This window comes from Novosphingobium sp. Chol11, assembly GCF_945870625.1.
Lineage (GTDB): Bacteria > Pseudomonadota > Alphaproteobacteria > Sphingomonadales > Sphingomonadaceae > Novosphingobium.
Genome location: NZ_CAMBTS010000014.1, coordinates 1 through 45,892 on the forward strand (window position 1 = coordinate 1; position 45,892 = coordinate 45,892).

Genomic DNA, 45,892 nt, shown 5'->3' on the forward strand with positions numbered 1-45,892 from the left:
AACTCCGTTCGTTAAGGGCCCGTATCAGGTAGCCCAGACCAGGCGGTGGGGTGTGCCGCCGAAACTTCCCCAATTGATTGAAACCAGCCGTTTAGCCCAGCAGTTCCTGCTCAAGCTTCTTGGCCATTTCCTCGATGTTTTCCGGCGGCCAGCCGGGGATGTCCATGCCCAGACGCAGACCCATCGACGAGAGCACTTCCTTGATCTCGTTCAAGGACTTGCGGCCGAAGTTCGGGGTGCGCAGCATCTCGGCTTCCGACTTCTGCACCAGATCGCCAATGTAGATGATGTTGTCGTTCTTAAGGCAATTGGCCGAACGCACCGACAACTCCAACTCATCAACCTTCTTGAGCAGATAGCGGTTGAGCTGGTTGGCGTCGCTTTCTTCAGGCGTATGCGTCGGCATGCCGGGCATCATCGACGTCTGGCCCTGCGGCGTCTGATCGTCGAAGTGGACGAACAGGCAAAGCTGGTCCTGCAGGATCCGCGCGGCATAGGCCACAGCGTCTTCCGGCGTGACTGTGCCATCGGTTTCGACCGTCAGATTGAGCTTGTCATAGTCAAGCTCCTGCCCAATGCGCGCATTGTCGATCTTGTAGGAGACCTGTCGCACCGGCGAGTAAAGCGAATCGATCGGGATCAGGCCGATCGGTGCATCGGCCGGACGGTTGGCAACGGCGGGAACGTAGCCTTTACCGCTGTCGGCGGTCAGTTCCATGTTGAAGGTCGCGCCTTCGTCAAGGTTGCAGATCACCAGATCCTTGTTCAGCACTTCGATATCGCCGGTGACAGCGATATCGCCTGCCTTGACCTCGCCCGGGCCGGTGGCCGAAAGCTGCAGGCGCTTGGGGCCTTCGCCTTGCATGCGCAGCGCGATCTGCTTCACATTGAGCACGATGTCGGTCACATCTTCGCGCACCCCGGCCAGCGAGGAGAACTCGTGCAGCACGTTTTCGATCTTGATCGAGGTTACCGCTGCGCCTTGCAGCGAAGAGAGCAGCACGCGGCGCAGCGCATTGCCGAGTGTGAGGCCAAAACCACGCTCGAGCGGCTCTGCGACGAACGTCGCGCGGCGCTTCGGATCGTTGCCATATTTGATCTCGAGGGTGTTGGGCTTCTTCAGTTCCTGCCAGTTCTTGATGTTGACAGTCATGGAATTCCCCTAAAGGTTATCAGGTTCGTCGGCAGCCAGCTGAACAAGCCGTCACCGATCTCAAGATTGGGCAAGTGGCGCGGCCTCATCGAAGACCACGCCGCCCGCCAAGACAGGATCAGACGCGGCGACGCTTGGACGGGCGCACGCCGTTGTGCGGGATCGGGGTCACGTCGCGAATGGTGGTGATCGTGAAACCGACCGCCTGCAGCGCACGCAGCGCGCTTTCGCGGCCCGAACCAGGGCCCTTCACTTCGACTTCGAGCGTCCGCACGCCGTGCTCGGCTGCCTTCTTGCCCGCATCGTCAGCCGCAACCTGCGCCGCATAAGGCGTGGATTTACGACTGCCTTTGAAGCCCATCGTGCCGGCCGAAGACCAGCTGATGGTGTTGCCCTGGGCATCGGTGATGGTGATCATCGTATTGTTAAAGCTTGCATTCACGTGCGCCACACCACTGCTGATGTTCTTGCGCTCCCGCTTCTTAATGCGTTGAGGTTCGCGAGCCATTGACTTGAATCCTGTCGAGAAACTGGAAGGAAAAGCGTGATGCCCCTAGGCCTTGGCCCGGGGCACGGCGCCTTACTTCTTCTTGCCGGCAATCGCCTTGGCTTTGCCCTTGCGTGTGCGCGCATTGGTGTGGGTGCGTTGACCGCGAACCGGCAGCCCCTTGCGATGACGCAGCCCGCGATAGCAGGCCAGGTCCATCAGGCGCTTGATGTTCATCGCGGTGTTGCGGCGAAGATCGCCTTCCACCGTATGATCCGCATCGATGGTTTCGCGGATCTGGAGCACTTCGGCGTCCGACAGATCCTGCACGCGGCGGGTATGATCGATCCCGAGCTTGTCGGCGATCAACTTGGCCTTGTGCGCACCAATTCCGTGAATGTAGGTCAGCGCAATGATAACACGCTTATTCGTGGGGATGTTCACCCCGGCAATTCGAGCCACTTGTTTCTCCATGCTCCACAGAGCGGCGATGCGATATCGCGCCCCATCTCATCGCGTTCACCCTGCGCCGCAATGGAGCACCCATTGAGGCACCAATCCGGCAACGCGCATGTTTGCCCCAACGAGCAAACAACCATTTCCGGCTAAAGGTGAAGGGGGCGCTTAAGCGCAAACTAACAAACCGTCAACCGCAAAGCACAGCGAAAACGCAGTCTCTTTGCAGGCGGCAGAAAGATTCTCGTTGTATACCCGATCCAATGCGCAAGGTCAAAGCCGAGATGATGAACTGCGATCGGCCCCGACACGAACAGGCTTGGCGCGAACAGGATTGGCGCGAACAGGCCCGGCGCGAACAGGATTGTCCGCTGCCCAATGATGGGGCAACCGCGCATTGCTCCCGCAATAGGGAAAGATAGTCTAAGATGGAGGCAGTGAGGTGAACAGCCCGGTGATGCGCACGAAGTCTGTTCTGGCCGTTCTGGCTATGCTGGCGCCGATCAGCGCAGCGGCGCATGCCCGGCCCGCGCCGCCCGAAGCCGATCTCCCCGGCCCGCTGGAAGCCGGGTGGCAAGGGAGCAAGGTCTGCGTGCTGCTCCATGAGAACGCACAAGTTCGCGCGCTGCGCTGCACCTTCCCACCGGGTGGAGGGCACGAGCGACACTTTCATGCCGCGCATTGGGGCCATATTCTCGCGGGCTCGACGATGCAGATTACCTCGGCCAGCGGAACTGTCGTGCGCGAGCTGAAGGCTGGCGACAGCTGGTGGAGCGATGGGCTGGCGTGGCACGAAGCGCTCAACATCGGCCAAACCACCGGGATCTACCTCATTGTCGAACCCAAGGTGTCTGAAAAGCAAAGATAAGCGTCACGAAGTGGCCACCACGGGCGATCGCTCCGCCTGAAGCGGGTTGGACGCGCGCAGCCGCCATTTACGCGATCTTGACGGTTTCTCGTGATAGTATCGACCATGAATGCTTTGGCCTCTGAATTCGTAGCCGCGATGTCGCCGCTCCCCGCCCCCGGCTCCGTGCTCGACCCGGCCAACTTCTTTGGCCTGATCGAGACTGCGATCAGCGTTGCCGAGCCCGGTTCGGTCCCCGTGCTGATGCTGATCGAGCTGGCCTGGCGCGCCGCCACGACCGACGTTTACGGTGCAGAGCAAACTGCGCGCCTGCTCAGTGCTGCGCCCTCGCGCATTGCCGAGGCGCTAGCGGGCAATGGCTTTGTTTGCGCACTGCGCGAGACCCGTCTGGCGGTGCTGGCCGCAAGCGACAGCAGCACGCCGGTTTCGGCCCTGGCGGATGCGATCCTCGCCAGCCTGGCCTGCCCAGTGCTAAACGACGAACTCGCCCGCGTGCCCGACCCGGTTCTGGCGAGCGCGGAATGGGGCACCGACGGCGAAACACCCGAAGAACTGTTCGTCGCTGCCGATCTGGCACTCCACGCTCTGCTGCGCAGGCAAGGGCCGCCAGATGCGCAAGCCGCCATGACCGAGGCCGCAGATCGCCAAGCCGCACCAAGCCCGGCCCAAGCAAATCCGATCCTCAGCGGCCTGCGCTTTCGCCGCTCGCCGCTGCAGTAAGCCTGCTCCTGATCCGGGAGAGCGGCGCGGCGCGATCACCGCAACGCATTATCAGAAATGAATGCCGTTGCGCCCACGCTCGCGATTGTTCTTGAGCTGGCGAATATGCGCCTGCGCGCGATCGAGCAGCACGCCGAGGCGGCGCTCGTCGCGCTCACTGAGATTATTGCCGCGTGCGCGAAGCCGGGCTTCGACCTGCTTGATGCTGCGCTGTTCCTGATTGAGCACGCCCCGCTCGCGCCTGCTGAGTTTGCCCGAACGCTTGCCTGCGTCGATCTGGCGCGATTGATCGAGTTGCCTAGAATCGATCCCGATGTCGGCATGGGCAACAGTGCTGAACATCAGCGCGCCGAGCGCGGCGGCGATCAAGATACTCTTCATGGTGGTCCACTTTCCCTGAAAATCACGCCGCCAGAAATCAGGCTGACTGGCGATCGAAGATGCCAGTGAAACGCGCGCCACGTCCAAAGGTTGCATGGTCAGAATCGGCGATGGCTCTGCCCCCACCCGCCTCGGGCGAGGGCCTGACCGGCCCCGCCCCGGCCCCGCGCGCTTACTGGGCCGGCGTCTTGCCGAGCGCTGCGTCAAACGCAGCATTGGCTTCGCGCCGCTCGATCTCCTCGGCGCTCAGCGGCTTGGGAGCAGTTCTGCGCACCGATTTCGCAGGCGCTGCGGCCGTCGTTTTCGGCGCTGTTCGTGCGGCCGCTTTCGGTGCGGGCTTGGCGGCGGAACCCGCGGACACAGGCTTTGACGCCGAGGCCGCAGAGGCCGCTACAGTAGCGCCGGACGGCGCCCTTGGGGCCTTTGCAGCCTTTGGCGCGGCGGCTGGCAGCGACCATTTGTTCGCGCCAGCGGGCTTGGCGGGCTGCGGGTCGGGTTTAGCCGGGGCTGGGTCCGGGGCCGCTTCCCCTTCGGCTGGACCGACTGGGGCGGCGGCGGCCACTGGCCCAAGCTTGGCCGCCAGACTGGTCAGTTGGCCAACCAGCACTTTATCCACCGCAGGCGCGATCTCATCCGTTTTTAGCGCATGAAACCGCCGACAACATATTCCCACAAGATACGCGTGCCGCTGGGCACCGGCTTCAGCGTCATCGTCATCGTCAACGTGCCCGTCAGCGCTTCGCTTTGTAGTGGCCCGAGCGCGCCGGTCAGCCGCATCGCGCGCAGTGGCTCGGCATAGATCACGCGCATGTGCTGAACGCCGCCCTCACGCTGGCCTGAAGGCAAGTCTTTGGCCGAGCCAGGGTTCGATGCTGGCATGCGCTCGCAAAAGCAGCCGCCGGGTACCGGATCGAGCGTCAGATTGGCGGCATCGCCAGAAAACGTGTGCTGGTTCGACCACCACTTCGCCGGATCGATCATCGCGCGCCATGCTTCGGCCGGGCTGGCGGTAACCTCGAGGGAATTGCGCAGGACAAAGCCGTTATCGGCCTTCAGCACTACGTCCGCTTGCACCGGCCCAGCGCTCGCCAACGCTACTGCCAGCGCCGCAAACCCTAATGCGCCGTGCGGCCAAGACTGCATGCCATATTCTCCCCCCTGCCCCGCGCAGGATGGCAGCAGGTTAGGCCTGCGCGAGAATTTCGGCAATGGCGGCGGTCACAGTATCCATCGCCGCCATGCCATCGACGCGGGCAACGATCCCGCGCGCTTCATAGATCGGCAGGATCGGCGCGGTCTTGGTGCGGTATTCGGCCATGCGGGTGCGCACGGTTGCTTCGTTGTCGTCCGGGCGGCGCTTGAACTCGTGGCCGCCGCATCGATCGCAGGTTCCGGCCACAGCGGGCTGTTCGAACCTGTCGTGATAGCCTTTGCCGCAGGACGCGCATGTGAAGCGGCCGGTAATGCGCTCGACCAGCGCATCCTCGTCGACGGCGAGTTCGATTACATGGCTCAGCGCGCGGCCGCGCGCGGCGAGAATGGTTTCCAGCGAAGCCGCTTGCGGCGCAGTGCGCGGATAGCCGTCGAAAATGGCTCCCTGATCGCCGGGCATTTGATCAAGCTCCTCGCCGATCAGCGCCGAGACGATATCATCCGAAACCAGCCCCCCAGCTTCCATCACCGCCTTGGCCTGAAGCCCGACCGGCGTGCCTGCCTTGACCGCCGCACGCAGCATGTCGCCGGTCGAAAGCTGCTTCATGCCAAAGCTATCTACAAGCCGCTGGGCTTGCGTGCCCTTGCCCGCGCCCGGCGGTCCCAACAGGATGATATTCAAACGCAGTCCCCCGGTTAACCGCCTTCTATCGCGCAACGATCAGCGCAGGCGGCCTTTTAGTTTGGCCTTCTTGATCAGGTCGCCATACTGGTGCGCCAGCAGATGCGATTGGATCTGGGTAATTGTATCGACCGTCACATTGACCACAATCAGCAAGCTGGTACCACCGAAAAACAGCGAGCCCATGCCGGTTTCGGCCATAATCCATTCGGGCAAGACGCACACCAGCGTGATATAGCCCGCACCCAGCACGGTGATGCGCGTCAGCACATAGTCGAGATAGACCTCGGTGTTCTTGCCCGGGCGGATGCCTGGGATGAAACCGCCGTTCTTCTTGAGATTGTCGGCAGTCTCTTCGGGATTGAACACGACTGCGGTATAGAAAAACGCAAAGAAGATGATCCCGGCGGCATAAAGCAGCATGTAGACCGGCTTGCCGTGGCCAAGATACTGGTTGAGGCCGACGATGAACTTGTCCGTGAACGAATCCGGCGAGACAGCGTTGCCCGCAAATTGCGTGATCGTCAGCGGCAACAGCAACAGCGAGCTGGCAAAGATCGGCGGAATCACGCCTGCGGTATTGAGCTTGAGCGGCAAGTGGCTGCGGTCTGCGGCCATCATCCCGCGCTGCGTGGCGCGCTTGGGATACTGGATCAGCAATCGCCGCGAGGCCCGTTCGAAAAAGCAGATGAACACGACGACCCCGACGAGCAGCGCCAGCACGCCGACGATCACAAACGGGCTGAGCGAGCCTGTGCGTCCCTGATCGAACAAGTTGACCACGAATGTCGGCATCTGCGCGACAATGCCCGCCATGATGATCAACGAGATGCCATTGCCAATGCCGCGGCTGGTGATCTGCTCGCCCAGCCAGAGCAGGAACATCGTGCCGCCGACCAGGCTGATCACGGCGCCGACGCGGAACATATAGCCCGGCGCGACCACTGCCTGCAGCCCGCTCGATGCGCCGAACGCCTCAAGCCCGCTGGCAAGAAACCAGCCCTGGATGGCGGTGAGGAACACTGCGCCATAGCGGGTATACTGGTTGAGCTTCTTGCGTCCGGTCTCGCCTTCCTTTTTCAACGCGGTCAGCGAAGGGTGGAGCGAAGAGGCCAGCTGCACCACGATCGAGGCGGTGATATAGGGCATCACGCCCAGCGCGATCAGGCTCATCCGCTCGAGCGAACCGCCCGAAAACGCATTGAAGATATCGAGAATGCCGCCGCGGGTTTTGCCCGCCAAGGTCTCGAGGATCAACGGATTGATGCCCGGCAGCGGCACGAAGCTCAAAAACCGGAAGACAATCAGCGCGCCGATCGTGAACCAGATGCGGCTCTTGAGTTCCGTCGCTTTCGAGAAATTGGCGAAACTGATCGTGCTGGCGATATTATCGGCGCGTGATGCCATTGGTGGAGCTCAAGCCTTGTTGTTGGCGCGGCGGCGAGACGAAACCGCCGCGCGCCGCAATCCAAGTCATATAGGGATGGTTCGGCAATGTCGAACCCCATGCAGCGCAATTTCCGGGCAGCGGAGGGTAAAAAAGCCGCCGCCCGAAACACTGCATCAATCAGCGCATCACTTGCCCCGGGCTGCGGCCTTCTCAGCCTTGTTCACTTCGCGGCGCGCGGTCTTCTTCTCGTGCTCGCTAGGCTGCGCCTCAGGCAACACAACCGAACCGCCAGCCTTGGCCACCGCTTCGACCGCGCCTTTGCTGGCCCCTGCAACATGGAACGTCACCGCCGAGGTAATCTCGCCCTTGGCCAGCAACCGCACGCCATCCTTGCCGCCGCGGCCAAGGCCAGCGGCCTGCAGCGCAGCATGATCGACCGGCTGCGAGACATCGAGCTTGCCCGCGTCGATCGACTTCTGGACCATGCCGATGTTCACTTCGGCGAAATCCTTGGCGAAGATATTGTTGAAGCCGCGCTTTGGAATGCGCATGTGCAGCGGCATCTGGCCGCCCTCGAAGCCGTTGATCGCGACGCCCGAACGTGCTTTCGCACCCTTCTGGCCGCGCCCGGCGGTCTTGCCCTTGCCCGAGCCAATGCCCCGGCCGACGCGCATCCGGCCTTTGCGGGCACCGTCGTTGTCGCGGATATCATTCAATTTCATGGTTCTGCACTCGCTTTCGCTTTGAGTCGCGCTGATGGAAGCTGTGGCCCTTAAGCGAAGCGGTGGGCAATGTCACCCCCTTGCGGGCGATCGGTCTGGCACCGGCTTCTGGTCACACGTTACTGGTGAGGCGGTATCCCACAGCTGGCTCGTTGATGATCAGTTCCACGTCGTCCGGGCCATTGCTCAGCTTGCGCCGCAAAGCGCTCACCGCCACCCGCAAGTAGTCGACATGATCCTCGTGTGCCGGCCCCCATACCGCCCGCAACAGATAGCGATGGCTGAGCACGCGCCCCAGATTGCGGGCGAGTTCGGCCAGCACCGCGAACTCCTTGGGCGTCAGGTGCACCTGCCTCCCGCCTTTGCTTGCCGTGCGGCGATAGAGATCGATAGCCAGGTCGCCGACAATCACCGGATCCTGATCCTGCGCAAGATCCAGATCGGCCAAATTATCAATAAGGCCGTTCAGCCGCGCGGTCTCGCCTGCCATGATGTGCAGCACCTCGGCGTCGGCTTGCCCTGCGCGCTGCAGTTTGCGTAACCCTGTCGCAAGTCCGTGCAGCCGCGGGCGGATATCGTTGCCGATCGATCCGAGCAGCGCCGAACGCAGGGCATCGCGCTCGCGCAGCATGATGTTCTCGCGCCCCGCGCTTTCCAGCCGCGCACGCGCCAGCGCCAGCGCCACCTGATCAAGCAGGTTGCCCAGCAGCGAGGTGCCCTCGGCGGCGACCGGGGAGGCACCGTCATCGCGCGCAAGGCCGGCGGCGGCCAAGGCTTCCCCATTTGCGGTTCCGGGCGACGCGCAGACCGGATGGAACTGCCAATCGGTCAGGCTGCCGCGCGCGATGCCCCGGCCCGCTCGCGCCCCGCTGGAAAGCGCCTGCGCTGCAGCCGCCAGATCGCCCGGCGCAAACCCGTCTTTGCCCATCGTCGCGGCGATGACATGCGGCTCCGGCACCGGCGAAACGATGCAGGCATGGCATTCGAAGATGCGCGCGAGTTCGGCAACGGCCACTTCGGCAATAGCCGCCTCGTTGCTGCATGAGAGCAGCCGCCCCGCAAATCCGGCAATCGTTGCATTGCGGCTGGCATAAAACGAGGCCAGCTCGGCTTGGGCGCGCAGCGAAGTCACAAGGTGGCTAGTCACAAGGCCGACCAGCAACAACATCGCCACTGTCACCCCATCGCCAGGATTGCGGATGAGCAGCGTAAAGTAAGGCTCGGTGAAAAAGAAATTGAACGCCAGCGTGCCCACGACGGCCGCCAGCAGCGCCAACCAGCGCCCGGCAAGCCCGGCAGCGGCCAGCACCGGGGGCACATAAAGCAGGACGACCGAAGAACTTCCCCAGCGCGCAGCAATGCCCAGACCCAGTGCGGTGGCCACGCCGGTCATCGCCAGCACCGCCCCGGCACCCTGCCAAGATAGGCCAAACGGCGTTGCGGCAAACGATGCAGGGTCTGGGCGGCTCATCGCGCCATCCTAAGGCGTTATGCCCGCAAAGTCGCGTCCCGCCTCATGTTTGCGTGCGCAATCCCCATGGAAACTTAATGCCCTTGGCGTCCACATCGCGTGACATGACACAGCCAGCACCTGCCGAATCTTCGGCCTCACCCATTCCTCCACAACCCGCGCAAGGCGCCAGCCGCTCTGTGCTTACCCTTGGCGCGCTCGGCGTGGTCTTCGGCGATATCGGCACCAGTCCGCTCTATGCGCTGCAAGCCACGCTGGACCCGCGCTATCACCTCCGCGCGGCAGTCACCGATCTCTATGGCATCGTCAGCCTCATCTTCTGGGGCTTCGTGTTCGTGGTCACGGTGAAATACGTTTTCATCGTCATGCGCTGCGACAATCGCGGCGAGGGCGGCAGCCTTGCGCTTTATGCGCTGATCAACCGCGAACTCGGGGCCGCCACGCCAAAACGCTGGCTCTTGGTTGGCGCGCTGTTTGCCACCTCGCTGTTCTTCGCCGATGCGATGCTCACCCCGGCCATTTCGGTGATCTCGGCAGTCGAAGGGCTCGGCGTGGTCAGTTCGGCGTTCAAGCCTTGGATCGTCTGGATTGCGCTGGCGATCCTGATTGGCCTGTTCGCCATCCAGCGCCACGGCACCGATCGCGTTGGCCGCCTGTTCGGCCCGGTCATGCTCGTCTATTTTATCACGATTTCAGCCATGGGGTTGTATCACATCGCGCAGACGCCGCAGGTGCTTGGTGCGCTCAATCCGATCTGGATGGTAACCTACTTCACCGCGCACCCGCTCTTCGCCTTCCTCTCGCTCGGCGCGATCGTTTACGCGATCACGGGCACTGAGGCGCTCTATGCCGATATGGGGCACTTCGGACGCGTGCCGATCACCATCGCGTGGCTGGCAATCTGCTTCCCTGCGCTGATGCTCAACTACATGGGACAGGCTGCGATGCTCCTTCGCAACCCCGAGTTCATCGACAATCCTTTTTTCCACATGGTCCCCCCGCAGCTGACGATACCGCTCCTTGTGATTGCGACACTTGCCACGATCATCGCCAGCCAGGCGGTCATCTCCGGCGCGTTCTCGGTCACCCAGCAGGCCATCCAGCTCGGCTTCATGCCGCGGCTCCGAATCCTCCACACCTCCTCCCAAGCGCGCGGCCAAATCTACATTCCGGCGATCAACTGGGCGCTGGCGGTGATGGTCGCTGTTCTGGTGATGGGCTTCCGCGCCTCCGCTGCGATGCTGCCCGCTTATGGCCTGGCGGTCGTCGGCACCATGCTGATCACCACGCTCATGCAATATGTCGTTGTCTTCCGCATCTGGCGCGGTCCGTGGTGGCGCGGTGCCATCGGCTTTGTCGTCTTCGTCACCATTGATGTCGTGCTTCTCGCCTCGGGCGCAACCAAACTGTTTGAAGGCGCTTGGTTCCCGATCTTGGTGGGCCTCGTGATCTTCACGCTCCTGACCACCTGGTCCACTGGTCGGCGCCTGATGCGCGAATCCATGATGGAGGATGGCCTGACGCTGCCAGGCTTCATCACCTCGATCACCGGATCGGTGCACCGGGTTCGCGGCACTTCGGTGTTCCTCTCGGCCTCGCCAACCGGGTTGCCTGCGGCACTCCTGCATAATCTCAAGCACAATCAGGTCTTGCACGAACGTGTGGTGCTGCTCACTGTCGAGGTCGAGGAGGTGCCGCAGGTCGATCCCGCCTCCCGCGCCGAAATCCACCCCGAGGGCCACGGCTTCTTCCGCGTAATCCTGCACTATGGCTTCATGGAAGACGTTGATATCCCGCGTGATCTCGCCGCCGCTGCGGTGCAGACCGGCATCCCGTTCGAACCGCTCCAAACCAGCTATTTCCTCGGTCGCCAGAAACTGATCGCCTCCAGCGCGGTGCCGGGTATGGCGCTGTGGCGGGAACATCTGTTTGCATGGATGCTCAAACTCTCCGAGAGCGCGATGGATTTCTTCAAGCTGCCGAGCAACCGTGTTGTCGAACTGGGCAGCCAGCTTCGCATCTAGAACCGGGGGTGCTTTCTACACCAATCTGCCCGCGCATTGCGCTGGCAGTGCACAAACGAATAGGGCCCCGGCATTGCTGCCGGGGCCCTATTCATGTCCGCGCAAAAGCGAAGCAAAAACCGTCAGTCGATGATCTGCACCATATGCGGTAGCTTGGCGATGGCACCGCGCACTTCGGCGGTGTCTTCGCGTTCGACCACGCGGTTCATTTTGCCGAGGCCGAGGCCGATCAGCATTTGCATCTGCTTTTCAGGGCGGCGGATCGGCGAGCCGACCTGTTTGATCTTGATGGTGGCCATGTTGCTTACTCCACAATGGCTTCGGCGGCGACGTCTGCCTCCGCCGCAGTGGCGCCGCCCCGGCCAAGTAGGTCGGCGACCTTCTTGCCCCGGCGCTGCGCGACAGACTTGGGCGAGGTCTGCTCGCCCAGCGCGTCGAACGTGGCGCGGATCATGTTGTAGGGGTTCGAGCTGCCGATCGACTTGGTCACCACATCGGCAACGCCAAGGCTTTCGAACACGGCGCGCATAGGGCCGCCCGCGATGATCCCGGTGCCGGCCGGAGCCGACCGCACGTTGACCTTGCCTGCGCCAAACCGGCCCTTGCCGTCATGGTGCAAGGTGCGACCTTCCTTGAGCGACACGCGGATCATCTGCTTCTTGGCAGAGGCGGTCGCCTTGGTGATGGCCTCGGGCACTTCGCGCGCCTTGCCATGGCCAAAGCCAACCCGGCCCTTGCCATCGCCGACCACGACGAGCGCGGCGAAACCAAAGCGCTTGCCGCCCTTCACCGTCTTGGACACGCGGTTGATGTGCACCAGCTTTTCGATCAGCTCTTCGCCGCCTGCATCGTCGCCGCCGCGTCCGCCGCGACGATCGTCGCGCCGACCACCGCCGCCGCCGCGATTGGGGCCGCTGCCGCCGCGATCGCCGCCGCCGCCCGGGCCGCCGCGATCATTCCCGCCGCGACCACGGCCGCCGCGTCCGCGCGGTGCTTCGCCGCCGGGAGCATCCGCGCCGGGAGCAAGGGCTGCGCCATCGAGAGTGATATCATCAGCCATACTCAGAACTCCAACCCGCCCTCGCGGGCAGCATCAGCCAGCGCCTTGACGCGGCCATGGAACAGGAAACCGCCGCGATCGAACACGACAGCAGTGATGCCAGCGGCAACTGCCTTTTCGGCAATCTCCTTGCCGACCAGCGCGGCCGCATCGATATTGGCACCGATGGCCTTCTGGCCTTTGACCAGCGTCGAGGCGGCAGCCAGCGTCTTGCCAGCGGCATCGTCGATAATCTGGGCGTAGATGTGGCGGCCCGAACGGTGGATCGAAAGGCGCAGTCGGCCGCGCGAGCGGGCCTTCAGCGCAGTGCGCACGCGTTGGCGGCGACGATCGAAAAGCGATAGCTTGGCCATTACTTCTTCTTCCCTTCCTTGCGGAAGATGAACTCGCCGCGGTACTTGATGCCCTTGCCCTTGTAAGGCTCAGGCTTGCGCCAGCGGCGGATCTCGGCCGCAACCTGCCCGACCTTCTGCTTGTCGATGCCGATGATCTCGATCGTCGTGTTGTCCGGCGTCTTGATCTCGATGCCTTCGGGGATCGCATAATCGACGTCATGGCTGTAGCCGAGCTGCAGCTTGAGGTTCTTGCCCTGCGAAGCCGCGCGATAGCCGACGCCGGTGATCAGCAGCGTCTTGGTGTAGCCCTCGGTCACGCCGACCATCAGGTTATCGACCAGCGTGCGCTGCATGCCCCAGAATGCCCGCGCCGCCTTGGTAGCGTTGGCCGGCTTCACGAGAACGGCTTCACCATCCAGCGTGTAGCTGATCTCTTCGCGCATGGTGAGCGTGAGCGTGCCCTTGGGGCCTTTCACGGTCAGCACGTTGTCCGCGATATTGGCGGTGACGCCCTTGGGGATCGTCACCGGCTTCTTGCCGATGCGGCTCATCAGAACACCTCCGCGAGGACTTCGCCGCCGACATTGGCAGCGCGCGCTTCGGCATCCGAAAGCACGCCACGCGGCGTCGAGACGATGGTGATGCCAAGGCCATTGCGCACCACCGGCAGCTCTTTCGAGCCCGAGTAGACGCGGCGGCCCGGCTTGGACACGCGGGCCACATGCTTGATCGCAGGCTGCCCTTCGAAATACTTGAGTTCGATGCGCAGCTGAGGGTGCTGGCCGGTCGCGTCTTCGCTGAAGCCGCGGATATAGCCTTCGCGCTGAAGCACTTCGAGAACATGCAGGCGCAGCTTCGAGGCCGGTGAAATCACCGAGTCCTTCTTGGCGCGCTGGCCGTTGCGGATGCGGGTGAGCATATCACCCAGGGGATCGGTCACTGCCATCGGGTAATCCTTACCAGCTCGACTTGGTCACGCCGGGGATCATCCCCTTGTTGGCGAGATCACGGAGTTCGATGCGGCACAAGCCAAACTTGCGATAATAGCCGCGCGGACGGCCGGTGGTGTTGCAACGGTTGCGCACCCGGGTCGGGTTCGCATTGCGCGGCAGTTCGGCCAGCTTGAGCCGGGCCATAAGCCGATCACCGTCGTCGAGCGATTCATCGTCGGCCACGGCCTTCAGCGCGGCAAACTTCGCCGCATATTTGACAACGAGCTTCTTGCGACGCTCATTCTTGTTAATCGAACTCAGTTTCGCCATGGACTTAAGCTCTCTTCTTCATAAGGCCTGCGAGCCCTCACCGGGCTCCAGCCTATCTTCAACTCAGGCGGCCTGCTGCTCTTCCGCAGCTTCACGCGGGAACGGAAAACCAAACAAGCGGAGCAGCTCGCGCGCTTCGTCGTCGGTCCGGGCGGAGGTGGTCACGATGATATCGAGGCCGCGCACCTTTTCGATCTGGTCGTAGCTGATCTCGGGGAACACGATCTGCTCCTTGAAACCCATCGCATAATTGCCGCGCCCGTCGAACGACTTGGGGTTAAGCCCGCGAAAGTCGCGGATGCGTGGCATCGCGATGGTGATCAGCCGGTCGAGGAATTCGTACATCCGCTCGCGGCGCAGCGTCACCTTGCAACCGATCGGCATGCCTTCGCGCAGCTTGAACTGGGCGATCGACTTCTTCGCCTTGGTGATCACTGGCTTCTGGCCGGCAATCAGCTCCATCTCTGCAGCGGCGGTGGTGACCTTCTTCTTGTCCTGGCTCGCCTCGCCAACGCCCATGTTGAGCGTGATCTTCTCGATCCGGGGAATCTCCATCACGTTCGAATAACCAAACTTGGCCTGCATCGCCTTGGCGATCTCGGCGTCGTACTTGGTCTTCATCCGGGGAATATACTTACCAGCTTCAGTTGCCATCGATCGTCTCCCCGGACTTTACCGCCACGCGGACCTTCTTGCCGTCGATGGTCTCAAACCGGACGCGGGTCGCCTTGCCGTCCTTGTCCGCGAGGCCCACCTTCGAAATGTGCATAGGAGCCTCGCGCCGGTCGATCCCGCCCTGCGGGTTTTCCTGGCTGGGCTTGCGGTGCCGCGCGGCAATGTTCACGCCCGCCACAACCACTTTCTCGTCCTTGGGCATAACCTGGAGCACCGTGCCGGTGCGGCCCTTGTCCTTGCCCGAACGCACGACGACCGAATCGCCCTTCTTGATCTTGGCAGCGCTCATTACAGCACCTCCGGCGCAAGGCTGATGATCTTCATGAAGCCGCGGCCACGCAGTTCGCGCACCACCGGGCCAAAGATGCGGGTGCCGATCGGCTCTTCGTTCTTGCCGACGAGCACAGCGGCATTGGTATCGAAGCGGATCACGGTGCCATCGGCGCGGCGGACATCCTTGCGGGTGCGCACGATGACCGCGCGGTGCACATCGCCCTTTTTGACGCGGGCGCGCGGCTGCGCTTCTTTCACCGACACCACGATGATGTCGCCGACGCCGGCAAACCGCCGCTTGGACCCGCCCAGCACCTTGATGCACTGAACGCGCTTTGCGCCGCTATTGTCCGCGACTTCGAGATTGGACTGCATCTGGATCATTGATCCGGTTCCTTCTCACTGGCTTGCCGAAACCCGTCCGGCAGTTCCAAAAATATCTTCAGGTTCAAACGTCTGCGTCGAACGCGGCGGTCTTGCCAACGGTCACGCGGTCGATGACCTTCCACGTCTTCAACTTCGAAATCGGCGCGCATTCTTCGATGCGAACAATCTCACCCGGCTTCACGACGTTCTCTTCATCATGCGCGTGATACTTCTTCGAACGGCGGATGATCTTCCCGTAAAGCGGGTGCTTCACCTTCCGCTCGACCGAGACCACCACGGTCTTGTCCGTCTTGTCAGAGACCACGGTCCCGATCAAAATACGCTTTGGCATCGTGTTTTCCTTACGCCTTCGCAGCCGAGGACGACAAATTCGTCCGCTCGGTCCGCAGCGTCTTGATCCGGGCAATATCGCGGCGAACTTCCTTGATGCGCGCAGGGCGCTCAAGCTGGTTGGTCGCGGCCTGAAACCGCAGGTTGAACTGTTCGCGCTTCAGCTCCGACAGATCCGCCGAAAGCTGATCGTCAGACTTGAGACGCAGATCTTCGAATGTTTGCTTGCTCTGGGCCATCATTCGCCTCCGAGGTGCGAGGTATCACCCAGACGGGCAACGACCTTGGTCTTGATCGGCAGCTTCATCGCCGCGCGGCTGAACGCCTCAGCCGCAAGCGGGCCGGCCACGCCGTCGAGCTCGAACAGGATGCGGCCCGGCTTCACCCGTGCTGCCCAGTATTCGATCGAGCCCTTGCCCTTGCCCTGACGAACCTCGGCAGGCTTCTTCGACACTGGCAGATCCGGGAAAATGCGGATCCACAGGCGGCCCTGACGCTTGATGTGGCGCGTGATCGCGCGGCGGGCCGCCTCGATCTGGCGTGCCGTCACGCGGTCAGGCTCCATTGCCTTCAAGCCGTACGACCCGAAGTTCAGATCGAAGCCACCCTTGGCGTCGCCCTTGATCCGGCCCTTGAAGGCCTTGCGGAATTTTGGCTTCTTTGGTTGCAACATGGTTCTGTCTCTTCCTTAGCGCGCCAAATCAACGAGCAGGCCGGACGCCGGAGGTTTGAGCCTCCATCATCAGCCGGTCTTGCGCCATCGGATCATGGCCAAGGATTTCACCCTTGAAGATCCAGCACTTGATGCCGATGATCCCATACGCAGTCAGCGCCTCGGCATCGGCATAATCAATGTTCGCGCGCAAGGTGTGCGCCGGAACGCGGCCCTCACGGTAAGACTCGATGCGGGCGATTTCTGCGCCGCCAAGCCGGCCGCTGCAGGTGATCTTGATCCCCTCGGCGCCCAAACGCATGGCCGACTGCATCGCGCGCTTCATCGCGCGGCGAAACGCAATGCGGCGGATCAGCTGGTCTGCAATGCCCTGCGCAACGAGCTTGGCGTCGATTTCCGGCTTGCGAATTTCTACGATGTTGAGCTTGACGTCGCTCGGCGTCATCTTGGCGAGCAGCGAGCGCAGCTTTTCGATGTCCGCGCCCTTCTTGCCGATGATCACGCCCGGGCGCGCCGCATAGATCGACACGCGGCAAAGCTTGGCCGGACGCTCGATGACCACCTTAGAAATCGCCGCCTGCGGCAGATGGCCCATGATGAACTTGCGCATCGCAAGATCTTCCTTGAGCAGCTGCTGATAGTTGCGCCCTTCGGCGTACCAGCGGCTGTCCCAGGTGCGGTTGATCTGCAGGCGCAGACCGATGGGATTGCTTTTATGACCCATGATCAGGCCTCCCCAGCTTCTTCGGCGACTTGCCGCACAACGATCCGCAGCCGGCTGAAGGGCTTGAGGATCTGGGTCGATTTGCCGCGACCACGCGTGTGGAAGCGCTTCATCGTGATCGACTTGCCGACCGAAGCCTCCGCCACGATCAGCGCATCGACATCGAGGCTGTGGTTGTTTTCCGCGTTGGCAATGGCCGAGGCCAGCACCTTGCGCGCTTCAACAGCCATGCCCTTGGTCGAGAACGAGAGAATGTTCAGCGCCTCTTCGACCGGACGGCCGCGGATCAAAGCAGCCACCAGGCCAAGCTTCTGCGCCGAGCCACGGATCTGCGTGCCGACCGACAACGCTTCGTTGTCAGCCACGCGGCGGGGGGACTTTTCCTTGCCCATCAGCGCTTGCCCTTCTTGTCTGCGGCGTGGCCCGGGAAAGTGCGCGTGGGCGAGAACTCTCCGAGCTTGTGGCCGACCATCTCTTCGTTAACCGAGACGGGGATGAACTTGTGACCGTTGTAGACGTTGAACGTGAGCCCGACGAACTGCGGCAGAATGGTCGAGCGCCGCGACCAGGTCTTGATCGGAGCCGCGCGCGATGCATCCTGCGAGGCTTCCGCCTTCTTCAGGAGGTGCAGGTCGACGAAGGGTCCCTTCCAGACGGAACGTGCCATGGCTGTTACCTCTTCTTCTTCGCGTGACGCGAACGGATGATCAATTTGTCCGTCTGCTTGTTGTTGCGGGTACGGGCGCCCTTGGTAGGCTTGCCCCACGGGGTGACCGGATGACGGCCGCCCGAGGTACGGCCTTCGCCGCCGCCGTGCGGGTGATCGACCGGGTTCTTGGCAACGCCGCGGGTCAGCGGGCGCTTGCCCATCCAGCGACCACGACCGGCCTTCGCCAGGTTCTGGTTCGAGTTGTCGGGGTTTGAAACCGCGCCAACCGTGCCCATGCAATCGCCGCGCAGATAACGCTGCTCGCCCGAGTTCAGGCGAACGATCACCATGCCGCGATCACGGCCGACGAGCTGCACATACGTGCCAGCAGAGCGGGCAATCTGGCCGCCCTTGCCCGGCTTCATCTCCACGTTGTGGATGATCGTGCCGACCGGCATCTGGCTGAGCAACATCGCGTTGCCCGGCTTCACGTCGGTCTTCTCGCCAGCTACCACGCTGTCGCCCACGGCAAGCCGCTGCGGCGCGAGGATATAGGTCTGCTCGCCGTCCTCATACTTCACCAGCGCGATGAACGCGGTGCGGTTGGGGTCATACTCCAGACGCTCGACCGTAGCGGGAGAATCCCACTTGCGGCGCTTGAAATCGATGAAGCGATACTTCTGCTTGTGACCGCCCGCGATCCCGCGCGAGGTCACATGGCCCTTGTTGTTGCGGCCTCCGGTCTTCGACTTGCCTTCGGTCAGCGCCTTAACCGGCTTGCCCTTCCACAGCGACGATTTGTCGACGAGGATAAGGCCGCGCCGGGCGGGGCTGGTCGGATTGTAATTCTTGAGTGCCATGATGCGCCTCAGATCCCGCTGGTGACGTCGATGGACTGGCCCGGAGCCAGCGTCACGACGGCCTTCTTGAAGTCCGAACGACGGTAGGGCTTGCCCTTCCAGCGCTTGGTCTTGCCCTTTTGCGTCAGCGTGTTGACCGCAGTCACCTTCACGCCGAACAGCGCCTCGACCGCAGCCTTGATTTCAGGCTTGGTCGCGCCGCCCGCCACCTTGAACACAACTGCGTTGTGCTCGCTGAGCAAAGTCGATTTCTCGGTGATGTGGGGTGCCAGGATGGCGTCATAATGACGCGTATCGATGCTGTCCTTAGCCATTGAACCGCGCCTCCAGCTTTTCGACCGCAGCGCGCGTGAGCACCAGCGTATCATGCTTCAGGATGTCATAGACATTCGCGCCGATTGCGGGGAGAACGTTGACCCCCACGATGTTGCGCGCGGCCAGAGCAAAGCCCTCGTTCACCGCTTCACCATCAACAACCAGCACCTTGCGGCCGAAGCTGTGCTTCGCCAGCGTGCCGACCAACGACTTGGTCTTGGCATCGGCCATGTCCAGCGTATCGACTACGACGAGGCCGCTGTCGACTTTGGACGACAGCGCCATCTTGAGGCCGAGCGCGCGGATCTTCTTGTTCAGCGACACGTCGAAGGCGCGAACGCGCGGACCATGCGCCTTGCCGCCGCCGATGAAGATCGGTGCTGCGCGGTCGCCGTGGCGAGCCGTACCGCCGCCCTTCTGGTTGCCCAGCTTCTTGCCGGTGCGCGCCACATCCGAACGCTCGCGAGCGCCGCGGGCGATGCCGCGCCGATTCTCAAGCTGCCAAGTGACAACGCGGTGAAGGATGTCGGCGCGCGGCGCGAGGCCGAACACGTCGTCCGAAAGCTCCAGATCGCCCGCAGCCGATCCATCGAGGTTGAGGACTTGAACTTTCACGAGTTGCCCTCCTGGCCATCGGCGGCCTGACCATCGGCGGCAGTGTCGATGACGGGGGCGTCAATCACTGCGGCCTCGTCGATCACGGCGGCGTCTTCCACCACTGTGTCGGCCATCACCGGATCGTTGATATTGGCGGCCACTTTGAGGCCGGCGGGATAGGGTGCCTCGGCATGACGATCGATCTTGACCGCATCACGAACCAGCAGCCAGCCGTTCTTGCTGCCGGGGACCGAACCCTTAACGAAGATCAGTCCGCGCTCGTCGTCAGTGCGGACAACCTCAAGGTTTTGCTGCGTGCGCTGACGGTCGCCCATGTGGCCGGCCATCTTCTTGTTCTTGAACACGCGGCCCGGATCTTGGCGCTGGCCAGTCGAACCAAGCGCACGATGCGAGATCGAAACGCCGTGCGTCGCCCGCATACCACCGAAGCCCCAGCGCTTCATGCCGCCGGCAAAGCCTTTGCCCTGCGTAGGGCCGGTGATGTCGACATACTGGCCAGATACGAAGTGCGATGCTGCAATCGTGGAGCCGACTTCGAGCAGCGCATCTTCCGACACGCGAAACTCGGCGACTTCCATCTTGAGCTCGACTTCCGCCTTGGCGAAATGCTCGCGCTGCGGCTTGGCCACGTTCTTTTGCTTCGCCTGGCCCGATCCGAGCTGGACTGCAACATAACCATCGTGGTCTTCGGTGCGAACCGAAACCACTTGGCAATTCTCAAGCGCCAGAACGGTTACCGGCACGTGCCGTCCATCGTCCCGGAACAGCCGGGTCATCCCGACTTTCTTAGCGATCACGCCAGTGCGCATGACCTTTACTCCCACAGAGGCCTGCAGGGACCATCCCTGAAGGCATGTTCAGCCCGTAGTGTGAAACGAGCCCCGTCCGGGCTAAATGCTCCCACTTGTGGCAGGAGCGAACGGGGGACGCTTGCCCGGCTGTGTTCCGCCCGAAAGCGGAGACGGCGCCGGAGGTATCCCAATGTCAGCGCAGGCCAAGGCCTTGCGGAAACTATTGTGCCCCGCGCTTTCGCGCAGGACGATGCTGGCTTACGCCAGCTTGATCTCAACGTTCACGCCAGCAGCGAGATCGAGCTTCATCAGCGCGTCCACAGTGGCGGCGTTGGGCTGCACGATATCGAGCAGCCGCTTATAGGTGCGGACCTCGAACTGCTCGCGCGACTTCTTGTCGACGTGCGGGCCGCGGTTTACGCAAAACTTCTCGATATGCGTCGGCAGCGGAATGGGGCCCCGGATCATCGCGCCCGTGCGGCGGGCGGTGTCAGCGATCTCGCCAGTGGCCTGATCAAGCACACGATGATCAAATGCCTTGAGGCGAATGCGGATATTCTGGGCGTCCATGTCCGTTTACCGATGCGAAAGAGCGAAACACAAAGACCAGCCGCCCTGCCCTCTCACCTGCACCCTGCTGACAAAGCGCGGGGAAAAGCGGGCCAACTGATCCGAACAACCTACAGCATAATATAAAACCGAGCGGCGGGGGGGGCCAGAACGAATCTACCATCCCACGCCGGAGCGCGGCCTATATTACTTTGTGATCGTGCTGACAACCCCAGAACCGACGGTGCGGCCACCTTCGCGAATAGCGAAGCGCAGACCCGGATCCATCGCGATCGGAGCGATCAGTTTGACCGAGAGGCTGAGGTTGTCGCCCGGCATGACCATCTCGGTGCCTTCAGGAAGGATCACTTCGCCGGTCACGTCGGTGGTGCGGAAATAGAACTGCGGGCGGTAGTTGGCAAAGAACGGCGTGTGGCGGCCACCCTCTTCCTTCGACAGCACGTAGACTTCGGCCGAAAACTCGGTGTGCGGCGTGACCGAACCGGGCTTGCAGAGCACTTGGCCGCGTTCCACGTCTTCACGCTTCACGCCGCGCACCAGTGCGCCGATGTTGTCGCCGGCTTCACCCTGATCGAGCAGCTTGCGGAACATTTCCACGCCGGTGACGACGGTCTTCTGCGTGTCCTTGAGGCCGACGATCTCGACTTCCTCACCAACCTTGACGATACCAGCCTCAACGCGGCCAGTCACAACGGTGCCGCGACCAGAGATCGAGAACACGTCTTCTACCGGCATCAGGAACGGCTTGTCGGTCGGGCGCGGCGGCTGCGGGATCCACTCGTCGACTGCCTTCATCAGCGCATAGATCGATTCCTTGCCGATCTTGTCGTCGCGACCTTCGAGAGCGGCCAGCGCCGAACCCTTCACGAAAGGAATGTCGTCGCCTTCAAAGCCATACGAGCTGAGCAGTTCGCGCATTTCGAGTTCGACGAGCTCGAGGATTTCCTCGTCGTCGACCTGATCGACCTTATTCATGTAGACGACCAGAGCAGGCACGCCGACTTGACGGGCGAGCAGGATGTGCTCGCGGGTCTGCGGCATCGGGCCGTCAGCCGAGTTCACCACCAGGATCGCGCCGTCCATCTGCGCCGCGCCGGTGATCATGTTCTTCACATAGTCGGCGTGGCCCGGGCAATCGACGTGGGCGTAGTGACGGTTTGCGGTCTCGTATTCCACGTGGGCGGTCGAGATCGTGATGCCACGCTCGCGCTCTTCCGGCGCCTTGTCGATATTTGCATAATCGGTGAACGTCGCGCCGCCGGTCTCGGCAAGCACCTTGGTGATTGCCGCCGTCAGCGTGGTCTTGCCATGGTCAACGTGACCGATGGTGCCGATATTGCAGTGCGGCTTGGTCCGCTCAAACTTCGCCTTAGCCATTGCTCAAACCTTCTTTTCGCTAATTGTTGATTGCTGTTGGAGGCGGCCCTTTTTGAGCGCCGCTCGAAATGCAGGGGCCGCCACTAGCCGGATCATTGCGATCAGGCAAGCTTCTCCTTAACCGGCGCTCGCCTAGGCCAGCTTTTCCTTCACCTCGGCCGCGACGTTTGCCGGAACCTCTTCGTAGTGGGAGAAAAACATCGAATAATTCGCCCGGCCCTGGGTGAACGAGCGCAGCTGGTTAACATAGCCAAACATGTTGGCCAGCGGCACCATGGCCTCGACGACCTGGGCATTGCCACGGCTGTCGGTGCCCTGGATCTGCCCGCGGCGGCTGTTCATGTCGCCGATGACATCACCCAGATAATCCTCGGGCGAGACGACTTCGACCTTCATGATCGGCTCGAGCAGCTTGATGCCCGATTTCTGCGCCACTTCGCGCATTGCGGCGCGCCCAGCAATTTCGAACGCCAGCGCCGAAGAGTCGACGTCGTGGTAAGCGCCGTCATATAGCACGATCTCGAAGTCGATGATCGGGAAGCCGACCAGCGAACCCGAAGCCGCCGTCTCGCGGAAACCCTTTTCGATCGAGGGAATATATTCCTTGGGAATATTGCCGCCCTTGATCTCGTCCTTGAAGACAATGCCGCTGCCGCGCTCGCCCGGCGTGACCTTGACCTTCACGCGGCCAAACTGGCCAGTGCCGCCCGACTGCTTCTTGTGGGTGTAATCGACGTCCACCGGCTTGGCGAGGTACTCGCGGTAAGCCACCTGCGGCGCGCCGACATTGGCCTCGACCTTGAATTCGCGGCGCATGCGATCGACGATGATGTCGAGGTGAAGCTCGCCCATCCCCTTGATGATCGTCTGGCCCGATTCATGGTCGGTCGAAACGCGGAACGAGGGATCCTCGGCCGAGAGGCGATTGAGCGCAACGCCCATCTTTTCCTGATCGGCCTTGGTCTTGGGCTCCACCGAAAGCTCGATCACGGGCTCGGGGAATTCCATGCGTTCGAGCACGATCGGCGACCGCTCGGCGCACAGCGTGTCGCCGGTGGTGGTTTCCTTCATGCCCGCGAGCGCCACGATGTCGCCCGCGAAGGCTTCGTCGATGTCCTTGCGGTCGTTCGCATGCATTTCCAGAATGCGGCCGACCTTTTCCTTCCGGTCCTTGACCGAATTCAGGTACGTGCCTTTGGTTAGCGTGCCCGAATAGATGCGGATGAAGGTAAGCGTGCCCACGAACGGATCGTTCATCACCTTAAACGCGAGCGCCGAGAACGGCGCGTCGTCCTTGGGCGGACGGCTGTCCTTCTCGTCGCTGTCCATCTTCACGCCCTGCACGTCCTCGATGTCGAGCGGCGAAGGGAGATAATCGACCACGGCGTCGAGCAGCGGCTGCACGCCTTTGTTCTTGAACGCCGAGCCGCAGACCACAGGCACGAACGAGTGGTTCAGCGTGCCTTTGCGGATGCAGGCCTTCAATGTCGCCACGTCGGGCTCGTTGCCCTCAAGATAGGCTTCCATGGCGGCGTCGTCCTGGTCGATGACCAGCTCGATGAGCTCTGAGCGGTAAATCGCGGCTTCGTCGGCCAGATCAGCCGGGATTTCCTCGAAGAAGAAGTCCGCGCCGAGCGATTCGTCCTTCCAGATGATCGCGCGGTTGTTGACCAAATCGACCAGCCCCTTGAGTTCGGCCTCGATCCCGATCGGAATGTAGAGCACCGCAGGCTTGGCGCCGAGACGGTCGATGATCGACTGCACGCAGTACTTGAAGTTTGCGCCGGTGCGATCGAGCTTGTTGATGAAGCACATGCGCGGCACGCCGTACTTGTCAGCCTGGCGCCACACGGTTTCCGATTGTGGCTCGACGCCGGCCACGCCGTCAAAGCATGCCACCGCGCCATCGAGCACGCGCAGCGAACGCTCGACTTCGATGGTGAAGTCGACGTGCCCCGGGGTGTCGATGATGTTGATGCGGTAATCGCCCCAGAAGCAGGTCGTCGCGGCCGAGGTGATCGTGATCCCGCGTTCCTGCTCCTGCTCCATCCAGTCCATCGTCGCGGCGCCATCGTGCACTTCGCCGATCTTGTACGACTTGCCTGTGTAGAACAGGATGCGCTCGGTCGTCGTGGTCTTGCCAGCGTCGATATGCGCCATGATGCCGATATTGCGGTACATCGAGAGCGGATGGCTACGTGCCATGGGAAGTTCCTTGGGTTCGGAGGGACCTGCATTCCCGGTCAACGCGACCGAGGTTTTCAGACCCGCCCCATATGGTTAGTTGCGTGACCGTTTAAAGACGGCCCCTAGAGCAGAGCTAGAGGCCTGCCAACGCCAATTTACCAACGATAGTGGCTAAACGCACGGTTGGCATCGGCCATGCGGTGCGTATCTTCCCGCTTTTTGACCGCGTTGCCGCGATTGTTGGCGGCATCGAGCAATTCGCCCGAAAGACGCGCGGCCATCGTTGTCTCGCTGCGGTTGCGCGCGGCGGTAATCAGCCAACGGATCGCCAGCGCCTGGGCGCGTTCGCTGCGCACTTCGACAGGCACCTGATACGTCGCACCGCCGACACGGCGCGAGCGCACTTCGATCTGCGGGCGCACATTGTTGAGTGCGTCGTGAAACAGCTGGAGCGGATCCGCCTTCGAGCGGGTCTGCATGGCTTCCATCGCGCCATAGACAATGCCTTCTGCGATCGACTTCTTGCCGTCGAGCATCAGGTTGTTCATGAACTTCGACAAAGTCTGATCGCCAAACTTGGGATCGGGCAGGATGATGCGCTTTTCGGGGCGACGACGACGTGACATCTTGAATTCCTTCTCACTTTCCCGGCCCTTGCCCCTGCCCTTCTGTCTGGCGGGGATTAATGGCAACCGGGCTTATCAGCGAGGCGTTCCACTTGAAGCTTATGCTACCCGGCGATCCGGGCGCGCCTCAGGCGATCCGCCACAGGCGGATCATTTGGGACGCTTGGCGCCGTACTTCGAGCGGCTCTTCTTGCGGTTCTTCACGCCCTGTGTGTCGAGCACGCCGCGCAGCACATGATAGCGCACGCCGGGAAGATCGCGCACACGCCCGCCGCGGATCAGCACCACCGAGTGCTCCTGCAGGTTGTGGCCTTCGCCCGGGATGTAGGAGATCACTTCGCGCTGGTTGGTCAGGCGGATCTTGGCAACCTTGCGCAGCGCCGAGTTCGGCTTCTTCGGGGTCGTGGTGTAGACGCGCGTGCAAACGCCGCGCTTCTGCGGGTTCTGCTCCATGGCAGGAACCTTGGACTTGACCTTCTGCGGCTCACGGCCCTTGCGGACCAGTTGGTTAATCGTGGGCATGAAAAAACTTCACCTTGGATGGTGGCACTGCCGGATCATGGTGAAGGGCTTTGTCATCCGCACAATGGGCTGGTCCGCGCAAATGAGCGGACCTCCCGCCATGCTGCCCCGAGGCAGACTGGCGAAACGCTGTGCGAACTGAAAACGCTCCACCCGGAACCTGAAGGACCGGGTTACTTTGACGATTTGCAGCGCATGTTCGCAGACCCGATTCGGATATCCGGTTGTCGGACGTCCGCTTATGATCCTGAAAGGCAGCAAAAAACGGAAAACTCCGCCTATTGAGGCCCTGCACGCGCACCGGCAATGTTCAGCTCTAATGCTCCGGGAGGGGCCGAGGCCCTTCTCCGGTGAAGCGCGCCATTAGGAGCATTCGCGCCTACGGTCAAGCGCTCACCGCGCGCGCCGCGCCGCGCGCTGAAATCGCAGCAAAAAACGACCGGGCGTGCGCGCATGAAGACCAACCGGCTTTGCGCAGCGGACAGACCATGGCACACCTGAACCGCGCCAAACCCGAATGCGAAGGGCCTTAAACATGCATTTAAACATGCCATTGAACAAGATCGTCATCGCCTCCGCCACCGCATTTGCCATGCTCGGCGCAACGCCCGGCGAGGCGCGCGATTGCAAGCGCCTGACCAAGACCGAAGGCGCGGTGATCGGCACCGTTGGCGGCGCAGTGCTGGGCAAGCTGCTGTTGGGCGGCGCTGCCGGCACGGTGATCAGCGGCGTCGCGGGCGGCGTGGCCGGCCACGAGATCGCGCGCAAAAACCGCCGGAAATGCCAGACCTACCGCAGAAGATGATCACTCCAGAAAGGGATAGCGGCACAAGGTGCTAACGGCGCGCAGCTCGGATCGCGCGCTCCGGGCAAGGTCGCGTGCCCCCTCCCCTCCATGAGCAAACCATTGGCGGCCCTCATTCTGCGGCGAGAGCAAATCCCTCTTGCTGTGCGCCGCGCAGTTCCGGCACCGCCAGTTGCAGCGACGCCAGCGACGCCTGCATGAAGCCTGTCATCGCGACTAGTCCGCGCCTGCTGAGCTTGACGAAGGTGCGCCGGCCATCGCGGCCATCCTCTTCGCGTTCGACCAGCCCGCGCGCCTCCAGAATGCGCAGCCAGCGCAGCGCGGTCGTGGGCGGCACATGGGCGCCGATGCAGGCGCTGGTCGTCGGCACGCGGCGGCCTTCATGCGCAGCGATAAACAGATCGAGCAGGATGTCCCACGTCGGTTCGCCAAACAGGTCGGCCGATAGAAAGCGGTGGCGACGGCAGCGCAGCGCGTAAGTCTGGCGGGCCAGCGCCAGTTCGGCGGCGGCGGCGGCATGGCGGCAATCCGCAGCGTCTGCATCGGCCGGGGCCGCCGCTCCAAACTGGTCGTCCGGCCCAACCGCGCGCAATATCCGGACCCGTTTGCCCGCACGACCTTTGCGCGGCGCTTGGGCAGAGCTTTGGGTGATCATCGGGAAAGCCCCTTCAAACTGTTCATGGGTTCACCTGACGTTAGGCCGGCCGCCATGATTGGTAACGGCCAATGCGCCGCTGGCGATAGACATGCGCCAATGTTCCCACCGCGAGAATGGCCAGCTGGAACGCGAAGGGAATCTGGGTCATCGCGTAGTAGGCTCGCCGCGCCATGGTAACGTCCATGAGCTTGGCAAAGTGCCCCAGCACGACAAGCACTTGCGAGGCCGAAACCCACAGCGTCCATCCGCGATTGGCCTGAAGCGCAATTCACAGCAAGCTGCCAAAGGCCCACAAGTCGATCACCAGATGGCCCGGATTGACCACATACCAAGCAGGATCGTCGAACAGGGCATGGTTGGCCAGATCGAGCACGAACGTTGCCATGAGCACCGTCGCCACCAGTCTTTCGGGCTCGTCTCCCTTGCGGGCCGCGAAAAACATGGTGGCGAAAAGCCAGACTCGCAGAATCACTATCCAGCTCATGGCGCATCACAGACCCTTTACGGGCGAAATGGCAAGCATCATGCTGCGTTTGCGATAGGCGTAGTCACTTCGGCTTCGATCTCGGCCCGCACCGGGCAGCCGTCGACACCGCCGTTGGTTTCTGTCGCGATGGTGCGCAGCCGCCCATGCACCCGGGCAAGCTCGCCGCCGGCATCAACCATCGATTGCTGGCTCTTGAGCAGACGCATCAGCGCATCCTGCCCGACAAACGGCTCAAAGCCGCCATCGCGCCGCGCACCGACCATGGTCATCAGCAACTGCGCCTGGCTCAGCAACGCTTCATCCAACGCTGCTTCTGCTTTGTGCAAATCGCGCGTGACGCGAAGCTGGGCCACGTCGAACGACATTGCCGAGGGCTGCATTCCGGCCTGCACTGCAGTAAACGTAAGTGTATCGATCCGATTGGTCATGTATCTTCCCCCTGCGGGACCCGGATTGGGCGCCGCGCGTGTTTGCTGGTCAGGAGAAGTTCGAACGGTCAGCGCGCTCAACGAGCGAACCGGATTTCACAGGACAGTCAGCGATCGAAAATCTGCGTTAACTGCGCAAACATCGCCAAGCCGCCCATGAGAATCAGCATCAGGAACACTGTGATCAGGGAAATTGCCCCGAGCCGCAGCACCGTTCCGTATGGACCATCAAACCCCTCCGGAAGAACATGGTGGTACCAGCTGCGGAACCCTCGCCTGACGTTGCTGCAGTTGGCAGCCCCGTGTCGGCAAAGGGCAAATTCAGCGAGATCGCCACCAGCCCGTCCTGATTGCTGTGGTGGAGGGGAAATGCCGGGGAAGCAACATGGGAAAAGCCATATACGGATTGTTCGTATAGCGGCTGGGCGGCAACTGGCGGGTTGGCGGCAGTTGCAGGCTGGGCGGGTTCTGCCGAGAGGGCGGCCTCGCGCGGGGCTTCGGCGTCGATCAGGCGGCGATAGGCCTGCGCCACTTCGCTGCGCGTGGAAACGCCGAGTTTGGCCCGCGACAGCATGATGCGCTGGTCGACGGTGTGCGGGGATATCCCCAGCGCCCGCGAGATTTCTTTCGACGTCTTGTGCTGGATGAGCAGGTCGAGCACCTGCCGCTGCTTATCGGTTAACTCGGCGGCCGGAGCATTCTGATCCGCTACGCCCGACTCACGCGGCCCCAGCGCGCCGCTTGTGATGAAGCCCCGGTGCTTCTCGTTCAAGAGCCCCATTCCACTTGAATTTCCGACCGTTACAAGCATATCCTTCGACGCGCCCCCGCGTTGAATTTGATCCATTTTCAATGTGATTGATTTCATGCTGCATCGCAAGGGAAAGTAAACGTAAACGGTTAACTATTTACATGGGCAAAAACCACACCTCAATCCTGGTAGTATTGCAGGTGAATTTTGGGGCACTTTGCCAACCAAACGGCTGAGAATGGCACAAGCCGCCACCGCCCCACCGAGAGGAGCCGAGGTGCGCAGGCGCTTGGCGGCCCCCTGCGGGCAAGCGGAGCGCGGTTCAAGGATGACAGCATGATCTCGGTAGTTGTGGCAGACGCACATGCGCTCATCCGCGCCGGGATCGAAGCCGTGCTTGTCGGCACCCGGTTCCGCATCGTGGCGGCGTGCGCCAATGGCGCGGAAGCGCTCGATGCGATCGAAAGCCATGATCCGGTGATTGCGCTGCTGTGCAACGAGTTGCCGGGCATGAGCGGGATTGAGGTCTTGCAAACACTGCGCGCCGCAAGGGATCAGCGCACGGTGGTGATGCTGGCAGACACCATCACCGATCACCAGTTGCGGGTGATGATGCGCGTCGGGATCCAAGGGTTCGTTAGCAAGAGCAGCGAAGCGCCCGAATTGCTAGCCGCGCTGGAGCACACGAGTAGCGGGCAGAGGGCCATTCCTGCAGCCCTGCTTGAGCGTGCGCGCGTTCTTGCGCAGCAACCGGAAGCGGCCAACTCCTTGGAGCAGCTCACCTCGCGCGAACAAAGCATTGCCGGCTTGGTCGCGCAGGGCCTGAAGAACCGCGATATCGCCGCGCAACTGGGCATCGGCGAAGGCACGGTCAAAGTCTACCTCCATACGATCTACGCCAAGCTGGGCATCGCCAATCGCACCGCGCTGGCCACGCTCGCGATAAGGATGGTTACGTAACAAGGGCTTAGCGGATTGCGCGCGCGGCAGCGGCGGCTAAAGCTTTATGTCATGGCCCTGAGCAACGCCGAGCGGCAACAACGATATCGCCAGAACCTGAAAGCGCGCGCCTCGGGCGACGCGATCGGGCGTCAGGCCCGCATGGCGGTGGAGCGCGCGATTGCCGCGCTGTGGTCCTTTCATGAGCGGCCAGGCCCCGGCGGGATCGCCTGGGCGCAGATCGATGGCTGCGAGACGCTCGATCAATACCGATCTGAGCTGGAGCGCAGCCCGGGAAATCTGATCCAGGCGTGCCGCGCTTTCGTTCCAGATTTCGAAGGACTGGCACCCGGCGAGGCGAAAGCCATCGCCGCTGTGATCGAGATGGCCGATGCCTTGCGGCTGGCCCGTCCGCGCCCATTCGCGCTTGCAAACCCACAATCACCCGATGCGCGGACAATTGTCACAATCCCCGTCTAACGCGCTTCGTCAGCCTGCCTTCTGGGGGTCTTCCGCATGCAATCGCGCTTGCTGGTTAAGGCCCTATCGGTTAGCCGAAATTAAGAGTTTAGCCGACATCGCGTGGCAAGGAATCGCAAAGCGTGGACCGTCAATTTCTAAGTCTGTTTGTGCAGCGTTATCGCAGCGGTCTGATCCTCGTCGCGATCGCCAGCGTCATGCTCAACGTGCTGGTCTTTGCCGGTTCGGCCTACATGCTGCTGGTCTACGATTCGGTCCTGCCCAGCCGCAGCGTGCCCACGCTGATCAGCCTGTTCGGCATGCTGATCCTGATCTACATATTCCAGTCGATTTTTGAGGCCATCCGCGCCGAAGCTCTGCTCGGCATTGCCAATGGGGTGCACGACGACCTGTTCGAGGCGGTGCATTATGCAACAGTCACCCGCCCGTTGCGCACCGCTGGAGACAAGGGCGACGGTCTGCAGTTCACCCGCGATCTCGACTCTGTCCATTCGTTCCTCGCCGGGCAGGGCCCGGTTGCGCTGATCGATCTGCCGTGGGTGATCGCGTTTCTGATCGTGTTGACCATCCTGCACTGGGCGCTCGGGCTCACCGCGCTGATCGGCGTGATCATCATTGCCGGCCTTGCGCTATGGTCCAACCGGCGCACGCAAACCGGCTCGCGCGAACTGGCCAACATCACCGGGCGGCGCTCGGCTGCCGCGCTGTCCGAAATCCGCTTTGCCGAATCGGCGCTGGCGATGGGCATGCAGGAGCGGCTCGTCGCGCGCACTTCGGCTTGGGAAAACAGCTTCATCGAAGCGCAATCCTATCTCTCGCGCACCGTTTCGCGGCTCGGCGGCGCCAGCCGCACGTTTCGCATGCTGCTCCAATCGCTGATCCTGTCGGTCGGCGCGCTGTTGGTGATCGATGGCCAGGCCAGCGGCGGTGTCATTCTCGCGTCCTCGGTGCTGTCGGGCCGCGCGCTCGCGCCGGTCGACATGGCCATTGCCAACTGGAAGGGTCTGGTCGCCGCGCGCAGCGGCTGGGCCCGGCTGGTCCAAGGCATCGCCACCTTCCGCAAGCCAGCCGAACGTCAGATCGCGCTGGCGCGGCCTGCGCAAGAGCTTGCCCTGCGCGATATCTGGGTGGCGCCGCCCGGAACGCAGCGCTTCACGCTATCCGGCGTGTCGTTCTCGCTCACCCCGGGTCAGGTGCTGGCGGTGATCGGCCCCAGCGCGGCGGGCAAGACCACGCTGGTGCGCGCAATCCTCGGAATCTGGCCGCCCACCCGCGGCGAAGTGCGGATCGACGGGGCAACCTTGGACCAGTGGAGCCCCGAAACGCTCGGCAGCTATTTCGGCTATGTCCCGCAAACGGTCGATCTGGTCGATGGCACGATCGGCGAGAACATCGCTCGCTTCGATCCCGAGGCCACCTCGGACGGGGTTGTCGCAGCGGCGCGCGCGGCAGGCATGCACGAAGTCATCCTCGCGCTGCCCGATGGGTATGAAACAATGGTCTCGGCCGGCGCGGTCGAGCTTTCGGCCGGGCAGCGCCAGCGCATCGGGCTGGCGCGCGCGCTTTATGGCGATCCTTTCCTGCTGGTGCTCGACGAGGCAAATTCCAACCTTGATGCCGCTGGCGACACAGCCCTTGCCGCGGCAATTGCCGGAGTTCGCCTGCGATGCGGCATTGTCATCATGATTACGCACCGCCCCGCCACATTGGGTCCGGCAACCCATCTGGCGGTCATCAACGCAGGCCGCCTGACCGATTTTGGACCGCGCGACGAAGTGATGCAGCGCTTGCAGGAACAGGCCGAACCGGCCCGCGTGGCCGGCGAAACCGCTGCCGTCAAAGCGCGAGGGGCCGTTTGATGAACATGCCGGTAAAATTCACCGACCCCGCGCGGCAGCTTCTGCCCGTGCTGGCCGAAGAAGGCGGCGACAAGGCCAAGGCCCCGCTGCTGTTGCAGCGCCTGCTGAATACGGTGGGCGGCCTGCTGCTTGTCTTGCTCTTGCTGGCGGCGGTCGTGCCGATTGGCGGCGCGGTGATCGGCGGCGGGTCGGTCGGCGTGGAAGGGCGGGTAAAGCGTATCGCGCATCCCACCGGCGGCGTGATCGCGCAGATCTTCGTGAAAAATGGCCAGCACGTCCGCCAAGGCCAATTGCTGATGCGGCTCGATGATAACGTCACCGGCGCGGACAAGACCTTTTCCAACCTCAGCGTCGAGCAACTGATGGCGCAGCGCGCGCGGCTCGAATCCGAGCGGATGGGGCTGGGCACGATCAACTGGCCCGCCGAGCTGACCGGAAGCGCCAACCCCAGCGCGCGCAAGGCGATTGCCGACGAAGTGCACATGTTCAGCATGCGCCAGTCCGAAGAACGTGAACTGCGCGCGCAGCTGGCGGCGCGCATCAAGCAGTACAACGAGGAAATTCGCGGCATCGAAGCACAGATGGCCGCAATCAAGGAACAGCGCCGCTTGATCGAGCCCGAACGGCAAGGCGTCAAGGAACTGTGGGACAAGCAGCTGGTGACGATCAACCGGCTCAACCAGCTGGAGCGCACGGCGGTCGATATGGAGGGCAGCGTTGGCTCGCTCACGGCGCAGATTGCGCAGGCGCGCGCCAAGATCACTGAGGCGCAGGAACAATCGATCCAGCTCACCCAAACCCGGCGGCTTCAAGCCGGCAACGATCTGGCGCAAGTCAACACCGCGCTTAACCAGCAGCAGTTGCGCAGCGTCGCTGCTTCCGACCAGCAAGGCCGCAGCGAAATCCGCGCGCCCTATTCGGGCACTATTGAGAAGATCGCCTTTGCCGCGATCGGCGATGTGATCCGCCCGGCCGAGACGATCATGGAAATCGTGCCCGATCAGGATGGCATGATCGTGGAAGCCATGGTTAGCCCGGAAGACATCGATCAGGTGCGCCGCGGCCAGCAGGCGCGGGTGCGCTTCTCGGCGTTCAACCGCTCAACATCGCCGGAAATTCCGGGCAAAGTGGTCTATGTGGCATCAGACCGCAGCGAGAATCCGGAACTGCGGCAATCGTTCTACATGGCCCGTGTCGAAGTGGATCAGGCCGCTGTGCGGAAGGCCGATCTGGCGCTGCGTAGCGGTATGCCGGCCGAGGTCTACATCGAAACCGGCAGCCGCTCGCTGCTGTCCTATGCCATCAAGCCGATAAGCGATCAGTTCAACCGCTCATTCCGCGACAACTGAGCAGAAAAATCGATGCGCCCGAACACTTTATGCCTGTTGCTGGTGGCCACTTCGCTGGCTGCAATCCGGCCTGTTATGGCGCAGGAAAACGCGCCCATCGTAGGCTCGGTCGATGCCATTAAGGAGCAGACTGGTCTGGAGCTAACTGGCGCGCCGGATGCGGCGGCGTCAGGCGAAATGCCCGGAGCATTGGAGGACGCGCGGACTTTGGAGGAAACCGCAGGCGGCGTTCGGCTTCGCCCCGAACTGCCCGAGGGCACCCCGCCTGAAGTGGCCGCGCAGGCGACCGGCAACACCCCGGTCAGTGGTTTGGCGGAGGCCTTGCGCCTTGCTTACTGGACCTCACCCTCGCTGCTGTCGCAGCGCGCGCTGTTGCGCAGCGTGGACTACCGCGTGCCGCAAGCGCGCGCCGCGTTTGGCCCCTCGATCACCTATCAGGCTGATTATTCCTACCAACGCACCCAGGCCGATCAATTGTTTGGTACGGATCTCATTAACCGCGGCTGGAGCTCGACCGCGCAGGCGATCCTCACCCAGCCGCTGCTCACCTTCGGCCGCAATGCCGCGCAGGAAGACGTGGCGCAGGCGCAAGTTGGTTTTCAGCGGCAGGCGCTTCGCTCGGCCGAGCAACAGGCGATGCTCGATGCGATCGGAGCTTACGTCGGCGTGCTTCGTGACCGCGCGAGCGTAACCATCGCGATGGACAATCTGGCGACGCTGGAAAGCGAACTCTCGGACAACCGCGCCCGGCTGGCGGTGCGCGAGGTGACGTCGACCGATGTCCAGCAGGTTGAGACGCGCGTCGAGCTGGGCCGCGCGCAAGTCTACATCGCGCAGCGCGATGCGGCGACGAGCGAGGCCACCTTCGTGCGCATGGTCGGGGTGCCCCCCGGCCAGCTGGCAGCGCCCAATCCATTGCAGCTGCCGGTGGATACGCTCGAAGACGCCTATGTCTATTCGCTGGCGCACAACCCGATCGTGCTGGCCGCGCAAGCCCGCGAACAGGTCTCGCGTGCCAGCCTCGCTGCCGCCAAGGCCGAGCTGCTGCCCCGCGTCGATTTTCAGAGCACCGCCGGCTATGGCAGCCGCACTCCTTACACAGATCGGCTGCGGCAGACCGATTTTCGCGGTCGGTTCGTGGTCACAGGGCCTTTGTTTCGCAGCGGCCTGCTGCGCGCGCGCATCAGCGAAGCGGCGGCGGCGAATGATTCCGACTGGCGGCTGCTTGATGCGTCGGTGCGCGAAAGCCGCGCCACTCTGGCCTTAAGCTGGAACGACTGGAAGGCGCAGATCGCCTCGATCGACCGCTTTGGGGCGGCGGTCGATTCAGCCCGCAAAGCCTACGATGGCGCGTTGCTGCAAGAGCGCGCGGGGCTGCGCACGACGCTCGACGTGCTCGATCTGGCGCGCGAACTGCTGCTCGCGCGGGGCAATTATAACAACGCGATTGCTTCTGCCTATATCGCGCAGGCGCGCGTGATGGCCGTGGCCGGCGCGCTGGAGCAATCGTGGCTTCTGCCCGATGATGATCGCTACGATCCGCTCAAGCATTTCCGCAAGGTGCGCCGCCACGGCGATATTCCTTTGCTGACCCCGCTGATGCGCGTCCTTGATGGCATGCCGCTCACGCAGACATCAGGCACCCGCGCTGTGCGCGACCCCGGCGCCGTGCGGACGACCGCCCCGGTCAAACTGATGCAGATCAAACCTGCGAGCGAACCGGCAAAAGCGCCCTGAGCGCGGGAGGCTCGACGCGCCGTTGCGCCGGTAGCAATCGATCTGCCGGTTGGTGCCCTCCCCGGTCTTCGGCAGCCCACGAAATCTCTCGCAGTGGCAGCAAGACAAGCGTAATCGAGCGGCGATGAACCCCATCACGACTCATGCTGACGCGATAGCGCCAGCCGCGCTAGCCCATCAGGCTGGCCATCAGAAGCAGAGCCTCGCCACGCTTTCGATCGGCGCGATCGGCGTTGTGTTTGGCGATATCGGCACCTCGCCGCTCTATTCGCTGCGCGAAAGCTTTATCGGCCACCACCCGCTGGCGGTTGACCGCCCGCATATCTTCGGTGTGATTTCGCTCATCTTCTGGACGATGATGCTGATCGTCACGGTCAAATATGTGTTCATCATCCTGCGCGCGGACAACAAGGGCGAAGGCGGCAGCCTTGCGCTGCTAGCCCTGCTCGGACGCCGGCTGGGCGAATCGCGGTGGAGCGCGCCGATGGTCATGCTCGGCCTGATCGCCACCGCGCTGTTTTTCGGTGATGCGATCATCACCCCGGCGATCTCGGTACTTTCGGCGATTGAGGGGCTGACCGTGGTCCATCCCGGCTTCGAAAAGCTGGTGCTGCCGATCTCGGTGGCGATCCTGATTGCCCTGTTCGCGATCCAGTCGCGCGGCACTGCGGCGATGGGCAAGCTGTTCGGCCCGGTCATGCTCGTCTATTTCGCCGTGCTGGCGGCGCTTGGGATCAACGGGATCACCCATGCTCCCGAAGTCCTGCTGTCGCTCAACCCGGTCTACGCAGCCAATTTCTTCCTGCTCGATCCGGGCCTTGGGTTTCTCGCGCTCGGCTCGGTCGTGCTGGCGGTGACTGGGGCCGAGGCGCTCTATGCCGATATGGGTCATTTCGGACGGCGCGCGATTATGGCGGCGTGGCTGTGGGTGGCCTTCCCCTGCCTGCTGCTCAACTATCTGGGACAAGCCGCGCTGATGCTGCGTGATCCGGCGATGGCGCAGAACCCGTTTTTCCTGATGGCCCCCGATTGGGCGCGGCTGCCGCTGGTGCTGCTCGCCACGCTGGCCACGATCATCGCCAGCCAGGCGGTCATCTCGGGCGCATTCTCGGTGGCGCAGCAGGCGGTCCAGCTCGGTTTCCTGCCGCGCATCCGCATTCTCCACACCAGCGCCAGCGCCGCAGGGCAGATTTACGTGCCGGTGGTCAATTGGGGGCTGCTGGTGCTGGTCATCCTCGTCGTGCTCGGCTTTCGCAGTTCGAGCAACCTCGCAGCCGCTTATGGCATCGCGGTGACTGGCACGATGTTCATCACCGCCGCCATGCTGGGCGTGCTAACCTTCGGCGTGTGGAAATGGCCGCCGCTGCTGGCGGGGCTCGCCACGGGCGTGTTCCTGCTGATCGACGGGGCCTATCTTGCATCCAACCTGATCAAGATCCCCGATGGCGGCTGGTTTCCGCTGGTGGTGGCGGCGGTCGCATTCGTGATGCTGACGACATGGGCCACCGGGCGGCGCATCCTGCGCGACCGGCTGGCCGAAGATTCGATGCCGTTCGATCTGTTCCTCAAATCGGTTGCGCTCAAGGTGCGCCGGGTTTCTGGCACCTCGGTTTTCCTCACCTCGACCACCGAGGGTATTCCGCCCGCTATCCTGCACAATCTCAAGCACAACCACATCCTTCATGACCGGGTGGTGATCCTGACCGTGGTGATCGAAAGCGTGCCGCATGTGCCTCCCTCGGTCCGGCGCGAGGTCGAAGATATGGACTGCGGATTCTACCGCATCATCCTCCACTTCGGGTTCATGGACGAGCCCGACATTCCCGCCGAGCTGGCGCAGGAAACCCGCGCCGGCGGGCCGTTCAAACCGATGGACACCAGCTATTTCCTCGCCCGGCAAACGCTGCTCGCTTCGAAGCGGCCGGGTATGGCGATCTGGCGCGAAAAGCTTTTTGCCTGGATGATGCGCAACGCCGAAAGCGCGATGGTATTTTTCCGCCTGCCGACCAACCGGGTGATCGAGCTCGGAAGCCAGCTGGAAATCTAAAGCTCGACGATATGATCGGCCAGCCGGTCAATCTGCGCGCGTTCGTGGGTGACCAGCAGGATCGGCAGCGCGAATGCGTCGCGGATACGGACCATGACTTGCATCACCTCCTCGCGCCGCGCGCCGTCGAGCGAGGACAGCGGCTCGTCCATCAGCAGGAAGGATGGCCCCGCCATCAGCGCCCGCCCGATCGCCACCCGCTGCGCCTCGCCGCCCGAGAGCGTGCGCGGCCGGCGCGCCAGCAGCGCTTCGATGCCGAGGAAGGCGCACGTCTCCTCCAGGCCGAAGCGGCGGCGTTCTGGCGGGGCGAGCCGCGCGCCGAACAGCAGGTTCTGGCGCACCCGCAGATGGGGAAAGAGCCGCAGATCCTGGAACACCATGCCGCAGGCGCGCCGCTCTGGCGGCAGGTCGATCCGCGCCGCGCTGTCGAACAGCACCCGTCCGCCCACCGCAATCCGGCCCTCGGCGGGGCGCAGCAGCCCAGCGATCGCCTCGAGCACGCTGGTCTTGCCCGCGCCCGAAACGCCCACCAGCGCGGTAATCCCGGCGGGCGCGGCAAAGCGGCAGGCGATGCGGCGGGGCCCGCGCCGGAGCGCGATGTCGATCTCAAACGCCATATTTTTCCGCGGTCCCGGCGCGGCGGGTGAGGAGGTCCGAGGCGATCAGCGCCGCCAGCGACAGCACGATCGAGACCGCCGCCAGCCGCCACACCCGCGCTTCGCCGCCTGGCATTTCGAGCGCCGAATAGATCAGCAGCGGCAGGGTGCGGGTCTCGCCCGGGATGTTGGAAACAAAGGTGATCGTCGCGCCGAATTCGCCGAGCGAGCGGGCAAAGCCGAGCACCGCGCCCGCCAGCACACCGGGCCAGGCCAGCGGCAGGGTGATTTCCCGGAAGGTGCGCCACGGCCCCGCGCCGAGCGTGCGGGCGGCCTGCTCCAGCCGGGGATCGACCGCTTCGAGGCCGAGCCGCATCGCTCGCACCATCAGCGGCAAGGCCATCACCGCCGCCGCCAGCGCCGCCCCGGTCCAGCGGAACAGGAAGGTGATCCCAAACACATCTGCCAGCACCCGCCCGGCGGGACCATCGGGGCCGAACGCGATCAGCAGCGCCCAGCCGATCACCACCGGCGGCAGGACCAGCGGCAGGTGCACCGCCGCATCGAGCAGGGTCTTGCCCGGAAAACGGCCGCGCGCCAGCAGCCACGCCAGCCCGAACGCCGCCGGCAAGCCGCCCGCCACCGCCACGAGGCTGACCTGCACCGAGAGCGCGACCACGCCCCATTCCTCCGCCGAGAGCAGTTCCATCAGCGCGGGATGAAGCCGAAGCGGCGGAAGATCGCTTTGCCCTCAGCCGACAAGAGGAAGCGGCGGAAACCCTCGGCATCCGGGCTGGCCGAAGTGGCAAGGCGGGCGAGCGGATAGGTGATCGCCGTGTGCGACCCCGCCGGGAACACCCCGACAACGCGCACCGCCGGTTCGGCGCGGGCATCGGTGAGGTAGACCACCCCCAGCGGCGCGGCACCGCGCGCCACCAGGGCCAGCGCAGCGCGGACATTTTCGGCGCGGGCGAGGCTGCCTTCGACTTGGGACCAGACGCCCAGCCGGGTCAGCGCCTGCTTGGCATAGCGGCCCGCGGGCACCGCATCGGGATCGGCCACCGCCAGCCGCCCCCCCGCCAAAGCTCGCATCAGACCAAAGCCGGGACGGACCGGCAGGCTCCCCCGCCGCGCCGCAGCGGGCGCGACCAGCACCAGCTGGTTCGAGAGGAAGGGCACCCGGGTGCGCGGCGCGATCAGGCCCTTCTTCTCCACATAAGTCATCCATTCCTCGTCCGCCGAGACGAACAGATCGGCAGGAGCGCGGGCTTCCACCTGCCGGGCAAGCGCGGAGGACGCGGCGAACGAGACCACCGGGCGCGGATGGCGGGCGCGACCTTTGGGCGCGGCCCAGGCATCCGCCGCCGCGCTCATCGCCTCTTGCAGGCTGGACGCGGCCAGCACCAGCGGGCCTTTCGGCGGCTGGGCCATGACGGGCGGGCCGGCCGCCAACAGGAGCAGCAGCAGCGCGGATTTGAGGACGGAGCGGATCATCCGGGTTTCCTGCGATATCTATATCCCGGGGTATATAGATATGCTCGGGCCGAGGGAACCCCCACCCCCTTCCCCAATCCCAACATTGCGCTTTGCCGCGAAGCATGACAGGGCGCGCCGGAATGGGCCGTGCCCGCCGAAAGGACCGTTTGCCATGAACCTGCGCCCTCGCACGCTGCTGGCCTGCGCCGCCCTGATCTCCTGTTCAGCCCCCGCCGCCGCGCAGGACGCCGGCTGGGTGCTGGCCCCGCAAGTGGCCGCGATCGGCGCGAAAGACCGGGTTTATGGCGCGGCCGGGGCAGACCTGAGCATGATCGTGTGGATCGATCTCGAATGCCCTTATTGCAAGGTGTTTGGCGGGACGCCCGAGCGGGTGGTCGATGCCGCGGGCGGCAAGCTCAATCTGGCGGTACGGCTCTATCCGCTGTCGTTTCATGGCCCCGCCGCGGTGCTCGCCTCGGCCAGCGCGCTGTGCGTCGGCGATCAGGCGGGCGCGACCGGATTTTACAAGTTCATGAGCGGCTGGCTGGCGCTGACCGGCGGGAACGGCAAGGGCATTGCGGCGAGCAGCGGCAACCCCGCCGCCGCCGCCGCGCTCGGCGCGGCCAGCGGCGCGGGCAACAAGGCCAAACTGGCCGCCTGCACCGCATCCCCCGCCACCGCCGCGCGGATCAAGGCCGAGATCGACGACGGCGAGGCCGCACGGATCACCGGAACGCCCGCCATCGCGGTGCGCAACAACAAGACCGGCGAGACGATCATGGCGGCCGGCGCGCTGAGCCAGGACGATCTGGAGACGGCGGTCAATTATCTGGCCGGGCGGAATGATACGGGTGCGGCTCCGCCGAAAACCTGATGCGAATGGCGCCGCCGCCGCCCCCGCCACCGCCACCTTCACCGAGGGCCAAGTTGACATAGTTGACAGGGTCCAGGGAAGCGATTGCGGCCATGGCACAGCGTCTGGCCCGGGCGGCCTCTGCGCGAGCGATTTGACCTCGAACGGCGCGAGCCAGCCGTCTTCTTCGCCAGCGCCAGTGAGCGCATCGATCCGGGCATAACACTGCGCGGCGGCGGCATCCCAAACGGCAGCAGCGGCAGCGCGGGTTTCGGCCAGGGCAGCGGCAAGGGCGGCGACCAAGGCCTCTTCCGCTTCATCCCGGCATTGCGCCGCGCCGTCTTCATCGGCGGGCTCATCGGGTGCGGCGTCATAAGGTGCGGCGTCGTCATCGTCGTTGTCACCGGCGGGTGCGCGCCAGTCCTCATCGAACTGCGCCGCGTCTGCGCTATCATGATCGGCGGCGGCGCCCCAGTCATCGTGTTCGGCTGGCGGTGCGCCGCACTCGTCGTCATCGGGCCCAAGGCCCAGCGCGGCGCGCAAGGCCTGCTCGGCTTCGGCGACTTCTTCGGCGATATGTTCGGCGCGGCTGGCAAGCGGCGGGGTCCACCCCTCCCCTTCGGCCAGCGGCGCGGGATCGGCCTCGCCGCCGAGCAGCGCTTCGAGAAATTCATCGAAGCGCCCGCCGGTGGCGCAGGCGCGCTCGGCCTCGTCGCAATGCTTGTCGAGCCGGGCGAGGTGCGCGAGCAGCAGGCGGCTATCGAAGCGCACGCGGCGGCCGACCGCCTCGCCCCGGTAAAAGATCGTCTCGCTGGTGCCGTTCATCGCGCGGTCGGCGAGTACTTGTTCCGCCGCATCGCGCGCGAGCACCAGCGCCGCCTCCCACCCCTGCGCCAGCGCGGCATCGCGCCGCTTGTGCACATAGGCCGCCTGCGCCGACAGCCCGACCTCGGCGCAGGCGACGCGGACATTGCCGTGCGAGGCGAGGTGATGAAGGAACTGCACCTGCCGCGCGGGCGAGAAGGTATTGGCGCGGGGGGTTTGAGGATTAAGCCCCTCCCGCTCGCAGGAGGGGGTGGTGTGCGCCTGCTCCGCCTCCCGCGCGCGGGAGGGGGCCGGGTGGGCGAACGCATACACCTCGTCCTCTCGAACGTACCCACCCCCGGCCCCTCCCGCAGGCGGGAGGGGGGAGGAAGCGTCGCGCGGAACCCCTCCCACAGGCGGGAGAGGAGCATAACGCCCCGAAATTGCCGCGATGGGATCATTCGGCAGCCCGATATCCCGCTCCGCCAGTATCCACCCCCGCCCGAACCCGCTGCTGCGCTTGCTGTCCATCCTTGCGACTCCCGTTGGAACAAAAACGGAACGATGGCATGGATGGGGGGATGTAGGACAGGGGTTTGGCGGGGCGGGTGGGGACGCTGGCGAGGCGGCGGGCGAACAGAGGAACGAGATTAAAAATGATTACTGCGAATTTCGCCAGAGACGCGATGTATGTATAAATTACAAAACCATATGGAACTTTTGAATATTCTGACCAAAATGGAGACATGATTTTGAAGTATTCAAGAATTAACTTCGTGACGTTACAAAGGAGGGTGAGATGGAAATATTTATTGATATCGCTGGGATGTTTTATCGCCACCGCGTCACCGTTGGTGAAAACCCGAGTGTTTTTGATGTTATGGACGCAGTACGAGGTCAACGCGCCCTACACGGTGGAGGTACATTGCAGTTTGATATCGAACCATCAGCAACTATCGAGAATCCAGACGGTTCACCGATGGAATTCATATCTTATATTGAAGTAACCTATGACGATAACAGCAAACCAGTGTCAAGGCAAGGCAATGGCGAAATAATCTCGGGCGTTTACGCTTTTAATGATGGGACTAAAGTTTTTCCCGATAAACAAGATGGCAACATTCGCTTCCAGCTTGTTTGGCAATATTATGTCACGTCTAAGCTTGGTGTTGTTAAAAATTTGGGCAAAGACGGATCACGTAAGATTGTAGGATTGAAAAGCAACAATCTCATGCCGCCAGATATTACATTAGAATCTGGCGATACGATTATGTGGAGGCTCGTAGCAATATTTGACCTCGAACAAACGGCTGAAAAAGAAGCGAACAAAGGAGCCTTCGGTGGTGTTGCGCCAACTGGAACAGCAAGAGCTATCGGTTCCATGTTGAAAACATTGAACCAGCAGCAATAAAATTTGGTCAGTGCAGGATTTGCATAAGAACGTTGATTTACGCCCATCTAGCCCGCACTGGCGGGCAATCCCGCAAGCTTCGGCATCCTTCCCCCTTGATGGGGGAAGGATACGCAGGCTTGGCCTACTTGGGCCTAGCCGGAGTTGGATGGGGGTGACCAAGCGATGAGAAAAACGCCGCCGCCGGTCGATGTAACGCTGGCGCGGGCATTGCGCCGTGATCCGACCGAGGCGGATGCGGCGATTTCGGCGGCGGGTGGCGCTTGGATGGCCTGAGGCCCCTGCCTGCGCAGGGGCGCTGATTGCGGCTGCGCGCGTCCCGGCGAAGGCCGGGACCTCGGGCGGGGTGGCGCTGGGATGATGTTGTGCGGTCTTTGCAGGCTCTGCGCGGGTTTGGTTGGGGTTGGGGTTGCCTGAGGGTGCCCCTCCACCACCTTTCAGGTGGTCCCTCTCCCCGTGCCGGGGAGGAACGGGTTGTGGTTGCCTGAGAGTGCCCCTCCACCACCCTTTGGGTGGTCCCCCTCCCCGTGTCGGGGAGGAATTTAGTGGTTGCGCTCCACTACCCTTCCTTCGGCAGGCTCAGGGTGAGCGAGGCGGTCTCCCTCTTCAGTTCCAGGTGAAGCGGTAGCCGTAGGCGAGGCCCACGCTGAATTGGTCGCGGCGGCCGCGCTCGCGGATCAGGGTGCTGCTGGCGGCGGCATCGGCGAGGCGGTCGTAGCCGGTGAACAGGGTGATCGCGCCGAGGCGGCCGCGTTCGCCCAGTGGGCGGATGAGCGATCCGGCGACACCCGCCGAGACGAGGCCCGAACCGGTGCGGAAGGGGGCGAGGCCGGCGCGGGCGCCTTGCAGCGGGGAGACGCCGAAATAGACCTGCGTATAGTCGGCATCGGCAAATGTGGCGCGCACGCCCAGCGCATAGCGGAATTTGCCCGCCTGATCGCTGAAGCGGGCCGAGGTATCGGCGACGAGGCCGGTGTGCCCGCCCGTGCCCTGGCGGACTTCGGCGCGCAGGGTGACGCGGCGATTAGGGCTATATTGCGCAAAGCCGCCGAATTCCCCCGCCAGCCGGACATCGCCGAAGCCGCGCAGCGCGGTGCTGCCGCCGGTGATCAGGAACGGCGAGCCGCCGGTGGATTCGCGGCGGCCGAAGCGGATCTTGGCGATCGGGCCGATCTTCCAGCCATCCTGATTGATCGCATTCCAGCCCAGCCCTTCCTGCACCGAGAGAAACGCGGTGTCCTTGTAGTTCACCCGCAGATCCGGGAACACGGAGAACGCGGTATCGCGCGAGCCTTGCCACGCGGGGGCGACGATGGGGGCGATACCGACGGTGAGCACCCAGGTGGGCGGCGGCGGCGGGCCGCCGGATGGCAGCATCGGCCGCGCGGCTTGCGCATGGGCGGCGCAGGGAAGCGCGAGAAGGAGCGCGGCGGCGGCAAGCGGGAGGAGCGGCGAGCGTGTCATTATATCATATCCTGATGGTCGGCTTAATCGGCGCTATACCGGGCGGCCTTCACCTTTTCAACAGCGGGCCAAGATAGCTGCCGGTGAAGCTGCGCAGATTTTTGGCGACTTGCTCGGGCGTGCCTTCGGCCACCAGCTCGCCGCCGCGCACGCCGCCTTCGGGGCCGAGATCGAGCACCCAATCGGCGGTTTTGATCACATCGAGGTTGTGTTCGATCACCACCACGCTGTTGCCCTGATCGACGAGGCGGTGGAGCACTTCGAGCAGCTTGCGCACGTCTTCGAAATGGAGGCCGGTGGTCGGTTCATCGAGGATATAGAGCGTCTGCCCGGTGGAGCGGCGGGCAAGCTCCTTGGCCAGCTTGACGCGCTGCGCCTCTCCGCCCGAGAGCGTGGTGGCCTGCTGGCCGACCTTGACATAGCCGAGGCCGACCTCGTTGAGCATGTGCATCCGCTCGCGGATCGGGGGCACGGCCTTGAAGAACTCCTCGGCATCCTCGATCGTCATATCGAGCACATCGGCGATGGAGTGGCCCTTGAACTTCACCTCCAGCGTTTCGCGGTTGTAGCGGCGGCCGCTGCATTCCTCGCAAGTGACGTAAACATCGGGGAGGAAGTGCATCTCGATCTTGATCAGGCCGTCGCCCTGGCATTTTTCGCAGCGGCCGCCCTTCACGTTGAAGCTGAAGCGGCCGGGTTTGTAGCCGCGCGCGGCGCTCTCGGGCAGGCCGGCGAACCAATCGCGGATGAGGGTGAAGCTGCCGGTGTAGGTTGCGGGGTTTGAGCGGGGGGTGCGGCCGATGGGGGACTGGTCGATCTCGATCACTTTGTCGCAGTGTTCGAGCCCGGTGACACGGTCGTGCGCGCCCGCCACGAGGCGCGCGCCATTGAGCGTGCGCGCGGCGACGGCGTGGAGCGTGTCGATGGTGAAGCTCGATTTGCCCGAGCCGGAGACGCCGGTGACGCAAGTGAACGTGCCGAGGGGGATGCTGGCGGTAACGTTCTGCAGGTTGTTCGCCCGTGCGCCCTCCACCGTGATCTTGAGTCCGTTGCCTTTGCGGCGCTTCTTGGGCACTTCGATGCGGCGCGCGCCTGTCAGATATTGGCCCGTCAGGCTGGCGGGATTGCCGAGGATATCGGCCAGCGTGCCCTGCGCGACGATCTCGCCGCCGTGGACACCCGCGCCGGGGCCGAGGTCGACGATGTGGTCGGCGGTGCGGATTGCGTCCTCGTCGTGCTCCACCACGATGACCGTGTTGCCGAGATCGCGCAGCCGCTTGAGCGTGATCAGCAGGCGGTCGTTGTCGCGCTGGTGGAGGCCGATGCTGGGCTCATCGAGCACATAGAGCACGCCCGAGAGGCCCGAGCCGATCTGGCTGGCGAGGCGGATGCGCTGGCTCTCGCCGCCGGAGAGGGTGCCGCTGGTGCGGTCCAAGTTCAGGTAATCGAGGCCGACATTGTTGAGGAAGCCGAGGCGGTCGTTGATTTCCTTGAGGATGGCCTTGGCGATCTGGTTTTGCTGCGCGGTAAGATGTTGATTTAATTCGCCATACCACGCCACGGCGGCGGCGACGGAGAGGTGCGTGATGCTGGAGATATCGTGGCCCGCAACCTTGACGCTGAGCGCCTCGGGCTTGAGGCGCGCGCCGTGGCAGGTCTCGCAAGGCTGCGCGGTCTGGTACTTGGACAGCTCCTCGCGCATCCATGCGCTCTCGGTTTGCAGGAGGCGGCGGTTCAAGTTGCCGATCACGCCTTCGAAGGCCTTGGCGACGGTGTAGCTCTTCTTGCCATCGATGAAGGTGAGCGGCACGGGCTTGCCTGCGGTGCCATAGAGGATGACAATTTTGACATCGGACGGCAGCTTGTCCCACGCCGTTTCGAGGCTGAAACCGAAGTGGCCCGCGAGGCTGGCGAGCACTTGCATGTAATACGGCGAGGGCGGGTTCGACTTGGCCCAGGGCACGACCGCGCCTTGCTTGAGGCTGAGGTTTTCGTTGGGCACGACCAG

56 protein-coding genes are annotated in these 45,892 nt (G+C 63.4%); 13 read left to right on the forward strand and 43 right to left on the reverse strand.

Annotation, left to right across the window (positions count from 1 at the left end; all coding sequences use genetic code 11):
- Positions 1 to 91 precede the first annotated feature (91 nt).
- The 3 genes from Q0O40_RS04220 to rpsM all read right to left on the reverse strand — a co-directional run bounded on the left by Q0O40_RS04220 (position 92) and on the right by rpsM (position 2,102).
- Complete coding sequence (locus tag Q0O40_RS04220) at positions 92 to 1,153, reverse strand: DNA-directed RNA polymerase subunit alpha (RefSeq protein WP_295526617.1); 1,062 nt, start codon at positions 1,151 to 1,153, stop codon at positions 92 to 94.
- A gap of 118 nt (positions 1,154 to 1,271) precedes the next feature.
- Positions 1,272 to 1,661, reverse strand: coding sequence for a 30S ribosomal protein S11 (gene rpsK / locus Q0O40_RS04225; RefSeq protein WP_295526619.1), 390 nt, complete (start codon positions 1,659 to 1,661; stop codon positions 1,272 to 1,274).
- 72 nt (positions 1,662 to 1,733) lie between these two features.
- Positions 1,734 to 2,102 carry a 30S ribosomal protein S13 gene (rpsM, locus tag Q0O40_RS04230; RefSeq protein ID WP_295526621.1) on the reverse strand — a complete coding sequence of 123 codons (369 nt, stop codon included), beginning with the start codon at positions 2,100 to 2,102 and terminating at the stop codon, positions 1,734 to 1,736.
- A 436-nt stretch (positions 2,103 to 2,538) separates the two neighbouring features.
- Between rpsM and Q0O40_RS04235 the strand changes: the two genes are divergently transcribed.
- Both Q0O40_RS04235 and Q0O40_RS04240 read left to right on the forward strand, forming a co-directional pair.
- On the forward strand, positions 2,539 to 2,964 hold the full coding sequence (locus tag Q0O40_RS04235) for a cupin domain-containing protein (protein WP_295526623.1): 426 nt from the start codon (positions 2,539 to 2,541) through the stop codon (positions 2,962 to 2,964).
- Between the two features lie 114 nt (positions 2,965 to 3,078).
- The gene (locus Q0O40_RS04240) at positions 3,079 to 3,684 is read left to right on the forward strand and encodes a hypothetical protein (protein ID WP_295526625.1); all 606 of its coding nucleotides are present in this window, start codon (positions 3,079 to 3,081) and stop codon (positions 3,682 to 3,684) included.
- Positions 3,685 to 3,735: 51 nt separating this feature from the next.
- On the opposite strand, the gene Q0O40_RS04245 is transcribed toward Q0O40_RS04240, so the two are convergent.
- The 6 genes from Q0O40_RS04245 to Q0O40_RS04270 form a co-directional block, all read right to left on the reverse strand.
- Positions 3,736 to 4,065 carry a hypothetical protein gene (locus tag Q0O40_RS04245; protein WP_295526628.1) on the reverse strand — a complete coding sequence of 110 codons (330 nt, stop codon included), beginning with the start codon at positions 4,063 to 4,065 and terminating at the stop codon, positions 3,736 to 3,738.
- A 639-nt stretch (positions 4,066 to 4,704) separates the two neighbouring features.
- Complete coding sequence (locus Q0O40_RS04250) at positions 4,705 to 5,208, reverse strand: hypothetical protein (RefSeq protein WP_295526630.1); 504 nt, start codon at positions 5,206 to 5,208, stop codon at positions 4,705 to 4,707.
- A gap of 40 nt (positions 5,209 to 5,248) precedes the next feature.
- Entirely contained in the window at positions 5,249 to 5,899 is a 651-nt protein-coding gene (locus Q0O40_RS04255) for an adenylate kinase (RefSeq protein WP_295526632.1), read from the reverse strand.
- Positions 5,900 to 5,938: 39 nt separating this feature from the next.
- Complete coding sequence (secY, locus tag Q0O40_RS04260; protein WP_295526635.1) at positions 5,939 to 7,306, reverse strand: preprotein translocase subunit SecY; 1,368 nt, start codon at positions 7,304 to 7,306, stop codon at positions 5,939 to 5,941.
- 168 nt (positions 7,307 to 7,474) lie between these two features.
- Positions 7,475 to 8,011, reverse strand: coding sequence for a 50S ribosomal protein L15 (gene rplO, locus Q0O40_RS04265; protein ID WP_295526638.1), 537 nt, complete (start codon positions 8,009 to 8,011; stop codon positions 7,475 to 7,477).
- Between the two features lie 112 nt (positions 8,012 to 8,123).
- Entirely contained in the window at positions 8,124 to 9,482 is a 1,359-nt protein-coding gene (locus Q0O40_RS04270) for a DUF4118 domain-containing protein (RefSeq protein ID WP_295526641.1), read from the reverse strand.
- 104 nt (positions 9,483 to 9,586) lie between these two features.
- On the opposite strand from Q0O40_RS04270, the gene Q0O40_RS04275 reads away from it, so the two are divergent.
- The gene (locus Q0O40_RS04275; protein ID WP_295526644.1) at positions 9,587 to 11,506 is read left to right on the forward strand and encodes a potassium transporter Kup; all 1,920 of its coding nucleotides are present in this window, start codon (positions 9,587 to 9,589) and stop codon (positions 11,504 to 11,506) included.
- Between the two features lie 122 nt (positions 11,507 to 11,628).
- On the opposite strand, the gene rpmD is transcribed toward Q0O40_RS04275, so the two are convergent.
- The 24 genes from rpmD to rpsL form a co-directional block, all read right to left on the reverse strand.
- Entirely contained in the window at positions 11,629 to 11,805 is a 177-nt protein-coding gene (gene rpmD, locus Q0O40_RS04280; RefSeq protein WP_295526647.1) for a 50S ribosomal protein L30, read from the reverse strand.
- A gap of 5 nt (positions 11,806 to 11,810) precedes the next feature.
- The gene (gene rpsE / locus Q0O40_RS04285; RefSeq protein ID WP_295526650.1) at positions 11,811 to 12,566 is read right to left on the reverse strand and encodes a 30S ribosomal protein S5; all 756 of its coding nucleotides are present in this window, start codon (positions 12,564 to 12,566) and stop codon (positions 11,811 to 11,813) included.
- 2 nt (positions 12,567 to 12,568) lie between these two features.
- Positions 12,569 to 12,919 (reverse strand): 50S ribosomal protein L18, encoded by a 351-nt coding sequence (rplR, locus tag Q0O40_RS04290; RefSeq protein WP_295526653.1) that lies wholly within the window; start codon positions 12,917 to 12,919, stop codon positions 12,569 to 12,571.
- Positions 12,919 to 13,452 carry a 50S ribosomal protein L6 gene (gene rplF, locus Q0O40_RS04295; protein ID WP_295526656.1) on the reverse strand — a complete coding sequence of 178 codons (534 nt, stop codon included), beginning with the start codon at positions 13,450 to 13,452 and terminating at the stop codon, positions 12,919 to 12,921. Before rplF ends, rplR begins: the two co-directional genes overlap by 1 nt.
- Complete coding sequence (gene rpsH, locus Q0O40_RS04300) at positions 13,452 to 13,847, reverse strand: 30S ribosomal protein S8 (protein ID WP_295526659.1); 396 nt, start codon at positions 13,845 to 13,847, stop codon at positions 13,452 to 13,454. Before rpsH ends, rplF begins: the two co-directional genes overlap by 1 nt.
- Before the next feature lie 10 nt (positions 13,848 to 13,857).
- The gene (gene rpsN, locus Q0O40_RS04305) at positions 13,858 to 14,163 is read right to left on the reverse strand and encodes a 30S ribosomal protein S14 (RefSeq protein ID WP_295526661.1); all 306 of its coding nucleotides are present in this window, start codon (positions 14,161 to 14,163) and stop codon (positions 13,858 to 13,860) included.
- 63 nt (positions 14,164 to 14,226) lie between these two features.
- The gene (gene rplE, locus Q0O40_RS04310; protein ID WP_295526662.1) at positions 14,227 to 14,817 is read right to left on the reverse strand and encodes a 50S ribosomal protein L5; all 591 of its coding nucleotides are present in this window, start codon (positions 14,815 to 14,817) and stop codon (positions 14,227 to 14,229) included.
- On the reverse strand, positions 14,807 to 15,127 hold the full coding sequence (rplX, locus tag Q0O40_RS04315) for a 50S ribosomal protein L24 (RefSeq protein WP_295526664.1): 321 nt from the start codon (positions 15,125 to 15,127) through the stop codon (positions 14,807 to 14,809). Before rplX ends, rplE begins: the two co-directional genes overlap by 11 nt.
- Positions 15,127 to 15,495, reverse strand: coding sequence for a 50S ribosomal protein L14 (gene rplN, locus Q0O40_RS04320; RefSeq protein ID WP_295526667.1), 369 nt, complete (start codon positions 15,493 to 15,495; stop codon positions 15,127 to 15,129). The genes rplX and rplN overlap by 1 nt, the downstream gene beginning before the upstream one ends.
- A gap of 64 nt (positions 15,496 to 15,559) precedes the next feature.
- On the reverse strand, positions 15,560 to 15,829 hold the full coding sequence (rpsQ, locus tag Q0O40_RS04325; protein ID WP_295526669.1) for a 30S ribosomal protein S17: 270 nt from the start codon (positions 15,827 to 15,829) through the stop codon (positions 15,560 to 15,562).
- Positions 15,830 to 15,839: 10 nt separating this feature from the next.
- Positions 15,840 to 16,070, reverse strand: a complete 231-nt coding sequence (rpmC, locus tag Q0O40_RS04330; RefSeq protein ID WP_295526671.1) for a 50S ribosomal protein L29 — start codon at positions 16,068 to 16,070, stop codon at positions 15,840 to 15,842.
- The gene (gene rplP / locus Q0O40_RS04335; protein WP_295526674.1) at positions 16,067 to 16,501 is read right to left on the reverse strand and encodes a 50S ribosomal protein L16; all 435 of its coding nucleotides are present in this window, start codon (positions 16,499 to 16,501) and stop codon (positions 16,067 to 16,069) included. Before rplP ends, rpmC begins: the two co-directional genes overlap by 4 nt.
- 28 nt (positions 16,502 to 16,529) lie before the next feature.
- On the reverse strand, positions 16,530 to 17,225 hold the full coding sequence (gene rpsC, locus Q0O40_RS04340; protein ID WP_295526676.1) for a 30S ribosomal protein S3: 696 nt from the start codon (positions 17,223 to 17,225) through the stop codon (positions 16,530 to 16,532).
- A 2-nt stretch (positions 17,226 to 17,227) separates the two neighbouring features.
- On the reverse strand, positions 17,228 to 17,617 hold the full coding sequence (gene rplV / locus Q0O40_RS04345; protein WP_295526679.1) for a 50S ribosomal protein L22: 390 nt from the start codon (positions 17,615 to 17,617) through the stop codon (positions 17,228 to 17,230).
- Positions 17,617 to 17,892 (reverse strand): 30S ribosomal protein S19, encoded by a 276-nt coding sequence (gene rpsS / locus Q0O40_RS04350; RefSeq protein WP_295526680.1) that lies wholly within the window; start codon positions 17,890 to 17,892, stop codon positions 17,617 to 17,619. The genes rplV and rpsS overlap by 1 nt, the downstream gene beginning before the upstream one ends.
- A gap of 5 nt (positions 17,893 to 17,897) precedes the next feature.
- Positions 17,898 to 18,734, reverse strand: a complete 837-nt coding sequence (gene rplB / locus Q0O40_RS04355) for a 50S ribosomal protein L2 (protein WP_295526683.1) — start codon at positions 18,732 to 18,734, stop codon at positions 17,898 to 17,900.
- Positions 18,735 to 18,742: 8 nt separating this feature from the next.
- Positions 18,743 to 19,048: a 50S ribosomal protein L23 gene (locus Q0O40_RS04360; RefSeq protein WP_295526686.1), complete on the reverse strand. Its 306-nt coding sequence runs from the start codon at positions 19,046 to 19,048 to the stop codon at positions 18,743 to 18,745.
- Complete coding sequence (rplD, locus tag Q0O40_RS04365) at positions 19,041 to 19,664, reverse strand: 50S ribosomal protein L4 (RefSeq protein ID WP_295526689.1); 624 nt, start codon at positions 19,662 to 19,664, stop codon at positions 19,041 to 19,043. Before rplD ends, Q0O40_RS04360 begins: the two co-directional genes overlap by 8 nt.
- Positions 19,661 to 20,476 (reverse strand): 50S ribosomal protein L3, encoded by an 816-nt coding sequence (gene rplC, locus Q0O40_RS04370; protein WP_295526692.1) that lies wholly within the window; start codon positions 20,474 to 20,476, stop codon positions 19,661 to 19,663. The genes rplD and rplC overlap by 4 nt, the downstream gene beginning before the upstream one ends.
- A gap of 240 nt (positions 20,477 to 20,716) precedes the next feature.
- Entirely contained in the window at positions 20,717 to 21,028 is a 312-nt protein-coding gene (gene rpsJ / locus Q0O40_RS04375; RefSeq protein ID WP_295526694.1) for a 30S ribosomal protein S10, read from the reverse strand.
- Between the two features lie 186 nt (positions 21,029 to 21,214).
- Entirely contained in the window at positions 21,215 to 22,405 is a 1,191-nt protein-coding gene (tuf, locus tag Q0O40_RS04380; protein ID WP_295526696.1) for an elongation factor Tu, read from the reverse strand.
- Between the two features lie 132 nt (positions 22,406 to 22,537).
- Positions 22,538 to 24,610 (reverse strand): elongation factor G, encoded by a 2,073-nt coding sequence (gene fusA / locus Q0O40_RS04385; protein WP_295526699.1) that lies wholly within the window; start codon positions 24,608 to 24,610, stop codon positions 22,538 to 22,540.
- A gap of 137 nt (positions 24,611 to 24,747) precedes the next feature.
- On the reverse strand, positions 24,748 to 25,218 hold the full coding sequence (gene rpsG / locus Q0O40_RS04390) for a 30S ribosomal protein S7 (RefSeq protein ID WP_295526701.1): 471 nt from the start codon (positions 25,216 to 25,218) through the stop codon (positions 24,748 to 24,750).
- A gap of 150 nt (positions 25,219 to 25,368) precedes the next feature.
- Positions 25,369 to 25,740 (reverse strand): 30S ribosomal protein S12, encoded by a 372-nt coding sequence (gene rpsL, locus Q0O40_RS04395; RefSeq protein ID WP_295526703.1) that lies wholly within the window; start codon positions 25,738 to 25,740, stop codon positions 25,369 to 25,371.
- A gap of 553 nt (positions 25,741 to 26,293) precedes the next feature.
- On the opposite strand from rpsL, the gene Q0O40_RS04400 reads away from it, so the two are divergent.
- The gene (locus Q0O40_RS04400; RefSeq protein ID WP_295526705.1) at positions 26,294 to 26,545 is read left to right on the forward strand and encodes a glycine zipper 2TM domain-containing protein; all 252 of its coding nucleotides are present in this window, start codon (positions 26,294 to 26,296) and stop codon (positions 26,543 to 26,545) included.
- A gap of 112 nt (positions 26,546 to 26,657) precedes the next feature.
- Here the strand turns inward: Q0O40_RS04400 and Q0O40_RS04405 are convergent, their stop codons facing one another.
- From Q0O40_RS04405 to Q0O40_RS04425, 5 genes are all read right to left on the reverse strand, one after another.
- The gene (locus Q0O40_RS04405) at positions 26,658 to 27,200 is read right to left on the reverse strand and encodes a MarR family transcriptional regulator (protein ID WP_295526707.1); all 543 of its coding nucleotides are present in this window, start codon (positions 27,198 to 27,200) and stop codon (positions 26,658 to 26,660) included.
- Positions 27,201 to 27,240: 40 nt separating this feature from the next.
- Positions 27,241 to 27,375: a hypothetical protein gene (locus tag Q0O40_RS04410; RefSeq protein ID WP_295526710.1), complete on the reverse strand. Its 135-nt coding sequence runs from the start codon at positions 27,373 to 27,375 to the stop codon at positions 27,241 to 27,243.
- 96 nt (positions 27,376 to 27,471) lie between these two features.
- Positions 27,472 to 27,687 (reverse strand): hypothetical protein, encoded by a 216-nt coding sequence (locus tag Q0O40_RS04415; RefSeq protein WP_295526712.1) that lies wholly within the window; start codon positions 27,685 to 27,687, stop codon positions 27,472 to 27,474.
- Positions 27,688 to 27,725: 38 nt separating this feature from the next.
- Positions 27,726 to 28,118, reverse strand: a complete 393-nt coding sequence (locus Q0O40_RS04420; RefSeq protein WP_295526715.1) for a hypothetical protein — start codon at positions 28,116 to 28,118, stop codon at positions 27,726 to 27,728.
- Between the two features lie 184 nt (positions 28,119 to 28,302).
- Positions 28,303 to 28,986: a helix-turn-helix transcriptional regulator gene (locus Q0O40_RS04425; protein ID WP_295526718.1), complete on the reverse strand. Its 684-nt coding sequence runs from the start codon at positions 28,984 to 28,986 to the stop codon at positions 28,303 to 28,305.
- Positions 28,987 to 29,205: 219 nt separating this feature from the next.
- Between Q0O40_RS04425 and Q0O40_RS04430 the strand changes: the two genes are divergently transcribed.
- The 6 genes from Q0O40_RS04430 to Q0O40_RS04455 all read left to right on the forward strand — a co-directional run bounded on the left by Q0O40_RS04430 (position 29,206) and on the right by Q0O40_RS04455 (position 37,280).
- Positions 29,206 to 29,829 carry a response regulator transcription factor gene (locus Q0O40_RS04430; protein WP_295526721.1) on the forward strand — a complete coding sequence of 208 codons (624 nt, stop codon included), beginning with the start codon at positions 29,206 to 29,208 and terminating at the stop codon, positions 29,827 to 29,829.
- 51 nt (positions 29,830 to 29,880) lie between these two features.
- Complete coding sequence (locus Q0O40_RS04435; RefSeq protein WP_295526723.1) at positions 29,881 to 30,288, forward strand: hypothetical protein; 408 nt, start codon at positions 29,881 to 29,883, stop codon at positions 30,286 to 30,288.
- A gap of 122 nt (positions 30,289 to 30,410) precedes the next feature.
- Positions 30,411 to 32,147 carry a type I secretion system permease/ATPase gene (locus tag Q0O40_RS04440; RefSeq protein WP_295526725.1) on the forward strand — a complete coding sequence of 579 codons (1,737 nt, stop codon included), beginning with the start codon at positions 30,411 to 30,413 and terminating at the stop codon, positions 32,145 to 32,147.
- A complete protein-coding gene (locus tag Q0O40_RS04445; RefSeq protein ID WP_295526727.1) occupies positions 32,147 to 33,496 on the forward strand; it encodes an HlyD family type I secretion periplasmic adaptor subunit in 1,350 nt (449 codons plus the stop codon). Before Q0O40_RS04440 ends, Q0O40_RS04445 begins: the two co-directional genes overlap by 1 nt.
- A gap of 12 nt (positions 33,497 to 33,508) precedes the next feature.
- Complete coding sequence (locus Q0O40_RS04450; RefSeq protein WP_295526729.1) at positions 33,509 to 35,233, forward strand: TolC family outer membrane protein; 1,725 nt, start codon at positions 33,509 to 33,511, stop codon at positions 35,231 to 35,233.
- Positions 35,234 to 35,357: 124 nt separating this feature from the next.
- Entirely contained in the window at positions 35,358 to 37,280 is a 1,923-nt protein-coding gene (locus tag Q0O40_RS04455) for a potassium transporter Kup (RefSeq protein ID WP_295526731.1), read from the forward strand.
- On the opposite strand, the gene Q0O40_RS04460 is transcribed toward Q0O40_RS04455, so the two are convergent.
- From Q0O40_RS04460 to modA, 3 genes are read right to left on the reverse strand one after another with little or no spacing between them, the layout of a single operon-like run.
- The gene (locus Q0O40_RS04460; RefSeq protein ID WP_295526733.1) at positions 37,277 to 37,897 is read right to left on the reverse strand and encodes an ATP-binding cassette domain-containing protein; all 621 of its coding nucleotides are present in this window, start codon (positions 37,895 to 37,897) and stop codon (positions 37,277 to 37,279) included. The two genes, Q0O40_RS04455 and Q0O40_RS04460, sit on opposite strands and share 4 nt — an antisense overlap.
- Positions 37,887 to 38,585 (reverse strand): molybdate ABC transporter permease subunit, encoded by a 699-nt coding sequence (modB, locus tag Q0O40_RS04465; RefSeq protein WP_295526734.1) that lies wholly within the window; start codon positions 38,583 to 38,585, stop codon positions 37,887 to 37,889. The genes Q0O40_RS04460 and modB overlap by 11 nt, the downstream gene beginning before the upstream one ends.
- The gene (modA, locus tag Q0O40_RS04470) at positions 38,585 to 39,370 is read right to left on the reverse strand and encodes a molybdate ABC transporter substrate-binding protein (RefSeq protein WP_295526735.1); all 786 of its coding nucleotides are present in this window, start codon (positions 39,368 to 39,370) and stop codon (positions 38,585 to 38,587) included. The genes modB and modA overlap by 1 nt, the downstream gene beginning before the upstream one ends.
- 310 nt (positions 39,371 to 39,680) lie before the next feature.
- On the opposite strand from modA, the gene Q0O40_RS04475 reads away from it, so the two are divergent.
- The 3 genes from Q0O40_RS04475 (at position 39,681) to Q0O40_RS04485 (ending at position 42,420) form a co-directional block, all read left to right on the forward strand.
- Positions 39,681 to 40,226: a thioredoxin domain-containing protein gene (locus Q0O40_RS04475; protein WP_295526740.1), complete on the forward strand. Its 546-nt coding sequence runs from the start codon at positions 39,681 to 39,683 to the stop codon at positions 40,224 to 40,226.
- An 84-nt stretch (positions 40,227 to 40,310) separates the two neighbouring features.
- Entirely contained in the window at positions 40,311 to 41,663 is a 1,353-nt protein-coding gene (locus Q0O40_RS04480) for a hypothetical protein (protein ID WP_295526736.1), read from the forward strand.
- A gap of 145 nt (positions 41,664 to 41,808) precedes the next feature.
- Positions 41,809 to 42,420, forward strand: coding sequence for a hypothetical protein (locus tag Q0O40_RS04485; protein WP_295526737.1), 612 nt, complete (start codon positions 41,809 to 41,811; stop codon positions 42,418 to 42,420).
- 606 nt (positions 42,421 to 43,026) lie between these two features.
- On the opposite strand, the gene Q0O40_RS04490 is transcribed toward Q0O40_RS04485, so the two are convergent.
- Together Q0O40_RS04490 and uvrA are read right to left on the reverse strand one after the other, a co-directional pair.
- On the reverse strand, positions 43,027 to 43,884 hold the full coding sequence (locus Q0O40_RS04490; RefSeq protein ID WP_295526738.1) for a MipA/OmpV family protein: 858 nt from the start codon (positions 43,882 to 43,884) through the stop codon (positions 43,027 to 43,029).
- Between the two features lie 49 nt (positions 43,885 to 43,933).
- On the reverse strand, positions 43,934 to 45,892 hold a 1,959-nt coding region (uvrA, locus tag Q0O40_RS04495), incomplete at its 5' end, for an excinuclease ABC subunit UvrA (RefSeq protein ID WP_295526739.1).

What these genes read in the sequence shown, in the direction of transcription:
- Q0O40_RS04220 (WP_295526617.1), bottom strand. Translation starts at nt 1,153, where the DNA reads ATGACTGTCAACATCAAGAACTGGCAGGAACTGAAGAAGCCCAACACC.
- rpsK (WP_295526619.1), bottom strand. Translation starts at nt 1,661, where the DNA reads ATGGCTCGCGAACCTCAACGCATTAAGAAGCGGGAGCGCAAGAACATC.
- Q0O40_RS04245 (WP_295526628.1), bottom strand. Translation starts at nt 4,065, where the DNA reads ATGAAGAGTATCTTGATCGCCGCCGCGCTCGGCGCGCTGATGTTCAGC.
- Q0O40_RS04250 (WP_295526630.1), bottom strand. Translation starts at nt 5,208, where the DNA reads ATGCAGTCTTGGCCGCACGGCGCATTAGGGTTTGCGGCGCTGGCAGTA.
- secY (WP_295526635.1), bottom strand. Translation starts at nt 7,306, where the DNA reads ATGGCATCACGCGCCGATAATATCGCCAGCACGATCAGTTTCGCCAAT.
- rplO (WP_295526638.1), bottom strand. Translation starts at nt 8,011, where the DNA reads ATGAAATTGAATGATATCCGCGACAACGACGGTGCCCGCAAAGGCCGG.
- Q0O40_RS04270 (WP_295526641.1), bottom strand. Translation starts at nt 9,482, where the DNA reads ATGAGCCGCCCAGACCCTGCATCGTTTGCCGCAACGCCGTTTGGCCTA.
- Q0O40_RS04275 (WP_295526644.1), top strand. Translation starts at nt 9,587, where the DNA reads ATGACACAGCCAGCACCTGCCGAATCTTCGGCCTCACCCATTCCTCCA.
- rpmD (WP_295526647.1), bottom strand. Translation starts at nt 11,805, where the DNA reads ATGGCCACCATCAAGATCAAACAGGTCGGCTCGCCGATCCGCCGCCCT.
- rpsE (WP_295526650.1), bottom strand. Translation starts at nt 12,566, where the DNA reads ATGGCTGATGATATCACTCTCGATGGCGCAGCCCTTGCTCCCGGCGCG.
- rplR (WP_295526653.1), bottom strand. Translation starts at nt 12,919, where the DNA reads ATGGCCAAGCTATCGCTTTTCGATCGTCGCCGCCAACGCGTGCGCACT.
- rplF (WP_295526656.1), bottom strand. Translation starts at nt 13,452, where the DNA reads ATGAGCCGCATCGGCAAGAAGCCGGTGACGATCCCCAAGGGCGTCACC.
- rpsH (WP_295526659.1), bottom strand. Translation starts at nt 13,847, where the DNA reads ATGGCAGTGACCGATCCCCTGGGTGATATGCTCACCCGCATCCGCAAC.
- rpsN (WP_295526661.1), bottom strand. Translation starts at nt 14,163, where the DNA reads ATGGCGAAACTGAGTTCGATTAACAAGAATGAGCGTCGCAAGAAGCTC.
- rplE (WP_295526662.1), bottom strand. Translation starts at nt 14,817, where the DNA reads ATGGCAACTGAAGCTGGTAAGTATATTCCCCGGATGAAGACCAAGTAC.
- rplX (WP_295526664.1), bottom strand. Translation starts at nt 15,127, where the DNA reads ATGAGCGCTGCCAAGATCAAGAAGGGCGATTCGGTCGTCGTGCGTTCG.
- rplN (WP_295526667.1), bottom strand. Translation starts at nt 15,495, where the DNA reads ATGATCCAGATGCAGTCCAATCTCGAAGTCGCGGACAATAGCGGCGCA.
- rpsQ (WP_295526669.1), bottom strand. Translation starts at nt 15,829, where the DNA reads ATGCCAAAGCGTATTTTGATCGGGACCGTGGTCTCTGACAAGACGGAC.
- rpmC (WP_295526671.1), bottom strand. Translation starts at nt 16,070, where the DNA reads ATGATGGCCCAGAGCAAGCAAACATTCGAAGATCTGCGTCTCAAGTCT.
- rplP (WP_295526674.1), bottom strand. Translation starts at nt 16,501, where the DNA reads ATGTTGCAACCAAAGAAGCCAAAATTCCGCAAGGCCTTCAAGGGCCGG.
- rpsC (WP_295526676.1), bottom strand. Translation starts at nt 17,225, where the DNA reads ATGGGTCATAAAAGCAATCCCATCGGTCTGCGCCTGCAGATCAACCGC.
- rplV (WP_295526679.1), bottom strand. Translation starts at nt 17,617, where the DNA reads ATGGGCAAGGAAAAGTCCCCCCGCCGCGTGGCTGACAACGAAGCGTTG.
- rpsS (WP_295526680.1), bottom strand. Translation starts at nt 17,892, where the DNA reads ATGGCACGTTCCGTCTGGAAGGGACCCTTCGTCGACCTGCACCTCCTG.
- rplB (WP_295526683.1), bottom strand. Translation starts at nt 18,734, where the DNA reads ATGGCACTCAAGAATTACAATCCGACCAGCCCCGCCCGGCGCGGCCTT.
- Q0O40_RS04360 (WP_295526686.1), bottom strand. Translation starts at nt 19,048, where the DNA reads ATGGCTAAGGACAGCATCGATACGCGTCATTATGACGCCATCCTGGCA.
- rplC (WP_295526692.1), bottom strand. Translation starts at nt 20,476, where the DNA reads ATGCGCACTGGCGTGATCGCTAAGAAAGTCGGGATGACCCGGCTGTTC.
- rpsJ (WP_295526694.1), bottom strand. Translation starts at nt 21,028, where the DNA reads ATGGACGCCCAGAATATCCGCATTCGCCTCAAGGCATTTGATCATCGT.
- tuf (WP_295526696.1), bottom strand. Translation starts at nt 22,405, where the DNA reads ATGGCTAAGGCGAAGTTTGAGCGGACCAAGCCGCACTGCAATATCGGC.
- fusA (WP_295526699.1), bottom strand. Translation starts at nt 24,610, where the DNA reads ATGGCACGTAGCCATCCGCTCTCGATGTACCGCAATATCGGCATCATG.
- rpsG (WP_295526701.1), bottom strand. Translation starts at nt 25,218, where the DNA reads ATGTCACGTCGTCGTCGCCCCGAAAAGCGCATCATCCTGCCCGATCCC.
- rpsL (WP_295526703.1), bottom strand. Translation starts at nt 25,740, where the DNA reads ATGCCCACGATTAACCAACTGGTCCGCAAGGGCCGTGAGCCGCAGAAG.
- Q0O40_RS04405 (WP_295526707.1), bottom strand. Translation starts at nt 27,200, where the DNA reads ATGATCACCCAAAGCTCTGCCCAAGCGCCGCGCAAAGGTCGTGCGGGC.
- Q0O40_RS04410 (WP_295526710.1), bottom strand. Translation starts at nt 27,375, where the DNA reads ATGGCGCGGCGAGCCTACTACGCGATGACCCAGATTCCCTTCGCGTTC.
- Q0O40_RS04415 (WP_295526712.1), bottom strand. Translation starts at nt 27,687, where the DNA reads ATGAGCTGGATAGTGATTCTGCGAGTCTGGCTTTTCGCCACCATGTTT.
- Q0O40_RS04420 (WP_295526715.1), bottom strand. Translation starts at nt 28,118, where the DNA reads ATGACCAATCGGATCGATACACTTACGTTTACTGCAGTGCAGGCCGGA.
- Q0O40_RS04425 (WP_295526718.1), bottom strand. Translation starts at nt 28,986, where the DNA reads ATGAAATCAATCACATTGAAAATGGATCAAATTCAACGCGGGGGCGCG.
- Q0O40_RS04430 (WP_295526721.1), top strand. Translation starts at nt 29,206, where the DNA reads ATGATCTCGGTAGTTGTGGCAGACGCACATGCGCTCATCCGCGCCGGG.
- Q0O40_RS04435 (WP_295526723.1), top strand. Translation starts at nt 29,881, where the DNA reads ATGGCCCTGAGCAACGCCGAGCGGCAACAACGATATCGCCAGAACCTG.
- Q0O40_RS04445 (WP_295526727.1), top strand. Translation starts at nt 32,147, where the DNA reads ATGAACATGCCGGTAAAATTCACCGACCCCGCGCGGCAGCTTCTGCCC.
- Q0O40_RS04450 (WP_295526729.1), top strand. Translation starts at nt 33,509, where the DNA reads ATGCGCCCGAACACTTTATGCCTGTTGCTGGTGGCCACTTCGCTGGCT.
- Q0O40_RS04455 (WP_295526731.1), top strand. Translation starts at nt 35,358, where the DNA reads ATGAACCCCATCACGACTCATGCTGACGCGATAGCGCCAGCCGCGCTA.
- Q0O40_RS04460 (WP_295526733.1), bottom strand. Translation starts at nt 37,897, where the DNA reads ATGGCGTTTGAGATCGACATCGCGCTCCGGCGCGGGCCCCGCCGCATC.
- modB (WP_295526734.1), bottom strand. Translation starts at nt 38,585, where the DNA reads ATGGAACTGCTCTCGGCGGAGGAATGGGGCGTGGTCGCGCTCTCGGTG.
- modA (WP_295526735.1), bottom strand. Translation starts at nt 39,370, where the DNA reads ATGATCCGCTCCGTCCTCAAATCCGCGCTGCTGCTGCTCCTGTTGGCG.
- Q0O40_RS04475 (WP_295526740.1), top strand. Translation starts at nt 39,681, where the DNA reads ATGATCGTGTGGATCGATCTCGAATGCCCTTATTGCAAGGTGTTTGGC.
- Q0O40_RS04485 (WP_295526737.1), top strand. Translation starts at nt 41,809, where the DNA reads ATGGAAATATTTATTGATATCGCTGGGATGTTTTATCGCCACCGCGTC.
- Q0O40_RS04490 (WP_295526738.1), bottom strand. Translation starts at nt 43,884, where the DNA reads ATGACACGCTCGCCGCTCCTCCCGCTTGCCGCCGCCGCGCTCCTTCTC.